The organism is Thalassobaculum sp. OXR-137 (assembly GCF_034377285.1).
In the GTDB taxonomy this organism is placed as follows: Bacteria; Pseudomonadota; Alphaproteobacteria; order Thalassobaculales; family Thalassobaculaceae; genus Thalassobaculum.
Genome location: NZ_CP139715.1, coordinates 1,983,042 through 2,038,389, shown reverse-complemented (window position 1 = coordinate 2,038,389; position 55,348 = coordinate 1,983,042). Strand labels below are relative to the sequence as shown.

Here is a 55,348-nt window from a genome sequence, read left to right as displayed (position 1 = left end):
GAGCCGACCCGGTCGTAGAGGGCGGAGAAGCCGTAGGCGCCTGCCGCCTGCCCCACCGCGAAGGCCATGGTCGCCCGCCCCCAGGTGCCGAGCCGGGCCACCGGGTCCTCCACCAGGTCGTGGACGCGGCCGAGCACCAGCGGCACCACGCCGGGAATGGAGGCGCCGCCGACCACGGCGGAGACGAACAGGCCGATCTCGCCGACGCCGACCGCCAACGCGACGATGGCGAGGCCGACGACCACCAGATAGAGCCGCAGCCCGGCGGCGAAACCGATCCGGTCGGCCAGACGCCCGGCCAGGGTCGGCCCGCAGGCGGCACCGATGCCGAGCGCGATCCAGACCGCCGCCCCCAGGGCGAAGGACCGCTCCAGCCCACGCACCACGTAGTCCACCAGCAGCACCATGTGCGGCACCAGACCGGCGGCGATCAGGCCGTAGACCGCCAGCAGCGCGATCACGGCACCGCCGCTCGCCGCCCGCGCTCCCCCGACCTTGCGCGGCACGGCGCCGTCCGGCCACCAGGTCCAGACCAGGGCGGTCAACAGGGCGCAGAGGCCGCCCAGTGCCAGCCAGGTCTGTTCCAGCCCGACCTGCAGCAGGGTCGGCACCAGGGTGCCGGAAATGGCGATGCCGAGCCCGACGCCGGTGAAGATCAGCCCGCCGGCCAGCCCGCGCCGGCCCTGGGGCACCCGGGCCAGCGCCGTCGGCGCCGCCACCACCATCAGCGCGCCGCCGGCGATCCCGGCCACCAGCCGCCACACGAAGACCCACAGGAAGCCCAGCGGCTCGGCGCAGACCAGCAGGGAGACGGCGGACGCCGCCATCGACCAGCGCAGCACGGGCACCGCGCCGAACCGGCCCGACAGCCGGTTGCCGAGCACCGCCCCGGCCAGATAGCCGAGCAAGTTGGCCGCGCCGAGATACAGGGCGGCCGCCGGTTCGAACCAGCCGGCCTCGACCACCGCGGGGATCAGGGGCGTATAGGCGAACCGCGCCAGGCCGATCCCGACCAGCATGGCGGCGCAGGCGGCACTCACCGCCCGCCAGGGCATCTCGCCGGTGCGACCGGCCGCTGTCGTCATCTCGCTCATGCCCCCAAGCTAGGCACAGGGCGATCTCACGAGAAGCGATTTGATCCGATACCGGCGATCGCTTCGTGAGATATCTATTCGGCGGCGGCGACCAGCGCGGGGCGGGCGACGGCCGGATCCGCCACCGTGGCGATCAGGGCGGTCAGCGCGCTGGAGCTGTGGCCGTCGACCCGGCGGATGAACAGCGTCTCCACCAGACCGTCTTCCGGCGGCAGCCGGTGCAGCTCGACCCGGCCCTCGGCCTCGGCTGCCGCCACGATGCCGCGCGGCAGCAGGGTGACACCGAGACCGGCGGCGACGCTGCCGACGATGGCCTCGATGGTGCCGAACTCCAGAATGCGCAGGCCGACGATGCCACGCCGGGCGAGGATCTCCTCCAGCCGCTGGCGGTAGGAGCAGCCAGCCCGCAGCACCACGATCCGCACCTCGCGCCGGGCCGACAGCGCCTCGATGGCGCCCAGCCCCGGCGGCGCCACCAGCACCAGTTCCTCGTGGTAGACGGTCTCCACCTCCAATTCCGGATGGGCGACCGGGCCGCACACGAAGCTGCCCTCCAGTTCGCCGGTCAGCACCCGCTGGATCAGCTCCGCCGTGGTGCCCGTGCGCAGGACCAGATCGACCTCGCGATGGGCGGCCACATAGGCGGCGAGCGGGCGCGACAGGTGCAGCGCGGCCGTCGTCTCCAGCGATCCGACCACCAGCGATCCCGACGGATGGCCGTCGTCGCGGGCGGCGCGGCGGGCATCGGTCATCAGCACCGCGGCCCGCTGGGCATAGGGCAGCAGCCGCTCGCCGGCGGATGTCAGCACGACCCCCCGGCTGTGCCGGTCGAACAGGCGGACCTCCAGATCCTCTTCCAGGGCGCGGATGCGGGCGGTCACGTTGGACTGGACGGTGGCCAGTTCCTCCGCCGCCCGCTTCATGCCGCCATGGCGGGCCACCGCCTCGAATACCTTCAGGTCCTGAACATCCACGGCATCCTCCGACCGACAGGTGAGATCGCTGAGAGCGAATTATATCAGATCCGACGATATCGAAAGCAGGCGGGCGTCACACGAATCGGCTATCGTTGTCCGATCCTCTGCAGCAGGGAGCGCAGCCATGCGCCTGGACGACACGGTCACGGTCGAGTGCACGGACACCGATCAGAAGTTGGACGCCCAGGTGGTGCGGATGCAGGGGGACCGGGTCGACGTGATGGTCTCCGGCCTGATCCTGTCGCTGCGACGGACCAAACCGGGGATCTATGTCGGCACCCGCAGCGGCATGGAGTTCGTGCTGAAGACGAAGTAGGGTGACCTCACTGACCCCTTCCCTCGGAGGAGAAGATAAAACGCCCTACGCCGCCCGGCTTTCCAGCACGTTGCCGCGCAGGACGTCGACGCAGACATCCATCTTCACGAAGGCCTCCGCCGGGCCGAAATAGCTGCCCTGGAGCGGGATCGCCTGGCTCGGGTCGCGGGCCACGCCCACGCGGATCAGGTTCTCGCCGCCGATGATGCCGTTGGTCGGATCGTATTCCACCCAACCCGCTCCGGGCAGATAGACCTGGACCCAGGCATGGGTGGCGCCGGCTCCCTGGATCGGCTGGCCGCCCCGGATCGAGTTGACCACAGGGGCGGCGGACTCCACAGCCGGGTCGAAGACGTAGCCGGTAACGAACCGGGCGGCGAGGCCGAGGGAGCGGACCGCCTCCATCATCAGCAGCGCGAAATCGCGGCACGTCCCCCGCCGGCGCGCCAGGGTGACGGAGGGCGACTGCACCCCCTCCTCCTCGCGCGGCCGATAGGCGAAGTCGGACCGCACGCTCTTCGTCATCCCGCGCAGCAGATCCAGGGTCTCGGTCTTCGCGCCCGTGAAGAACGACCGGGCCCAGGCCTCGATGGCACCGTCGTCGGGGTGGTGACGCACGACGGAACGGCCGAGATCCTGCAGATCGTCCAGGGCATAGGCGAAGGGGAGATAGCGGGCGTGATCGTCGATCTCGAAGACCGGGGCGCGGGCCGGGTAATGCTCGACCACGATCACGCTTTCGAACAGCAGCCGCTCGGCCGGCTCGTCGAACCGGGCCACGGCGACGGAATTGGAAAACACGTCGTGCATCCAGCGCACGCTGGAGGCCGGCAGGATCTTCAGCCGGCTGTCGACCAGGCGCATGTCATGGCTGTCGCGCGGACGGAAGAGCAGGCGATGCTCGCCGAAGCGTACCGGCTCGCGGTACGAGTATTCCGTCCGATGGATGATGCTCAGGACCTGCATGGCAGCGTGCCCACGACATTGATCGCCGCAAAGACTACTCGCCAAACATAAACAAACAGTTTCCGCCTAGTCCGCCGCCTCGACCAGCCCGAAGAACCGTTCGCCGAGCGCCCCGCTGAGTCCCAGCAGACCGTCCTGGATGGCGTCGGCGAACTTGTGCAGCCAGGCGGGTTCGATCCGGTCGGTCGGCGTCTGCCCGGAGATCTCCATCACCCGCCCCAGATTGTCCCGCAAGCGCTCGCCGAGCTCGAGCCCATGCTCGCTCTCCAGACAGGCGAGGTCGTATTTGATCCGGTACAGGCAGAAGCAGATCGAGCGCGGGAACTCACTGTCCGACATCAGGAAGCGGGCCACGTCGCTGGTGCTCATGCTGCCCGGCCGGGTGCGCCGATAGGCCTGGTAGCCGGCGGCGGAGCGCAGCAGGGCGTTCCACTGGCTGATATCGATCGGCGAGCCCGGATCCTCCGCCACGCTCTGCAGCTGGCGGTACTTCACGTCGAGTAGACGGGAGGTCTGGTCGGCGCGCTCCACATGGCGGCCGAGCTGATAGAACCGGTAGGCTTGGTCCCGATACAGGGTGCCCTCGGCGATGCCCGTATGGGTCTGGCAGTTCGTCTTGATGAAGGCGGCCACCTTGGACAGCCGGGCAAGACTGATGTCCCGCCGCTTCAGCTCCTGGACCTCGCCGTAGAAGGTGTTGAGATGGGCCCAGAGCTCGGTGCTGATCAGGTGGCGCACCGTGCGGGCGTTCTCCCGCGCATAGCCGATCGAGTTCAGGACCGAGGTCGGGCTCTTCGGGTCGATCAGGTAGAAATACACGACCGCCGCGGCCGTGGCTTCCTTGTTGCGGCTGAAGAACAGCTCCTCGTCGGCGTTGATCCGGATCACCGCTTCCCAGTCGCCGGTGGCGCGGGGATCGCGGGCGAACGAGCCGTGCGTGTCCAGCAGACGGGCGAGGTTCTCGGCCCGCTCCACATAGCGGCCAAGCCAGTACACGTTCTCTGCGTAGCGTGACAGCATGGCGTTACTCCAGAACCCAGGTGTCTTTGGACCCGCCGCCCTGGGACGAGTTGACCACCAGCGAGCCCTTCTTGAGGGCAACGCGCGTCAGGCCGCCCGGTAACACCCATGTGGATTTTCCGGTGACGCAGAACGGCCGCAGATCCACGTGGCGCGGCTCCACCCGGCCGCTGATCAGGGTCGGCGACACCGACAGTTCGACCATCGGCTGGGAGATGTAGTTCGCCGGATCCTTCTCGATCGCCTTGCGGGTCGCCTCCAGCTCGCGCAGGGACGCACGCGGGCCGATCACCACCCCGTAGCCGCCGGCCTCGCCCACCGGCTTGGTCACCAGCTTGTCGAGATTGTCGAGCGTATACTGCAGCCCGTCCTTCTCGCGGCACAGGTTCGTCGGCACGTTCGGCAGGATGGCGTCCTGGTCGAGGTAGTATTTGATCAGCCGCGGAATGTAGGCATAGACGCCCTTGTCGTCGGCCACGCCGGTGCCGACCGCATTGGCGATCGTGATGTTGCCCTTGGCATAGGCCCGCATCAGACCCGGCACGCCGAGCATGCTGTCCTCGCGGAACACCTCGGGGTCGAGGAAGTCGTCGTTGATGCGGCGGTAGATCACGTGCACCGGCATCAGCCCGCCGGTGGTGCGCATATAGACCTTGTCGTTCTCGACGACCATGTCCTGCCCGGTGACCAGCGGGATGCCCATCTCGCGGGCCAGGAACACGTGCTCGAAATAGGCCGAGTTGAACGGGCCGGGCGACAGCAGGACAACCTGCGGATCGCTCACCCCGGCGGGGGCCGCCTCGCAGAGCGCATGGTGCAGCCGCAGGCCGTAATCCAGCACCGGACGGACGTTCATGCCTTCGAACAGATTGGGCATGGTCCGCCGCATGAGCTGGCGGTTCTCCACGACGTAGGAAACGCCGGACGGGCTGCGGGCGTTGTCCTCCAGCACCACGAACTGCCCGTCGCCGCCGCGCACCACATCGACGCCGCAGACATTGACGTAACAGTTCTCGGGCACCTTCAGCCCGACCATTTCCGGCCGGTAGTTCGGATTCTTGAACACCAGATCGGCGGGCAGGATGCCGTCCTTGATGCACTTCTGCTCGCCGTAGATGTCGGCCAGCAAAAGGTTCAGGGTCTGCACCCGCTGGATCGAGCCGCTTTCGATGATCTCCCAGTCGGCCGGCGTCAGGACCCTGGGGATCAGGTCGAAGGGCAGGACCCGGTCGACGGACGAGCCCTCGTGATAGAGCGTGAAGGTGATGCCCAGGTTGTAAAGTTCCCGGTCGACCGCCTTGGACAGGCGAGTCAGTTCCTTCGGCGTCGTACCGTTAAGCCGTTTCAAGAGGCCGGCGAGCACCTGCTGACGCTGTGCGTCGCCCTGGTATTCGCAGAAGAACCCATCGGGATCATAGTCTTCAAGCAGTCGGTGCCGCGCGCGGATAGCCGCCTCCCGTGCATTAACGAAAACTGGCTTATAGCTTTAACAAGCGGGCGAATGCAGTGCAACGGCTGCTGCTGACGCGTCAGTTGGTAGCCGCCACCGTCGCCTGCACCGTGCGCTCGCCGGTCACCCGCCCGTCACGCGTGAGAACGGCCTGCCCGGTCCACGTGCCGAGCGGCAGGCCGTCGGGGAACTTCGACTGGGAGTTCCGCACGCCGACCGCCCGGAACATCACCGCCTTGGTCTGATCGAAGGTGATCGTATCGCTGGCGACGACCGTTCCGTCGGGCATCCGCAAGGTGAGTTGGCCCGTATCGCCGGGCTGGATCCCCACGGCACGGAACCAGACGACGACGCTTTCCGCGGTCGCCGGCAGGGTGGTCAGCGCGGCGTCGCCGGCCGCCGCGGCATCGCTGTCGGGCACCCGGTCGAAGATCGCCGCGTCCAGCAGCGACGGGGCGGCAAGCGCGGTCAGGGACGTCAGGGCCGCATCGTCCCAAAGGGGCTGGCGGCCCACGCCGCAGGCGTCGCCGCCCTCGACCCCGCGGAACGGGTCGACCACGGTGCCGTTGTGCTCCAGCGACATGTGGACATGGGGGAACTGCGTCATGCCGGACAGGCCGACGGCGCCCAGCACGTCTCCGGCGGCGACCTCCTGGCCCGCATGGGCAACCACGCTGCCCTTGCGCATGTGACAGTACTGGGTGGCCCAGCCGTTGCCGTGATCGATGCGCACGCCGTTGCCGCATTCCTTGCCGGCGGCCTTGGCCGCCGCGATGCCGGCGGTGCCGAGATCCGCCTCGCCGTCCCGCGCGCCCATCACCTTGCCGGGCGCCGCCGCAAGGACCGGGACCGCCCCCTCGATCTTCGCGTCGTTGGCCAGCCCGATATCCGTGCCCTTGTGGCCGTCATAGGACATCTCTCCGCAGCGATAGTCCCTGCGGCCCGGACCGGGATCGAGGTCCACGTAGTTCACCACCCAGCAATCCGTACCCGGCGTGCAGGCGATCGGGAGCGACAGGGTGATCGGCCGATCATCGGCGGCGGGCGGCGGCGCGGGTGCTGGACTCGGAGCCGGTGCGGGATCCGTCGTCGCGACGGCCGGAGGTTGAACCGACGCCGGCGCCTCGGCGGCTGACGACTCGGCGGCTGGCGGCGCAGCGGTGGGCGGCGCGGCATCCGGCGCTGCCGTCGACTGATCCTGCTTGCGGTCGAGATAGCGCTCGACCGGAATGTCGACGCTCCAGTTATGGCCCTCCGGAGCCAGGACGAGCCAGAACGCGTAGGCGAAGGACGCGAGCGCGGCGCAGAAGATCAGGGCGAGTGCGGCACGGAACATAGGCGGGCGGCCTCCGGATCTTCGCGCGCCGCGTCAGTGCCGCGCGCGGACCATTCTCTGCAGGTATTCACCGTACCCGGACTTGGCCAGGGGTGCGGCGAGTTTCAGAACCTGTTCGGCGTCGATATAGTCCATGTAGAAGGCGATCTCCTCCACACAGGCGATCTTCAGCCCCTGACGCTCCTCGACGGTGCGCACGAACTCCGAGGCCTGCAGCAGGCTCGCATGGGTGCCGGTGTCGAGCCAGGCATAGCCGCGGCCCATCCGCTCGACCCGCAGGGTGCCGTTGTCCAGATACACCTTGTTCACGTCGGTGATCTCCAACTCGCCGCGCGGCGACGGCTTGATCGATGCGGCGACGTCCAGAACGGTGTTGTCGTAGAAATACAGCCCGGTCACCGCCCAATTGGAGGCGGGGTTGGCCGGCTTCTCGACGATCGAGGTCGCCCGGCCCTCCTCGTCGAAATCGACGACGCCGTAACGCTCCGGATCGCTGACATAGTACCCGAAGACGGTCGCCCCGCCCTGGCCCGACGCCTCGGCGCGGGCGCGCTGCAGGATGTCGGTCAGGCCGTGGCCGTAGAAGATGTTGTCGCCGAGCACCAGGGCGACCGGGTCGTTGCCGACGAACTCGCGGCCGATGATGAACGCCTCGGCGAGACCGTTCGGCTCCGGCTGGACCGCATAGGTGATCTCGATGCCCCACTTGGTGCCGTCGCCCATCAGGTGCTGGAAGGCGGGCTGGTCCTGCGGGGTGGTGATCACCAGGATCTCGCGGATGCCGGCCAGCATCAGCGTGGTCAGCGGGTAGTAGATCATCGGCTTGTCGTAGACCGGCAGGAGCTGCTTGCTCGCCACCATGGTCAACGGGTAGAGCCGGGTCCCGGACCCGCCCGCCAGAATGATCCCCTTCATCAGACCGTCTCCTCTGCCGCCATGCGGGCGGCGAAAACTTCATCCAGCGCCGTCTGCCACGACCGGTGCGGCAGGGTCGGCAGCGCCTCGATCAGCGCGGTGGTATCGAGCACCGAATAGGCCGGCCGCTTCGCCGGGGTCGGATATTCCGCGGAGGGAATGGCCTGTACCGTCGGCCGCCGGCCCCAGTGCCTCTCGGCCCGCGCGAAGATCGCCTCGGCGAAACCGTGCCAGGTGGTCTCGCCATCGGCGGTGTAGTGGTAGGTGCCGGGCGCCACGGGCGACGCCTCCATGCGGGCGCGGACCAGCGCCAGGATGGCGGCGGCGATATCGACCGCCGCCGTCGGCGTGCCGTGCTGGTCGTCGACCACCCGCAGCTCGTCGCGATCCTTGCCGACCCGCAGCATGGTGTTCATGAAGTTCGCGCCGCGGGCCGCGTAGACCCAGGCGGTGCGCAGGATCAGGTGGTCCTCCAGCGCGTGGCGGATCGCCGTCTCGCCGGCCTCCTTGGAGGCGCCGTAGACGCCCAGCGGGGACACCGGATCGCTCGGCCGGTAGGGCCGCGTTCCCTCGCCGTCGAACACATAGTCCGTCGAGACATGGATCAGACCGATCTTCCGCTCAGCACAGGCCGCCGCCAGGGCGGCCGGGCCGTCACGGTTGATGGTGAAGGCGAGGTCGCGTTCCTGCTCGGCCTTGTCGACGGCGGTATAGGCGGCGGGGTTGACCACCAGGTCCGGTCGCACCGCGTCCAGCGCGCCGTCGACAAGGCCGGGCTGGGCGAGGTCGAGGCGATCCCGACCCACCCCGACGATCTCGATGCCCGCCGCCGCGTCGTCCGCGGCCATCCGGACGAGCGCGCCGCCGACCTGCCCGGTAACGCCGGTAACCAGAACCCGCATGCTCAGCCTGTCTTTCCGGTGGTGCCGGTGCCCACGCGGGCCAGCACGTTGCGGTCCAGCAGCGGCTGCCACCAGGACTCGTTGGCCAGATACCACTGCACGGTCTTGCCGATGCCGCTTTCGAAGGTCTCGCGCGGGGTCCATCCGAGATCGCGCTCGATCTTGGCGGCGTCGATGGCATAGCGGAAGTCGTGGCCGGGCCGGTCGGTGACGAAGGTGATCAGTTCGCGCCGGGACGTCACGCCGGCCAGCGGCGGCGCGTAGCGGTCCAGCAGGTCGCAGATGGTCTGCACCACCGCGAGGTTCGACATCTCGTTGTGGCCGCCGATGTTGTAGCTCTCGCCGGCAGTGCCCTTCGACAGCACGGTCCACAGGGCGCGGGCGTGGTCCTCCACATAGAGCCAGTCGCGCACGTTCTGACCGTCGCCATAGACCGGCAGCGGCTCGCCGCGCAGGCCCTTGATGATCATCAGCGGGATCAGCTTCTCGGGGAAGTGGAACGGCCCGTAGTTGTTCGAGCAGTTCGACAGGACGATCGGCAGCCCGTAGGTCTCGCCCCAGGCGCGCACCAGATGGTCCGAGGAGGCCTTGGATGCGGAATAGGGCGACCGCGGATCGTAGGCCGTCTCCTCGGTGAACATGCCCTCGTCGCCGAGCGAGCCGAACACCTCGTCGGTTGAGATGTGGTGGAACCGGAAGCCGGCCTTGCGCTCGCCCTCCAGCGTGGCGAAATGCTGGCGCGCCGCCTGCAGCAGGCGGAAAGTGCCGACCACGTTGGTGTGGATGAACGCCTCGGGCCCGTCGATCGAGCGGTCGACATGGGATTCCGCCGCCAGATGCATCACCGCATCGGGATCGTGGGTCTCGAACACCGTCTTCAGCGCCGCCGAGTCGGTGATGTCCACCTGCTCGAAGGCGTAGCGGTTGCTGTCCTCGATCTCCGCCAGGGCGGTGCCGCTGGCCGCGTAGGTCAGCTTGTCGACATTGACCACCCGGACGTCGGTCTCGGCGATCAGCAGGCGGATGACCGCGGAGCCGATGAAGCCGGCGCCGCCCGTGACCAGAACCGTTTTCGGTGTCGCCATGCTCGTCTCCAGCGCCGCGATCAGATCGAGAAATAGGCCGGCAGATCCGCCAGCCCGGGATGCTTGGTGTCCTTGTCGGACAGGGTCGGCGTGACACCGTTCAGCGGCCAGTCGATGCCGATAGCCGGATCGTTCCAGGCCAGACCCTTGTCGTGCTCCGGCGCATAGGGAGCGGTGACCTTGTAGATCACCTCAGTGTCCGGCTCCAATGTGACGAAACCGTGGGCGAAGCCGACCGGCACCAGGATCTGGTTCCAGGCGTCCGCCGAGATCTCCGCGCCGACCCATTTGCCGTAGGTCGGCGAGCCCTGCCGGATGTCCACCGCCACGTCGAAGATCCGCCCCTTCACCACGCGCACCAGCTTGTCCTGGGCGAAGGGCGGGGTCTGGAAATGCAGGCCGCGCAGCACGCCGACCGGCTGCGACATGGAATGGTTGTCCTGGATGAACTCCAGATCGAGCCCGTGTCCGGCCAGAGTGGCCTTGTTGTAGGTCTCGGAGAAGAAGCCGCGGGCGTCTCCGAACCGCTTCGGCGTCAGGATCTTAACGTCCGGGATTGCCAGCGATTCTACCTGCACGTCGTATCCTCCGCATGCGTTGGCCAGCCCAGAGGTAGGGATCGTTCGAGGGCGGGCGAGAAACCGCGGCGGGTGATAGCATGGCGCAACTGACGTCCACAACTCCGCAGGCCGCCGCGCTTATTCGCCGCGGCGCTGTATGCTATCATTTGCGAAAGCAGCATTTTGGCACGATGGTATGCTACCGAACTCCTGATAATAAGGAGGCGGGCGGAATATAATGGCAAGGAAACCGATCGGGACCTGATGAGCCTGACGACAGAACCCTTCGACCGACGGGTCGTTCCCTTGCGACCCCGGACGGTAGCAGCCAGCACCATGCCGGACCCTCCTCGCGAGCCGGTGCGTGCCCATGCCTGTACCGTGGTCGTCGTGTCGTACCGGACCGGTGCCGTCCTGCTAGACAGTGTTTCCGCCGCCCTTGAACAAGACGGGGTGCGATCCGTCGTTCTGGTGGACAACGGCAATTCGGCCGATACCCGTGCCGCGATCGATGCGCTTGCCGCCGAAGACAAACGGCTGATCGTCGTGCGCGGCCAGGGGAATGTCGGCTTCTCCAAGGGCTGCAATCTCGGCGTCCGCTATGCCAAGACCGCCTATATCCTGCTGCTCAATCCGGACTGCGTGCTGCGACCCGGCGTCGTCGGCCGGGTCTTCTCAGTGTTCGACGACGCGCCGAACGCCACCATGGCGACCGTGCGGATCGAGAACCCGGACGGCAGCGAGCAGCGCGGCGGCCGGCGCAACCTGATGACGCCCTGGACCTGTCTGGTGGAACTGTTCCGCCTGGACAAGCTGATGCCGGACCATCCGCATTTCCAGCGTCTGAACCTGAACGAGACCGAGCCGCTGGACAAGGTGACCCCGGTCCAGTGCATCTCCGGCGCGTTCATGATGATGCCGACCGACAGCTACAACGCGCTCGGCGGCATGGACGAGGAGTATTTCCTCCATGTCGAGGACGTCGATCTCTGCATGCGGGTGATCAAGTCGGGCGGCGAGATCCTCTACGTCCCCGATGTCGCCGTCATGCATGTGAAGGGCACCAGCCGGGTCTCGCCCTTCACCGTCGAATGGCACAAGTCGATCAGCGCCACAAAATATTTCCGCAAGCACTTCCGGCCCCAGTATCCGGACCTGATCCTGCGCATCATCGGGGCGGCGATCTTCGCCCGGCTGGCCGTACGGGCGGTGCCGATCACGCTGGCCTGGATCGGCGCTCGGCTGACCGGCGGCGGCAAATAGACCGGGCGGTCAGTCGCGCCATCCCGCGATGAAACCGCCGAAAATGGCGCGGAGTTTTGCGCCCTTGTCGGTCTCGTAGACCGCAGCCTTCCAGACATCGTATAGCGCGGCGGTGGCGTCCCAGGCGACCCAGGCCGGTACCTGGGCGGCGAAGCGCCGCCAGACCCGCACACGGTTGCGGTGGATGAGCCGGCGGCGCCAGGCGGAGTGGGTGTTCAACGCCACCTTGCGGCCCAGCACCTCGGTCTCGTGGAACTCGCCCAGGCGATGGGTCAGCACCGCGTCGCCTATGCCGACAATCTCGAACCCGGCCCGGCGCAGGCGCAGGCTGAACTCGATATCCACATAGTCGATGAAGAACGGCCCGGCCATCGGCCCGACCACCTCCAGCACGTCGCGCCGGATCAGGCTGCCCGAGGCGATGGCAAAGACGCCGTCGCGGACCACAGCCCCTGGCGCCATCCGCGCCCGCCGAAGATCCCACCCAGTGCCGCTGGAGAGCAGATAGGGCTTCAGCGTGCCCTCCGCATCGCTGAGCCGCGGCGACAGCAGGCCGACGCGCCCGCGATCCGCCAGCTCCGTCCAGCCGCCCAGCAGCCGCGCCACCATGTCGGGCGCCGGCACGCTGTCGTCGTCCAGCAGCAGGATCCAGTCGGTCCCGGCTGAGCGGGCGATCTCCAGCCCCTGATTCTGGGCCGCCGCCAGCCCGACATTCGCCTCGTTCTCCACCAGCGTCAGCGCATCCGAGCGATCGGCCCGGCCGCGCAACCGGGCGCGAACCTCGGGCGCGCTGCCGTTGTCCACGAGCACCACCTGGGCGCATTGGGCCAGCGCCGCGTCCAGCACGCCGTCGAGCCGGTCATCGGGCTCGTAGCTGACGATCACCGCCAAAACGCGCGGGTCCTCCGCAACGCCGCCCGAGAGCCGAGCCGGCAGATCGGCCAGCGGCCGGGCGTCGATCCCCCGCCGCAGGAACCGCAGCGGCGACCAGGTCATCGCCGCAAGCGCGCCCGCTTCTGCCGTCTGCGCGATCGCCGCGCGCTCCCGCAGGGTCACCGGGACCGCCCGCAGCGCCTCCAGCAGCGCCCTCGCCCGCGCACCGGCACCGCCGCGCAGGACGCCCGCCAGCACGCCGGCGAGCGCCAGCCCCGCCATCACCGGCGCGAAGGCCAGCCCGGCCAGCGCCGGCATCCCCCGCATGTAGGTCCAGACCCGGTTCCGGGTGGCGTGGCGCAGCACGAAATCCGAGGCGGTGGAGCCCGATCCCACATGGCGCACGATAGCCCAGGGGGTGATCACCGAACGCCAGCCGGCCCGCCGCAGCCGCAGCGCCAGGTCCACGTCCTCGTAGTAGCAGAAGAACCGTTCGCAGAAGCCGCCGACAGCCTCGAACGCTTCGCGCCGGTACAGCGCCGCGGCGGCGCAGGGGCCGAAGACCTCGCTCTCGACGACCGGGACCGCCAGGCCGCCCTTCCCGCCGCGCCAGGCCGCCCCCCAGGGGGCATAGGGATCCCCCATCCCGTCCAGCCGGTCCGGATCGGCATCGAGCAGTTGCACCGAGGCAATGCTGGCGGCCCCGGGGTGGCGCTCGGCGGCGGCGATCAGGGCGGCAAGCCAGCCGGGTTCCGCGAAGGCATCCGGGTTGAGGGTGACCAGATACCGCCCGCGGGCCGAGCGGGCGGCAAGGTTGTTGCCGGCGGCGAAACCGAGATTGTCCGGGGAGCGGACCACGGTCAGCCAGTCGTAGTGCGGGATCGCCTCCACCGACCCGTCCGTGGAGGCGTTGTCGACCAGGATCGCCTCGAAGTCGCGCCGGGTCTGACGGTCCAGCGCCTCCAGGCAGCGAGCGAGGTCGGGGCCGGACTGGTAGGCGACGATGAGGATGGAGGCAACGGGAGGGGCTGCGGGCACGGTCTCAAATCGCTTGCTCGAAAATCGGAGCCTCACCCTACCACGCCGGGAAGCCCGTGCGAGCGTCCTCGGACTTGACAGACCCGCGGTCGGACAGGCCAATGCCTCAACCTTCGAACGAGCCGCCCCATAGGACGCAATGACCCGCATCGTTTCGCGTTTCCCGCTGCCCCCGATGAGCCTCGGCACCGAGCGCTATCTCACCGTCCACACCTACGGCGACCCCGACGCTACGCCGAAGGCGTATATCCAGGCGGCCGTGCACGCGGGCGAGCTTGCCGGGTCGCTGGCGCTGCACCACCTGATCCGCCGGCTCGACGCGGCCGAGCACGAGATCCTCGGCCATATCATGCTGGTCCCGATCGCCAATCCGATCGGCCTGTCCCAGGTGACGCGCGGCAACGTGTCCGGCCGCTTCGCCGAGGCCGACGGCGCCAACTTCAACCGCGGCTATCCGGCCATCGCGGGCGAGGTCGCCAACGCCGTGCGCGGCCGGCTCAGCGGCGATGCCGCCGCCAATGTGGCGCTGGTGCGCGAGGTCATCGCAGACATCCTGGCCGACCGAGCCAGCATGGCGGAAACCGAGATCGACTATCTGCGCATCACCCTGATGCGCCTGGGCTGCGACGCCGACCTCGCCCTAGACCTGCACTGCGAGGAGGAAGGGCTGGTCCACCTCTACCTCGACACCATGCACTGGCCGCAGGCGAGCGACCTGCCGCGCCTGCTGGGCAGCGAGGTCACCCTGCTGACCAACCCGACCGGGGCGATGTCCTACGACGAGGCCTTGACCACCCCGTGGCGGCAACTCGACGAGGAGCTGAGCGCCGCCGGGATGCGCGCGGGCTGCCTGTGCTCGACGGTAGAGCTGCGCGGCGCCGGCGATGTGGGCGATGCGCTCGCCGAGGAGGATGCCGACCGGCTGTACCGGACGCTGCAGCGCTACGGGATCATCGACGGTGGGGCGGAGCTGGACATCGATACCGCCTCCCCCGTCCGCACCGTTCCGGTGGAGGGCATGGAGCGGGTGCAGGCGCCGACCCCGGGCATCATCAGCTTCCGGGTGCCGCTGGGAGCCGAGGTGACGGAAGGGCAGCCGATCGCCGACCTGATCGACCCCACCGCCGACGACCCGGCCGAGGGCCGCACCGAGCTGTTCGCCGAGAGCGACGGCATCGTCTATGCCCGCCGCATCCAGCGCTTCGCCCCGACCGGCGCCACGGTGGCCAAGATCGCCAGCAACCGGCCCGTCACGGTGACGTCGAGCCATCTGACGGACTAGCATCGATAACGCCTTGCATTAACTTTCGAATTAATTTGAAATTCCACCAAAGGCGAAGCGTAAAACATAAATGAATATGCGTACCTTCAAATATTTAGCACAACCTTAGAATAGAAAGGCACAATAATGCTATATCGGAGTTTGACGTCTTGGGAAACGCCCGATTCACGAAATAATCTTGTATTTTTTGCCCAAAGAATGGATGAATTATCATTCGAATATACTTTAGACAGCCACCGTCCCCCAACAGCGACGCCGCCTACCCTTGTTATAGAGTGTCTCGATGCATTAGATTATGCAAAGCATAATATAAAAGCGCTACCGGGCGCACTTCACCTTTTAAAGGAACTTGAAACTAGAACCCGGGGAAACCCCATAATTAAAGAGATGGTGAATATTGATTTAGATAGTTTTTTCCAAGTCGACAAGACTTCTCCAGAAGAAATTTTTAAACGCTTGTCAGTATTATCAGGAGAAATTAAGCAATACCCATATTCAATTAAATGCTTTAAATTAATTCAGCGCATATTGGATGAAGAAAAATTAGACCGCAAGATAGATCTTGATTTTTTGTGCAGAGAGTTAGTTTCTTCTCTTATTAATCTTGGGCTAAGCAGTCAATGGATTCATAATTCCGTTGTTAAGTTCTTTTTTGAGGAAAAAGTACCAAACGATATTGATGTACGAAATTTCTGGAAAATTATATTTCCTCACACTCATTGGTTCAAAGTTGTAACACCCATAGATTCTAAAGTACATTTAGTAGAGGACTCCTATCTAAGTGCGTTTGGCGCTAAGATAATAAACAAAGATGACGTAGATGACTTAAAAGAACATATAGATCCAGTTTGCGGTGAGTATTTTCAACGCGTTGTTGTGAGCGACGATGTTCGGGCAAAAGATCCATACGAGGCAGTCGAAGTCGCCAATCATCGTATTGCTAGACTACATCACGTATATGGGCTTTTTAATCACAAGCACTCCTTGAGTATCGGCGATGGGTCCTACGTCATTCAAAAATGCTGTACTGAAATTAAGGGAATTTATTCAAATTCACTAAACAGAATGCAGTTCGTCCGCGACAAACTACCGGCCCGAGCTGCCAGGGCTATGGAAACTATGATGAAGGAAATACGATTCCCAAACGGACCCGATAAGAAAAAATTTTTTAACGCCGTGAGCTTCCATGGAATGAGCACTAATTCTACCTCCGTAGAAAATCAGCTTGTAAACATTTGGACCGCACTGGAAACAATAACTCCTGAATCATTCTCAGGTAGCACAATATCAAATGTTACCCATGGAGTTTTGCCTTTTATTGGTTTAAATTATATGAGTAGACTCCTACGCTGCTTGCTCGGGGATATTTTACGGTGGAATAGAAAACTGGCATATCGCGCCATTAAATCCGCAAAATGCGGTGAAGATCACAACCTTCTGCAACAACTATATTGCCTTCTATCTCTTAAAGAAAACGAAGATATTCTGTCTGATTTATTTAAGAATATGGGAGATTTTCACCTTCTCAGATATAGAACCTATACCCATCATAAAACCTTAAAATCTCGTCAAGCCACCCACAAGGCAGTAGAAGATCACGAACGCCGAGTGGAATGGCAAATTCACCGTATATACCGAACTAGAAATTTGGTTGTTCATCGAGGTCAACTCCCAAGCTTTGCAAAAACACTAGTAGTGAATGCCCACGATTACTTTGATCAGGTTTTCGAGTTGACTTGCTCCCTAGGAGGAAAAAATCAATATTACAACACTTACAGCAATTGCTTTAATTATATGGAAATGCGCTATAATAAATACAAAAATGACTTATTATCAAAAGATCCGATTTCGACCAATGACGCTGAAGTTGTTCTCTGGTTTCCTCCTGGAGCAGTTGATGACCGGGCCCTTCTGCCCGAATGAATAGCAACGAAGAAAAAGCCCGCCCCGGATGCACCGGAGCGGGCTTTGAAATTCGGGTAATCGAGGACCGACTTACGTCAGCAGGTCCAGGATGAAGCGCGGCAGGCCGAAGCTGCCCTGGTGCACCGCCGGGGTGTAGTAGCGGGTGGTGATGTCCGCCTTGGCGAAACGCTCTTCCAGGACCGACAGCTCGGTCTTGCGCTTGGCCTTGTCGTCCGTCGCCCAGCCGAAGGCCATGAAGCCGCCCTGGTAGGTCGGGACCGGCGCCACGAAGAACCAGACATCGGCGAAGCTCTTGCCGAGACGGTTCCAGGAATTAGTCACCTCGGAGCCCTGCAGGGCCGGCACACCGTTCTGCGTCACCACGATGCCGCCCTCGGTCAGGCAGCGCTTGCAGTTGGCGTAGAACTCGGCGGTGAACAGAACCTCGCCCGGACCGATCGGGTCGGTGCTGTCGACGATGATCACGTCGAACCGGTCGCCGGTTTCGGCCACATAGGCGGCCCCGTCGGTGATGACCAGCTCGAAGCGCGGGTCGTCGAACGCGCCGGCGCTGAGCGACGGCAGGTGCTCGACGCTCATGTCCACGACGGCACGGTCGATCTCGACCATGGTGACGTACTCGACCTCGGGGTGCTTGAGCACCTCGCGGGCCATGCCGCCGTCGCCGCCGCCGATGATCAGCACGCGCTTGGCATTGCCATGGGCCGTCAGCGGCACATGGGTCAGCATCTCGTGATAGACGAACTCATCGCCCTCTGTGGTCTGAACCACGCCGTCGAGAGTGAGCACCCGACCGAACTTCTCGTTCTCGAAGATGATCAGATCCTGGTGCTCGGTCTTCTCGCGATAGAGCACGCGATCCATGCGGAGGCGCTGCGCCAGCCAGGGGTGCAGCGTCTCCGTGAACCATTCCGTCATACCACCATGCCCCGCCGGTGATCGCCGACATTGACGCGCTCGGGCTCGAAGGCCTCCTTCAGCACGTCGATCGCCTTGTGCGGCTGCGCGTCGCCGCACATGAACACGTCGAACGCCGCGTAGTCGCATTCCGGCCAGGTGTGGACGGAGATGTGGGACTCGGCCAGCACGGCCACGCCCGACACGCCGCCATTCGGCGAGAAGTGGTGCAGGTGGATGTGCAGCAAGGTCGCACCGGCTTCGGTCACGCACTTCTTCAGCGCCGTCTCGATATGCTCGATGTCGTCGAGCCGGGAGGCGCCCCAGAGATCGATGATCAGATGCGTGCCGGCGAAGGTCAGACCGTCGCGCTTGACGAAGTGGTCGAAGCGTTCGTCCGAACTACTGAAACCCGTGGAGGGGAGCCGGATAACATTGTCGTCGCTATGACGACGGGCGGATTCGTCCTGGAATTCGCTCGGCTGAGTGGCCGAGTCCATCCCCAATTTGGCGGTGAGTTCCATGTCTCACTCCTCCTAACCAGAAGATTGACCCAGCTACCCTTAGACCCTCCACCCCCATGGACCACGAGGAGCCCTACGGGACGAGCGGAATGGGCAGACAAGAAAACCCACCCCACAGGGGGCGGGCATCACGAATATTCGCCGGTTTGGACCCCACCTTCATGCGAAGGCATGGCGATCATCGTGCAGGCAGTGCGTCGAGTCACCTCCGTAGGGGCTTCGCCCCTGACGCCAACGAGTTGGACCTCCGGTCTCCACCGTCGGCCCAAAAAGAAAGGCCCGGATCCGTGGGGCACCGCCCCGCCGTTTCCCGGCCCGCCTTCTGAAGCGGAACATGGAGACGAATTGCCGATGGGTCAAGGGGATTCGTGTGGGTGTCAACGGTATGTCGGGCTTGACCCTAACGCATGGCTCGGGGCTAGCTTTCAGGGAATAAACCGGCTGTGGAGACGCCGATGCCCATCGATCTGTGGCTAGCCTTCGTCACCGCCTCTGTGGCCATTCTTCTGCTGCCTGGACCGACCACCATGCTTATCGTCGGCTATGCCCTTGGCGACGGCCGGCGGGCGGCCTTCGGTGCCGTCGGCGGCGTGTTGGCGGGCGACCTCGCAGCCCTCGCCATCTCCGCCGTTGGACTGGGCGCGATCCTGGCAAGTTCCGCCGTCGTGTTCACGGTGATGAAGTTCGCCGGGGCCGCCTACCTGATCTGGCTCGGCGTGAAGATGTGGCGCGCGCCCGTCGACCCCCATGCGGTCGACGCGGCCCAGGCGGGCGCCGTCGCGGACCGGTCGAAGGGCCGTCGCCGGGCGCTACACGGCTTCGTGGTCACGGCGCTGAACCCGAAGCTGATCGCCTTCTTCATTGCCTTCCTGCCGCAGTTCATGACGCCGCACGCCCCGGTGCTGCCGCAGCTCCTGGTGCTCGCTCCCACCTTCCTGGGCGTGTCGGTGATCACCAACAGCCTCTATGTCCTGGCCGCGAGCGCCGCCCGCACCCGGCTGCGCTCTCCCGCGGCGCTGCGCACGGTCAACCGGGTCGGGGCCGGCTGCCTGATCGGCGCCGGCGTTCTCACGGCCGCCCTGAGGCGGACGTGAAGGTCGCCGTCCTCGTCCTGCTCGCGGTCCTGCTCGGTGCCTGTCAGACGACCGCGGTGAGAGACGACCGCTTCGTGCGGTTCTTCGACGAGCTGACCTTCGGCAGCGGCGCGGACGGCGCGGCGGACAAACAGCGCACCGCCCGCCGCTGGGAAGGCCCGCTCGAATGGACGGCGGAGGGATCCGAGACGTTCACCCGGATCGCGGCGTCGCGCATGGACCGGATCGCCGGCATCGCCGGCCGCGACTCGGTTCAGGTGCGGGAGAACGGAGTGATCCGCTTCCGCCAGGACCCGATCGGTACCGCCTATCCGGTCCAGGAGAACCTGACCTCGTGTTTCGTGCGGCTGTCCTATGCCGGCGACGAGATCATCCGCGCCAGCATCTGGATCGCCGAGGACACCGAGGAGCGCATCATCCGCTGCATCGACCATGAGATGATGCACGCGCTCGGCTTCCGTTTCCATTCCGCCGCCATCGCCTCGGTGATGAGCCCATTCCACGAACAGATGACCCTGAGCCGGTGGGATATCATGGCGCTGCGGGCGCTGATGTCGGACCGGCTTCAGGCGGGAACGCCGCGGAACGAAGCCCTGGCAGAGGTCGAACGCATGTTTCCCGCCCTCCAAGCCTATGCGGATCGCGAGGCGTCACGTACGGCAACCAACTGAGAGGATCCGATGAGACTTTTTCTCGCTGCCCTCCTTCTCTGCCCCCTCGTCCTTCAGGGCATAAGCGCCGCCGCGGCGCAGGATGCCGGGCTTGACTGGCAATCGGTGCGGTCCAACGACACGAAGATCCTGATCGACCTGCCGGAGGCGACGGGACACGGCATCTTCCTGAAGGCATCCGACGACAGCTTCAGCAGCACCTTCCACGTCGCCCGCTACAAGACCGACAAGTTCAAGCTGGACCGGGCGATGCTGGTCTATATCGAGCTGCAGCCCGGCTACCATTTCCGCATCGCCCGGACGGCCGAGCGGGTCCTGAAATGGCGCTCCCTGCAGGGCGCCGATATCGATCTTGGCCAGCGGCTCCAGCTGACGACCGACCGGGGACTCCTCGACGTTCAGCGCTTCCGTTTCGAAAACAACGTGGAGTGTGCGGCGATCGCGCAGACCTGGGGCGTGTCCGGCGGCGAGCTCTCATCGGCCGGCACCGACCAGCTTCTCGGCTATCTCTGCGAGGCGCCCGACGTCGCGGTGACGACCGACCGTCTGCTCGCCGTGGCGCAGGCCATCCACGTCCGCGACTGACGCCGCGATCCGCGCCGCCCCGGATCGGCCGTGGGTTGCATCGGGGCGCCGGAGAGGTTAAGGCCGAGGGATCCTGGGGGCGGGTATGCGAGGAGCGTCGGCGGCAGGTCCGCGGCGCCGACAACTCAAGAGTGAGGAAGTATGCGCGATTCCCTGAGACGTCTGTTTTTCGCCGTAGCGCTCGTCGCCGCCGGCGGCGCGGTACTGTCCGCCTCTCCGGCCGAAGCCCAATGGGCCAAGGTGCGCAGCGCGGAGTCCAAGATCCGCCTGACCCACCCGATCGTGGAGAACACCCAGGCCACCTACACCACCCGGCAGCAGGGCGGCAGCCCGGCGACCCAGCATGCCGCCATGTATCAGTCCCCTGAGACGCGGCTCGCCCGTGCCCTCGTGGTCTATGAGGAGATCTCCAGCGGCGACCGCCTGCACACGCCGAAGGATCCGGATCAGATCGCCAACCTCATCGGCCAGACACGCGGCGCGAAGCCGGAGTTCAGCGAGTCCTTCGACGTAATCACCGGTACCCGGCAGTTCACCGTGCGTCGGTTCTCCAGCGGCGCGGATCTGTGCTTTGCCTTCACCCGCACCTGGGATCAGGGCAAGACCGAGATCGTGGAAGCCGGCAACCGGGCGACCTGGGGCTTCGCCTGCGCCAATCCGAACGACGCGGTGGCCAACGACACCATCGCCGATGTTCTCTCCGGTCTGGCGATCAACGAGGGCTAACGGCATAAGCGGCCCACCCTTCGACACGCCCCGCCCCGGCTCAAGTCCGGGGCGGGGCTGCTCAGGGCGACGTCTTTCTATTTTTTTGAGATGACCTCGCCCTGAGCAGCGTTCCCGGACCTGATCCGGGAGCGCGTGTCGAAGGGCCCGCCGACGGCTCAGTCCGGCCGCTTGACCACGAAGTCGATCTCCACCAGCGCGCCGCGCGCCAGGCCCGTCACCCCGATACAGGTGCGGGCCGGGCGGCGGTCCTCGGCGAAATACGTGGCATAGACCGCGTTCATGGCGGCGTAGTCGCGCTCGAACTCGGTGATGAACACCCGGGCCTGCACCACATGCTCGAAGCCGAGGCCGAGCCCGGCGAGCACCCGCTTCAGGTTCTCCATGGTCTTGATCGTCTGCGCCTCGACGCCCTCGGGCAGCGGCGCGGAATCGTCGTCCGGGTCGGTGGCGAGCTGGCCGGTGACCAGCACCCAGCCGTCCACCTCCACCGCATGACTATAGGGGGCGACGGGAGCCGGAGCGCCCGCCAGCATGTGAAAGATCGGTGCGCTCACGTTCCCCTCCCCAGAACTCAGCTGGCCCGCCGGCGGCGTCCGCGACGGCGGGCGCCGTCGTCCTCGATGCCCTCCGGCGCATGGGCCGACAGCCGGCCGCCCTTGGACCAGGGCGCGCCCAATTCCTCGGTGATCCGCTCCAACGTCGGCCGGTCGCCCGGCGTGTAGCCCTTCAGCGCCTCGGCGATGGCCCGGACATGGTCCGGCTTGGAGCCGCAGCAGCCGCCGACGATCCGCGCCCCGGCATCACGGACGATCCGGGCATAGAGGGCCATCGCCTCCGGCGTGCCGTCATAGACGATGGCGCCATCGACAAATTGCGGAATGCCGCAATTGCCCTTGGCCACGACCACCGCCAGCGGATCGGCCTCGGTCAGGGCGAGCACGGTCTGCGCCAATTCTGCCGGGCCGACGCCGCAATTGGCGCCGATGGCACTGGGCGGCGTGGCCAGGGTCTTCGCCAGGGCAGCGAAATCCGCCGGCGTCAGCCCCATCATGGTGCGGGCATTGGTGTCGAAGGTCATGGTGGCGACGATCGGCAGGCCGACCCGCGCGGCACCGGCCACGGCGGCGGCCATCTCCTCGGCCGCCGACATGGTCTCGATCCACAGGATGTCGGCCCCGCCCTCGGCCAGCCCTTCCGCCTGGGCGGCGAAGGCCGCCTCGCCCGTCTCCGGCGTCAGTGCGCCGAGCGGCTCGAACAGCTCGCCGGTCGGCCCCATGGACCCGGCCACGAGACAGGTCTTGCCGGTCTCCTGTTTCCAGCGGTCCACTTCGGTGCGGCAGATCCGGGCGGCCGCGGCGTTGAGTTCCTTCACCCGGTCCTGGGCGCCGTGCAGCTTCAGCCGGTGGGCGGTGCCGCCGAAACTGTTGGTCAGCACGATGTCCGATCCGGCCACAAGGAAATCCCGGTGCACGGTGGCGACCTTGGCCGGTTCCTGCACGTTCCAGAGCTCCGGCGAGTCGCCGGTCTCCAGACCCAGGGCGAACAGGTTGGTGCCCATGGCCCCGTCGGCGATCAGATGGCCACGCTCGGCCAGCAGCTCCAGCAACGCATTCGACACGCGGGTGTCCCCTATTCCGTGGAGCCCGCCAGACGGCGGCGCTTGGTCATGCGGCGGCGGTTCTCGCCGGCCTCTGTCTGACGCTGCCGCAGCGCCTCGATCACCTCGAGACGGCGCGCATCGTCGTAGCGCGACCAGTGGGCGATCTCTTCCATCGAGCGATGGCATCCCAGGCAGAACCGGGTCTCGCGGTCGATCGAGCAGACGCCGACGCAGGGACTCGGGATGGTGGCGACAGGGCGGGGCGATTCACTGGTCATGGCGGCACTCTATCGGCTGATCGATGCGGTGCAAAAACGAAAGCGACGCCGATGCATTCACCGACGTCGCTTCCAGACTTTTATGCGGCGCCGGAGGTCCGGCGCCAGATTTCTTCCGAAGCCGGATCAGGCGGCCTTGGCGTCTTCGCCTTCGTAAGCGGCGACGACGGCGACGAACGCGTCCATCGCGTCGCGCACGCCCTCAACGCCATTGGCGGTGACCAGGGCGCCTTCGACCACGAACGGGGTGGCTTCCCAACTCGCGCCGGCGGCCTCGAGCTCGGCCCGGACGTCCTCGGAGGAGGTCACGGTGCGGCCCTTGGCGGTGTCGGTCTGCGCCAGCAGCTTGCCCGCGTCGCCGACGACGGCGACCGGCATGGAAGCGCGCATGAACGCCTTCAGGACGCGCTGGCTGTGGGGATCATCGGCCATCTTGTCGACGGCGCGCATGCCACCCGGAATAACCAGGCCGTCATAGTCGACTGCCAGCGTTTCGGCCAGATCGACGTCGACGGGGAAGAAGTGGCCCCAGGAGCCCTCGTACCAGCCGTTGACCAGACCGTTGGCGCGCGACACCACCTTGGTGGTCGCGCCGGCCTCGATCAGCTTCTTCTGGGGCTCGGTGAACTCGATCTCGTCAAATCCGTTGGCGAGCATAATTGCAATGGTACGTCCGGCGAGCGGCTTATCTGCCATGCGGTCCTCCTCTTTGATGATAACGTGTCAGCCCACCCGGCACCGGTGCAAGCAGAGGCGCTCGGCAGACAAGACGCGCAGGCGCCCGAAAGGTCGGACTGCCTATGGCGCGTTGACGGTGTGGAATCTTGAACGCGTCACTTAGCGCCCTCCGTCGGATAATTCAAGGGCGGTGTGGTGCGACATTGTGCAACGCAGCAGTAACCGAACCGTTAACGCGGTCGAGAAAAGCGACGGGCCGCAAGGCCGGCCAAGGCGAATCCGGCCAGCGGCAAGCAGATCTGGAGAAGACCGTAGGCGGCGATCACGCGCCGGTCTCCCGAGGCCGACCGGGCCACCGCTTCCGTTGTCAGCGTCTCGATTCGCCCTGCTCCGGCGAACAGGGTGGGCAGATAGAGCGCCACCGACACCGCCGCGCCGACCGCCGCCGCGGTGGCCACCGGCCGCGCCAGCATCGGCAAGGTGACCGAGATCAGCACGGCGGTCGCGCTGCGGCCGAGGCTGCGAGCGACGGCGATGTAGCGGGTGTCGAACCGGCGCCACGCCCCGGCCAGGGACAGGAAAACGTAGGGCAGGACGAAGACCAGGTGGCTCCACACGACGGCGAGCCAGCTTCCGTCCAGGCGGGCGACCACGAGCAGGACCTGCACGCCGAACAGGAACGCCACCTGCGGCACGATCAGCGGCGCGTAGAGCAGCCAGTCCACCGCCCGGCCCGGACGGCTTCCGGTGCGCGTCTCCCGCTCCAGGCATCCGACGACCAGCACCAGGGCGATCGCCGTCGCCGCCAGGGCGACCGTCGCCGTCGTTCCGGCCGCCGCCCACAGCGCATCGCCATCCCGCAGCCAGCCCTCGGCCGACAGGGTCGCCGGCAACGCGGCGGGAAAGCGCCACGGCCCGGCCACCGCCCAGACCGCCAGCGCGGCCAGAGCCAGGACTGCCAGCATCCCCAGAGCGGTCATCGCGGCCATCGCCGCCGCCCGCACCGCCGTGTCGCCCCGGCCCCGGCCGCCGCGCCGGATCCAGGCGCCCCCAGCCCAGGCAATCAGCCGCTCGCCGGCGATCCACAGCAGGATGGCGGCAGCGGCGATCCCGGCCTGCAGCACGGCGCCCGCCGAGCCGACGAACCGGCGTGCCAGATCCGGATCGCCCATCCACTGGACCACCCGCACCGCCAGCGGGGCCGGCGTTGAGGGTCCGAGCAGGATCGCCATGTCCACGGTTGAGGTCGCGAACGCGAGCACGGCGAAGATCGGCAGGCGCAGGCGGGGATAGGCCTGCGGCAACACCGCCTTGAGCCATCCGGTCATCGGCCGGTAGCCGAGGGTGCGGGTCGCGGAGAGGATCCGGTCGGTGGGCAGGCCGCCCAGTGCGGCCAACAGCATCAGGAACAGGAACGGCGTCTCCTTCAGCACCAGGCCGAGGGCCAGGGACAGACCGTTCGGGTCCTGGACGATCAGCAGATCCGGCGGCCGCTGCCACCCGGTCGCCCACGGCGACAGCAGCCGCGCCGCCCAGCCGCTCGGCGCGATCAGGAAGGCGAGACCGAGCGCCAGGGTCACGTGCGGCACCGACAGCAGCGGCGAGATCAGCCGTCGCGCCGCCCGAAACAGTCGCGTTCCATGCGCCGCGGCGGTGAAACCGACCGCGAGGCAGAACGCCGCGAGCGTCGATCCAAGCCCGACGGAGAGCGACAGCCAGACGCTGGTCTCCAGGCCGGGTTCGGCCAGCAGGGCGCGGAAGGTATCGAGGGAGACCCTATGGCCGCCGAGCACCGGCAGCCACCCGAGCGCCGGCAGCAGCGTCCCCACCAGGCCGGCCGCGACTGGCCCGATCATCACCAGCACGGCAAGCACCGGGGCGAGACGGATCATCGGCGGCGCCTTTGGGCTGCGACGGTCCCTCTCACCCCCTCCCCCCATTGCACACTCCCCGGCCTCGCGCCGGGGTCTACGGTTGGGTGTGCACGTCGACCTGTAGCGTCGCCCCATCCGTGGGCCCCGGCACGAGGCCGGGGAGTGTAGAGAGAGACGCCAGAAACCACCCTACTTCCCCGCCGCGTAGCGCCGCTCCCACTCGCTTTCCAGCCAGGAAACCCAGCTCGGATGCGGCTCGGGGAGCACCGGGCCCAGTTCTTCCGGCGACAGGGTTGCGACGCCGAGCGGCAGGGCAGCGAAGGCGTCCCGGTCGGCCTTCGGCAGCGCGGCCACGTCGAGCACGGTGAAGTCGCCCCAGACCCTCGGGTCCTGCTTGCGGATCTGCGCCTCGGGCGACATCAGGAAATCGGCGACGACCATCGCCCCTTCCCGCGCCGACGCGTTGAACGGCACGGCGAGGAAATGCGTGTTGCCCAGCGAGCCACGGTCGAACACGTAGGTGCGCACCGTGTCCGGCAGTTCGCCCGCCTCGATCGCCGCGCTGGCACGCGCCGGGTTGAAGTCAAAGGCGAAGCTGATCTCGCCGTCCCCCAGCAACCGCCGCAGAGCCCCGGCATCCTTCGGAAACGCCCGACCGTCGCGCCACAGGTGCGGATGCAGCGTGTCGAGATAGGCCCAGAGCGGCGCCGTCACCGCCTGGGCCGCGGCCTCATCCACCGGCTCGGCGAGAGCCGCCGGGGTGGCGACCCGCAGGACCAGAACCTGCTTCAGGAAGGCGGTGCCGAGGAAATCCGGCGGCTGCGGGTAGGCGACGCGACCCGGGTTCGCCTGCGCCCAGTCCAGCAACGCCGGCGCGGTGCGCGGCGGCGCGTCCACATAGGCGGTGTCGTACATCATCGTGAACTGCGCCATGCCCCAGGGCGCCTCCAACCCGTCGGTCGGCACCGAGAAATCGTTGACCGTTGTCGGCTTTCCGGCAACGTCGACCAACGCGAAATTCGGCGCTTTGTCGACCCAGGGGCCGTGCAGCAGACCGTTGGCCTTCATCGCAGCGAAGTTCTCGCCGTTGATCCAGACCAGGTCGATGGAGCCGCCATCGGTGCGCCCGGCCGCCTTCTCCGCGAGCACCCGACTGACCGCATCGGCGGTGTCGGACAGCTTCACCTGGACCAGATCGATGCCGTGGAGCGCCCGCACCCGCTCCGCCGCCCAGGCGATGTGGCCGTTGATCTGCTCGTCCCCGCCCCAGGCGTTGAAATGGACGGTCTGACCGGACGCCTTGGCGACGATCTCGTCCCAGGTTCGGGTTTCAGCCGCCTCGCCGCGCCCAGCGGGGAAGAGGGTCGCGGCGACGAAGAAAAACAGAACGGCAAGGCGCCTGAGGATCATGATCGGCTCCCGAAAAGCGATCGAGGACGGCGGAACAGCGTAGACAATTCTATCCGCGCCGGCCGGTCGGACGCAGATCACATCTCAATTAGGACGAATCCAAGAGAACTGTTGCGCCTTGGCAACACCCACGATCGGGGAATGTCCCGGCGGCCCGCAAGGGGCATATGGAGCGGGTGATGGGAATCGAACCCACGACATACAGCTTGGGAAGCTGTCGTTCTACCACTGAACTACACCCGCGCCGGGAGCCAGAACATGCGCCAAGACGCGATCGGGTGCAAGGTCCTTCGCGGCATCGGATGACAACGAACGGCGGCTATGATAACCGGTTGTTCGTAAAGACACTTGGCTCGGCAAAACGCCGCTATCTCGCAGAATTGGGAAAGCCATGGCAACGGTGAATACTACGGTTACCGGTCTGAGCGGCGTCGCCGCCGGCGGCGGAACGGATATCCTCAACATCACGTCCGGAACGCTGGTGAGCGCGAGCCTCAACAGCATTGTCGGATACTCGACGATCACGATCACGTCCAACGCGGCGCACGCGATCTCGCTCCCCTCCACGATCCTGTCGAACACCAGCGGCACGGTGACCCTCACCGTCACCAGCACCATCGGCGTGACCTTCAGCGCGGCCGAGTTCACCGGGACCCAGCTCAAGGCCAACGTCACACTGTCGGAAGGCAACGACACGGCGACCGCCGGCCCCGATGACGACACGTTGAGCGGCGGCAATGGCGACGACTCCCTGAACGGCGGCGCCGGCAACGGCGACGACATCCTGATCGGCGGCAACGGCCTGGACACCCTTCGCGGCGGCGATGGCAACGACAGCCTGTCCGGCGGCAACGGCAACGATCTGGTCTACGGCAATGTCGGCGCCGACCTGCTTCTTGGCGGTGCCGGCAACGATTCCGTATTCGGCGGCCAGGGCGCCGACACCATGAGCGGCGGCGCCGGCAACGACACGCTGCTGGGCAACGGCGAGAACGACACGATCAATGGCGGCGACGGCGACGACTATCTCTACGGCAATACCGGCATCGACCAGCTGTTCGGCAATACCGGGACGGACGTGTTGTACGGCGGTAAGGGCGATGATTCCCTGCACGGCGGCGAGGGCAACGATGTCCTGTACGGCAATATCGGCGCCGACACGCTGGTCGGCGGCAACGGCGCGGACCGCGCCTTCGGCGGCCGCGACGGCGACACGCTGAGCGGCGGAGCCGGCAACGACGTCCTCTACGGCAATGTCAGCGACGACGCGATCTGGGGCGACGCCGATGCCGACAGCCTGTATGGCGGCCAGGGCAACGACACCCTGTCGGGCGGTGCCGGGGCGGACTACATCGCCGGCAACCTGGGCAACGACCTCATGACCGGCGGCACGGGCGGCGACCGCTTCGGCCTGTTCGCGGGCTCGGGCGCGGACACGATCACCGACTTCTCCTTCGCCGACGGCGACCGGATGCACATCGCCACCGCGATCACCTACACCACCTCGGACGTCACCGGCGGGGCGCTGGTCACCCTGTCCACCGGGGCGACCGTCACCCTGAGCGGCGTCGCCAGCGCGTCGATCACCAGCGACTGGTTCACGATTGGCTGAGCCGGGTGTCGACACCGGTGCGCTCCATCTGCTGGACGTGTCCCCGTCGATCGCCGGCCGGCCGCTCTTCGCGCCGCTCAGCCTCACCGTGGCCCCCGGCAGCGTCGCCGCGGTGATGGGGCCGAGCGGGTCGGGCAAGTCATCGCTGCTGTCGCTGATCGCGGGGCTGCTGGATCCCGCCCTGACCGCAGGCGGCGACGTGCGGATCGGCGACCGTTCGCTCCTCGGCCTTCCGCCGGAAGCGCGGGGTGTGGGCCTGCTGTTCCAGGACGACCTGCTGTTTCCCCATCTGTCGGTGCGCGACAACCTGCTGTTCGGCGTGCCGGCAGGACAGTCCATGGCCGAGCGGCTCGAGCAGGTGCGCGAGGCGCTGGAGGAGGCGGAACTCTCCGGGTTCGAGGCGCGCGACCCGGCGACCCTGTCGGGCGGCCAGCGCACACGGGTCGCGCTGATGCGCACCCTGCTGTCGCGCCCGCGCGCTCTGTTGCTGGACGAGCCGTTCAGCCGCCTGGACCACGCCCTGCGCGACCGGATCCGCCGCTTCGTGTTCGACCATGCCACCCGGCGCAGTCTGCCGGTGCTGCTGGTCACCCACGATCCCGACGATGCCGCCGCGGCCGGGGGAAACCGGGTCGATCTGGTCCCCGCCTGAGGCCCGGGACACGGCTCTCCGCTGGAGTGGTTGCTTTCACCCCCTGCCTCGCGGCACCTTAGTGCGCTTGCGAGAGGAGGCGGGCGATGTACAGCGAAACCACGCGCGACATCCAGGTGACGGTGACGCCGATGTATCTGGACGGCCAGTCCAGCCCATCGGAGAACCATTATGTCTGGGCCTATCAGGTGCGGATCGAGAATATCGGCCGGGAGACCGTGCGGCTGCGGACCCGTCACTGGCGGATCACCGACGCGACCGGCCACACCCAGGAAGTGCGGGGACCCGGCGTCGTCGGCGAGCAGCCGCTCCTCGGTCCGGGGGAGCATTTCGAGTATACCAGCGGCTGTCCCCTGGCCACGCCGTCGGGTCTGATGGTCGGCAGCTACTCGATGGAGAATGCCGACGGCGCCCTGTTCGACGTGGCGATCCCGGCCTTTTCCCTGGACAGTCCGCACGAAACCATCCGGCCGAACTGACCGGAACAGACTCGGCACAAGGATCGCCCCGCGATCACGGATGCTTTACCCGATTGATCGAAGGTTGCTTTGATCCGGACGGAAGCTACGTCGTATAAGCAGTACCGTGCGTCGAAAGGCGATATTCGGCAACTGGCTCTGTCCTCGAAGTCCCGGAAAGGTAGGGCAAGGGGGCATCCCCTCCCGAAGCAAAGGATCCCGTATGACCCCCTATGACCAAGCCCTCGCCAACGACGAGGCCGGAACGGTCACGCCCGCCGCCCCCCGCCCGACGCGCGAGCAGGCGGAACGCGCCGTGCGCACGCTGATCGAGTTCGTCGGCGAGAACCCCGACCGCGAAGGACTTCAGGACACGCCCAAGCGTGTCGTGAAATCCTACGAGGAACTGTTTTCCGGGTACCTCTATGACCCGGCGGACATCCTCGCGCGCACCTTCGAGGAGGTCGAGGAGTACGACGAGATCGTGCTGCTGCGGGACGTTCGCTTCGAATCCTTCTGTGAGCACCACATGCTGCCAATCATCGGCACCGCCCATGTGGCCTATTTCCCGAACGACCGGGTGGTCGGAATCTCCAAGCTCGCCCGGGTGATCGACGCCTATGCCAAGCGCATGCAGATCCAGGAGCGGCTGACCGCCCAGATCGCCCATGCCGTGGAATCCGTGCTGCAGCCTCGCGGCGTGGCAGTCGTCATCGAGTCCGAACATCATTGCATGAGCACCCGCGGCGTGCGGAAGTCGGGCGTCAGCATGGTCACCACCCGGATGCTCGGCTGCTTCAAGGAAGACCCGGAGCGGCGACGCGAGTTCTACCAGCTGATCGGCAAGCCTTCCTGACCCTGAGCCCACCGGGCCTGACGCACACGGCCGCCCCTAAGCGGCCGCTTGCCTTCCCACGGCGATCCTCGTATTTTGCAAGATAGTTCTTGTTTAATATGAGGAACCGTCGATGGTCGTGCCGATCAAAAGCCTCTACGAAGCGCATCTGACCGTGCGGGATCTCGACCGCTCCATCGCCTTCTACCGCGATGCCCTGGGGCTGCCACTGGCGACCGTAATCCCGGCGCGCAATGTCGCCTTCTTCTGGGTTCCGAAGCCGGAGACTGCCATGCTCGGCATCTGGGCGGTCGGGACCGCGCCGATGTCGATGAAGCTGCATATCGCCTTCACGGTCGATCTGCCGGACGTGGAGCGGTCGGTCGGCGCCCTGCGCGCCGCCGGTATCACCCCGCATTTCAACGGCACGCCGATCGACGAGCCGATCGTGCTGACGTGGATGCCGGCGGCCAGCGTGTATTTCGACGACCCGGACGGGCACGCGCTGGAATTCATCGCCATGCTGCCGGACAAGCCGCGTCCGGACCAGAAGATCATGTCCCTGTCCGAGTGGCGGAGCCTCAAAGGGTAGCGCGAGCGTCGGCCACTGCCTGCCGGTGGACAGCCCGGCGGCGATGGTCAATCATCCCGCCGGTCTGACCACCCTTCCGGCGGAAACCGCGTGATCGATTTTGGACCGGTCTTCTTCATCGTCGGCATGCTGCTGACCTTTCTGTCGGTGGCGATGTGCGTTCCGGCGGCCGTGGATCTGGCGACCGGCCATCCGGACTGGCAGGTCTTCCTCGGCGCCGGCGGAATCACGCTGTTCATCGGCGTGTCGATGATGCTGGCCACCCGGACGGTACGCGGGGCGAAGCTCGGACTGCGGCAGGCCTTCATCCTCACCACCATGAGCTGGGTCTCCATCGCCGCCTTCGGATCGCTGCCCTTCGCCTTCTCCGAACTCGACATGTCGGCCGCGGATGCCTTCTTCGAGTCCATGTCCGGCGTGACCACGACCGGGGCCACGGTGATCTCGAACCTGGACGGGGCGCCGCCGGGCATCCTGCTGTGGCGCGCCCTGCTGCAGTGGCTCGGCGGCATCGGCATCATCGTCATGGCGCTCGCCGTGCTGCCGATGCTGAGCGTCGGCGGCATGCAGCTCTTCGTCACCGAGGCGTTCGATACGCCGGACAAGGTGCTGCCCCGCGCCGCCCAGCTCGCCGGCGGCATCGGCAGCCTGTATCTCGGCCTGACCTTCGTCTGCGCCGTGGCCCTGTGGCTGGCCGGGATGGAGGGTTTCGACGCCGTCGCCCATGCGATGACCACCATCGCGACGGGCGGCTATTCGACCAAGGACGCCTCGGTCGGCTATTTCAACACCCCGGCGATCGACTGGATCATCACGGTCGGCATGATCGTGGGCAGCCTGCCCTTCGTGCACTATCTGCGCATCGCCCGGGGCGACAGCCGCAGCATCCTGCGGGACAGCCAGGTCCGCTGGTTCCTGAGCATCGTCGTCATCTGCGTGTCGCTGGTCGCCGTCTGGATCCTCTTCCAGATCGGCCTGGGCACCCATGACGCGCTGCGCTACGCCGCCTTCAACGTGGTCTCGGTGATCACCGGCACCGGCTACGCGACAACCGATTTCGGCGCCTGGGGCGGCTTCGTGGCGACCATGATGCTGATCCTGATGTTCGTCGGCGGCTGCGCCGGATCGACCACCTGCGGGATCAAGATCTTCCGCTTCCAGGTGCTCTACGCCACCGCCCGGGTCCAGTTGGCCCGGCTGCTGCGGCCGCACGGCGTGTTCATCCCCTATTACAACCGCAAGCCCATTCCGGAAGCGGTGTCCGAGGCGGTGATGGGGTTCTTCTTCCTGTACATCCTGTGCTTCGGCCTGGTCGCCATGGCGCTGGCGGCGATGGGACTCGACATCGTCACCGCCCTGTCCGGCTCGGCAACGGCGATCAGCAATGTGGGTCCGGGACTGGGGCCGATCATCGGCCCGGCGGGGAACTTCGATCCGCTGCCCGACGGGGCGAAATGGCTGCTCTGCTTCGCCATGCTGCTGGGCCGGCTTGAGCTGTTCACCGTGCTGGTGCTGATAACGCCGACCTTCTGGCGGAAGTAGACGCCATGCTTTCCATTCCCTTACGTCACTCCCCGGATTCATTCCGGGGTCCGCGGGTCAGCCCGCGTTGCGGTCCAGATGGGGCGCCGACCCGTCACCCTGCGACGTAGGCCCCGGCACGAGGCCGGGGAGTGACGCGGACGACGGGGATGCACTGCCGCCCTGGCCAAACTGCAGCTCCGCCAGGCGGCGGTAGAGTGGGCTGGTCCGCATCAGCTCCGCATGCGGGCCGTCGGCAACCAGCCGCCCCGCTTCGATCACGCAGATCCGGTCCGCCTCCACCACCGTGGCCAGCCGGTGGGCGATCACCAAGGTCGTGCGGCCTTGCATCAGCCGGTCGAGCGCGTTCTGCACCAGCCGCTCGTTCTCCGCGTCGAGCGCGCTGGTCGCCTCGTCCAGCAGCAGGATCGCCGGATCCCGCAGCAGGGCGCGGGCGATGGAGATCCGCTGGCGCTCGCCGCCGGACAGGCGCACCCCCTTCTCGCCGAGGAAACTGTCATAGCCGTCCGGCAGCGCGGTGATGAACTCGTGGGCCGCGGCGTCCCGGGCTGCGGCGATCACCTCGTCGTCCGAGGCGTCGGGCCGGCCGTAGCGGATGTTCTCCATCGCGCTGGTGGCGAACACCACCGGGTCCTGGGAAACCAGGGCGATGCGCCGACGCAGGTCGGTCGGCTCGGCGGTGCGGGCATCGACGCCGTCGATCATCACCCGACCCTGCGCCGGGTCGTAGAACCGCAGCAGAAGCTGGAACACGGTCGTCTTGCCGGCCCCGGACGGCCCGACCAGGGCCACCGTCTCGCCCGGTGCCACGGTCAGGGAGAAGTCGTTGAGGGCGGAGGTCTCCGGGCGCGACGGATAGCGGAACACAACGTCCTCGAACGCCACCCGCCCTTCCGCCGGCGACGGCAGGGCGACCGGGTGTTCCGGCGCGCGGATCTCCGGCTCGGCCTCCAGCAGTTCGATCAGACGTTCGGTCGCCCCGGCGGCGCGCAGCAGCTCGCCATAGACCTCGGAGATGATGCCGACCGAGAAGGCGACGGTGACGCCGTAGAACACGAAGGCGGTCAGCTCTCCCGCCGACATCCGCCCGGCCATGACGTCGTTGCCGCCGACCCAGAGCACGAAGCCGACCGAGGCGAAGACCAGCACAATCACCGTGGACGACAGCACGCCGCGCAGGTGGATGCGCCGGATCGCCGTGGTGAAGGCGTTGGCGACCTCGCGCCCGAAGCGGCGGCGGTCCTCCTCCTCGTGGGTAAACGCCTGGACCGTTCGGATCGCGGCGAAACTCTCCTCGGCGAAAGCGCCGACATCGGCCACCCGGTCCTGGGACTCGCGCCCCAGCCGGCGCACCTTGCGACCGATCACCAGGATCGGCACCACGATGACCGGCACCACCAGCATCAGCAGGCCGGCCAGCTTGGCGTTGGTGATGAACAGCATGATCAGCCCGCCGACCAGGGCCAGCAGATTGCGCAGCGCCATCGAGGCGCTGGAGCCGATGATCGACTGCAGCAGGGTGGTGTCGGTGGTCAGCCGCGACAGTACCTCGCCCGTGCGGGTGACCTCGAAGAACCCCGGATGCAGGGCGACCACCCGCTGGAAGATGGCATTGCGCAGGTCGGCGACAATCCGCTCGCCGAGCCAGGAGACCAGGTAGAACCGCGAGTAGGTCCCGACCGACAGGACGACGGCCAGCCCGAGCAGCGCCACCAGCGCCCGGTCGAGCTGCCCGGGGTCGCCGCTGGCGAAGCCCTGGTCCACCAGGATCCGAAGGCCCTGGCCCACGGCCAGCATGGCGCCCGCCGTGACCGCCAGGGCGATCGCCGCCAGCACCACCCGGCCGCGATACGGGGCGACAAAGCCCATGACCCGCTTCAGGATCGCGAGGTCCCGGCCCTTCGGCCGGTCCTGGGGATGGGTCGTGCCGTCGCTCTGGGCCGATCGGGAGCCGGTGTTGTCGCTCAAGGGGAACCTTGGGGGGTTAAGCCATGATTTCCGCAAGATGGGGCTTCGCACCGCCCGGTCAAAGCGAAACTAGCGGGCCTGCTTCTCCACGAAGGCGCGGAATACCGACAGGGTCGCCTCGCTGACATGGTGCTCGATGCCCTCGGCGTCCGCCTCTGCCACATCGCGGTCGACGCCGATCGCGATCAGGAAGTCGCAGACGAGCCGGTGACGCTCCTTGCACATCTCGGCCAGGGCTCGGCCGTCATCGGTCAGGAAGATCGCGCGGTACGGCTTGCTGGTGACGTAGCCGTCGCGCTCGAGCCGCTTGACCGTGTTGTTCACCGTCGCCGGGGTCACCCCGAACCGCTCGGCCAGCGCCACCGCGCGCGCCTCGCCGTCCTGATCGATCAGGTCGGCGATCATTTCCACGTAATCTTCGGTGACCTCGCGGGCATGCTCGTCCCGCAGGCGCTTGAAGGTCTGAGCGTGGTCTTCGATCGACCGCAAGCTGTCTTCGTCCGCCATCCCATCCTCGGCGCCAATCCCGGGTCGGACAGTACGACGGGATGCGCGTTCTGGCAATTTAGGCTTGACTAACATTTGGAGGCACCCCAACTATTGTTGGACAGTGCTGCAATCCCTGGCGGATCGGAGCGTTTCCCGTCTTATGGTCACTCGACGTAACCTGTTGAAATATCTTCATGCTTCCGGCGTGGTTCTGGCGGCGGCCGGCGGTATGACGGCCTGGACGCGCGCCTTGGCGGCGCCGGCCCTATCGGTGGTCGCGACGACCTCGATGATCGCCGACGCGGCCCGTCAGGTCGGCGGCGCGCGAGTCGCCGTTACCGCGCTGATGGGTCCCGGTGTCGACCCCCATGCCTACCGCCAGACCCGCAGCGACATCGCCAACATGCTGCGCGTCGATGCGGTGCTGTGGCACGGCCTGTATCTGGAAGCGCAGCTCGAGGAATTCCTGCTGGATCTGGGCAAGCACAAGCGGGTCTTCGCCGTTGGCGAGGCAGTCCCACGCGACCGGCTGATCGCCCATTCCGACTACGCCAACCGGTTCGACCCGCACATCTGGATGGATCCCGGCCTGTGGCGCTCCGTGGTTCTGGCGGTGCGCGACGCCCTGAGCGAGATCGATCCGGCCGGCGCCGATGCCTATGCCGCCGGGGTCGAGCGGCATCTGGAAGAGGTCGACGCGCTGAACGCCTATGCGGCCGAGCGGCTGGCCACCGTGCCGGCGGAGCGGCGCGTGCTGGTGACGGCGCATGACGCCTTCAACTATTTCGGCCGCGCCTTCGACTTCGAGGTGCTCGGCATCCAGGGCATCTCCACCGAGTCCGAGGCCGGGTTGCGGCGCATCGAGGAGTTGGTGGACACGCTGGTGACCCGCGGAATCACCGCGGTCTTCGTGGAAAGTTCGGTGTCGGCGCGCAACGTCCGCGCCCTGATCGAGGGAGCCGCGGCGCGCGGCCACACCGTGACCATCGGCGGGGAGCTGTTCTCCGACGCCATGGGACCGACCGGCACCTATGAAGGAACCTATACCGGCATGATCGACCACAACGTCACCGGCATCGCCCGGGCCCTGGGCGGCGACGCTCCGGCCCGGGGCATGCAGGGGCGGCTGGCGGCCGGATCGTGACCGCAGGAGGACTGATCGTGACCCCCGATGCGCAGATCGAACTGGTGACATCCGACGGCCGATGGGTCGAGACGGACGGCAAGACCTGTCCGCTGGATGTGCGCGGCCTGACCGTCTCCTACGGCGAGAAGCCGGCGGTGTTCTCGGTCGATGCCCGCTTCCCCTCGGCCAGCATGACCGCCATCGTCGGCCCCAACGGCGCCGGAAAGTCGACCTTCCTGAAGGGTACCCTCGGCATCGTGCCGCGCCTGGCCGGCGAGGTCCGGTTCTTCGGCCAGCCGTTCAAGGCGGTCCGCCGCGACGTCGCCTATGTGCCCCAGCGCGCCTCGGTCGACTGGGACTTTCCCGCCCGGGTGATCGACGTGGTGACGATGGGCCTGTACCGCGAGGTCGGGTTGTTCCGCTTCACCGGCGCGCGCCACCGGGCCCGGGCCATGGCGTGCCTGGAGCGGGTCGGCATGCAGGACTTCGCCGAGCGCCAGATCGGCCAGCTCTCCGGCGGCCAGCAGCAGCGCGTCTTCCTCGCCCGCGCCCTGGCCCAGGATGCCGAGCTCTACCTGCTGGACGAGCCTTTCGCCGGGGTGGATGCCGCCACGGAGCACGCAATCGTCTCGGTGCTGAAGGACCTGAAGGCGGCCGGCAAGACGGTCGTCTGCGTGCATCACGACCTGTCCACGGTGACCGCCTATTTCGACCGGGTCCTGCTGATCAACATGCGCAAGCAGGCGGAAGGCCCGATCGCCGAGGCGTTCACGCCGGAGACCCTGCAGGCGACCTATGGCGGCCGTCTGGCCGACACCCAGATCGCCGAGCTGCATCTGGGAACGGCCTGAGGGCGACGACCGGGACACGCCGAGATGTCTGCCGCTCTCCACTCCCTGTCCTCGATCCCCCTCCCGCACTCCCCGGATTCATTCCGGGGTCCACGCTTCGGCGTGCGCGGGCGTCACGACATCGCCCCCGCAGCCCGGTCCACCCTCACCCGATTGCCCCGGAATAAATCCGGGGAGTGGGTTATGGATGGTCTTGGGAGGAACAGCTCCAGATGACCGCCCTTGAGCACTTCCTGACCGCCCTCACCCTGCAGGCCGGGTACAATTCGGCGCTGGTCGCTGTCGGCGCCGGGCTGCTCGGCATCGCCGGCGGCGGGGCGGGGGCCTTCGTGTTCCTGCGCAAGCGCGCGCTGGTCTCCGACGCCGTCACCCATGCCACCCTGCCGGGCGTCGCCATCGCCTTCATCGTCATGGTGCTGCTCGGCGGCGACGGGCGCTGGCTGCCGGGACTGATCCTGGGATCCGCCGCCTCGGCGGCCATCGGCCTCATGGCGGTGGAATGGATCACCGCCCGCACCCGCCTGGGCGAGGACGCCGCCATCGGTGCCGTGCTCTCGGTGTTCTTCGGTCTGGGCATCGTGCTGCTGACCGTCATCCAGACCATGGAGGGCGGCAAGCAGGCCGGGCTCGACAGCTTCCTGCTCGGCTCCACCGCCGGCATGCTGATCGGCGAGGCGGTGCTGATCGCCGCCGCTGGCGCGGTCGCGGTCGGCCTCGTGGTGTTGCTGCGCCGGCCGATGACCATGGTCGCCTTCGATCCGGACTACGCCGCCACGCTGGGCATCGACGTGCGCCGCACCGACCTGGCGATGATGGGCCTCGCGCTGATCGTCACCGTCATCGGCCTCAAGGTGGTCGGGCTGATCCTGGTGGTCGCCATGCTGATCATCCCGCCGGTCGCCGCCCGGTTCTGGACCGACCGGGTCGACCGGCTGATCCTGATCTCCGCCGCCATCGGCGGGGTCTCGGGCTATCTGGGTGCCGCCTTGTCCGCCGCCGCCGCCGACATGCCGACCGGCCCGATCATCGTGCTGGTCGCCTTCGCCCTGTTCGCCGTCTCCCTCGCCTTCTCTCCCCGCCGCGGCGTGCTCGCCTCGGCCCTGCGGCACCGCCGGTTCCAGCATCGGGTGCACCTGCGCCAGGGTCTGCTGGCGATGGCGAGGGGCGAGGCGATCTACGACCGACTGACCCTCGCCATCCTGCGTCGGCGCGGCCTGATCCGCGGCGACGGGGTGATCACGCAGGAGGGCCGCGGCGCCGCCGGCCGCGCCCAGCTCGACGAGACCCGGTGGTCGACCGCCCGCCGGTTGCGCGCCGACGACCCGGTGCTGGAGCGCTACGACGGGCTGACCCCGATCGACGAGCACCTGACCAGCGATCAGGTCGCGCATCTGGACAGCCTCCTGCCGAAACCGGAATCCACATGAGGGCGCAGCGCTGATGGACATGGGAGCCGAATTCGTCCAGCTCAGCCTGGCGCCGATCCTGATCGGCATCCTGGCCGCCGTCGCCTGCGCGCTGCCTGGCAACTTCCTGCTGCTGCGCCGTCAGGCGCTGATCGGAGACGCGATCAGCCATGTGGCTCTGCCGGGCATCGTCGTCGCCTTCCTGGTCACCGGCACCATCGCCGCCTGGCCGATGATGGTCGGTGCCGCCGGGGCCGCCGTTGTCGCGGTCGGCCTGATCGAGGCGATCAAGCGGCTCGGCCGGGTCGAGCCGGGTGCGGCCATGGGCGTGGTCTTCACCACCCTGTTCGCCGCCGGCGTGCTGCTGCTGGAACAATCGGACACCAGCGGCGTGCATATCGACGTGGAGCACGCGCTCTACGGCAATCTGGAAAGCCTGATCTGGTTCAGCGCCACGGGCTGGTCGTCGCTGCTCGACCTGGACGCCCTGGCCGGCCTGCCGCCGCAGCTCTTCCGCCTGGCCGTCGTCCTGGCGGTCATTGTCCTGTTCATGGTCGCCTTCTGGAAGGAACTGGCGATCTCTACCTTCGATCCGGAATTCGCCCGCAGCATCGGCATCCGCACCGGCAGCGTCGGCTTCGCGCTGGTAGTCGCCGCCGCGATCGCCGCGGTCGCCGCCTTCGACGCGGTCGGCTCGATCATCGTCATCGCCATGTTCGTCTGTCCGCCGGCCACCGCCCGGCTGATGACCGACCGGCTGGGCCGGCAGATCGCCTGGAGCGTGCTTTTCGCCACCACCGCCGCCATCGCCGGCTATGTCTTCGCCGGCTACGGCCCGCTCTGGTTCGGCTCGCCCTACGCGGTCAGCGCGGCCGGAATGATCGCCACCGTCGCCGGCGTGCAACTCGGGCTTGCCTGCCTCATCGGCCCGCGCCGTCGCCGCACCGGCCACGCTGCCGCCGCGCAATGATCCGGCCGTCGTAAAAGGGTCGCCCCGGCCGGCCCATCGCGTATATCTGTGGGGCCACCCAACGCAAGGACCCCGCATGCCGACCTCCTCAGAGCGTCTCGAACGCGCCATCGCCATGACCGAACGCCTGATCGCGTTCGACACCACCTCCCGGAACTCCAATCTGGCGCTGATCGAGGACGTGAAGGCCTATCTGGCGGATCTCGGCATCGCCTCGCGCCTCACCTACGACCATGACGGCGCCAAGGCCAACCTGTGGTGCACCATCGGCCCGCAGGAACGCGGCGGCATCGTGCTGTCCGGCCATACCGACGTCGTCCCGGTCGACGGCCAGGATTGGACCTCCGACCCGTTCACCCTGACCCGTCGGGGCGACAACCTCTATGGGCGCGGCACCGCGGACATGAAGGGCTTCGTCGCCATCGCCCTGTCGCTGGCCCCGGAAATGGCGGCGGCCAAGCTTCAGGTGCCGATCCACTTCGCCTTCTCCTTCGACGAGGAAGTCGGCTGCTTCGGCGTGCAGCACATCATCGCCGACGTGGTCGCCAACCTGCCGCTGCCGCGCGCGGTGATCGTCGGCGAGCCGACCGAGATGAAGCTGATCGGCGGCAACAAGGGCACGCGCATCTACAAGACCCGCGTCACCGGCGTGCCGGGCCATTCCAGCGACCCGCGCAACGGCGCCAACGCCATCATCGCCGCCAGCCGGATGATCGCCTTCATCGACGATCTGGGCCAGGAAATCGCCGCCGGCCCCCATGGCGAGACCGAGTTCGACCCGCCGCATACCACGATGAGCGTCGGCGTAATCGAGGGCGGCACCGCCCACAACATCATCCCGGAATTCTGCGACATCACCTGGGGCATGCGGGTGCTCCCCTCCGACGACGCCGATGTCTACGAGGAGCGGATCCGCACCTATTGCCGCGAGGCGCTGGAGCCGGCGATGAAGGCCGTCGCCCCCCATTGCGGCTTCGAGCACCACAAGCTGGTGGACGTGATCGGCCTGCAGCCCGACGAGCATTCCGCCGCCGAAACCCTGGTGCGCCAGCTCACCGGGCTGAACCAGTCGAGCGTGGTGTCCTTCGGCACCGAGGCCGGCGCCTTCCAGCAGGCGGGGATGCCGGCGGTGATCTTCGGCCCCGGCAGCATCGACGTGGCCCACAAGGCCGACGAGTACATCCCCATCGACCAGATGGCGCAGTGCGTCGATTTCATGGTCGACCTGATCGAGTGGGCCCAAACGGCGGACTAAGATGACGGCAGACTGAGAGGGGAATCCCGATGACCGAGCGCGCGTTCGAGGTTCACGAGAACGAGTGGATCATCCTCAAGGACGGGACCCGGCTGGCCGCCCGGATCTGGATGCCTGAAGACACCGAGGCCGATCCGGTGCCGGCCGTGCTGGAGTATCTGCCCTACCGCAAGCGCAACGGCACGGCGCCGCGCGACGAGTCCACCTATCCGGTCTTCGCCGCCGCCGGGATCGCCGGGGTGCGGGTGGACATTCGGGGCTCGGGCGAATCCGACGGGGTGATCGACGGCGAATACACCGAACGCGAGCTGTCCGACGCCTGCGAGGTGATCGACTGGATCGCGACCCAGCCCTGGTCGAACGGCAGCGTCGGAATGATGGGCATCTCCTGGGGCGGCTTCAACTGCCTGCAGGTCGCGGCCCTCAAACCACCGGCGCTGAAGGCGGTGATCTCCATCGCCTCGTCCGTCGACCGCTATAACGACGACATCCACTACAAGGACGGCTGCCACCTGTCGGCCCAGCTCTCCTGGGCGGCGACCATGCTGGCCTATCAGTCCCGCTCGCCCGACCCGGAGATCGTCGGCGAGGACTGGCGGGCCCTGTGGCTGGAGCGGCTGGAAGGCGAGCCGTTCATGATGGAGGAATGGCTGACCCACCAGCGCCGCGACGCCTTCTGGAAACACGGCTCCATCGGCGAGGATTTCGCCGGCTTCCCGGTTCCGGCCCTGGTGATCTCCGGCTGGGCCGACGGCTACCGCAACACCCCGTTCAAGGCCGTGGAGGGCATGCCCGGCAAAGCCAAGGCCCTGGTCGGCCCCTGGATCCACAAGTATCCGCATTTCGCCTGGCCGAAGCCGCGCGCCGATTTCCACGGCGAGGCGATCCGCTGGTGGAACCGCTGGCTGCGCGGCGAGCCGAACGGCGCGGAGGACACGCCGCAGATGCGCGCCTTCATCCTCGACGGCCCGAAGCCGGCGCGCTGGCGCGACCGCGATCCAGGCTTCTGGGTCGCCAAGCAGGACTGGTCCACGCCCGAGACCCGGGTGCTCGGCATCGACGGGGACGGCCGGCTGAGCGACACGCCCGCCGCGTCTGCACACCCGCTGACCCTGCGCTCGCCGCTGGATACCGGCACCGGCTCGGGCGAGTGGTTCACGCTGAAGCCGGATGCCGAGATGGCCGGCGACCAGCGCGGCGACGACATGGGTTCGCTGGTCTTCGACACGGCGGCGTTGGCGGAGGAGATCCTGCTGCTGGGCCGGGCGTCCGTGTCGCTCACGCTGTCGAGCGACGCGCCGCTGGCCAATCTCTGCGCCCGACTGGTGGACCTGCACCCGGACGGCACGGCGACCCGGATCGCCTTCGGCGTCCTCAATCTCGCCCATCGCGACGGCAACGAGCATCCCACGCCGCTGACGCCGGGAAAGGCGACGGACATCGCCCTGACCCTGGATGCCTGCGGCTATCGGCTGGCGCCGGGGCACCGGCTGCGGCTGTCGCTCTCCAGCGCCTATTGGCCGACGATCCTGCCGCCGCCCTATGACGCCACGCTGACGATCGAGCCCGCCTCCCTGCGCCTGGCCCTGCCGCTGCTCGGCGACCACAAGCGGATCGAGGTGGCCGAGCCGGAGACCGAGAACCCGCTGCCGGTCTACGAGCCACTCGCCCCCGGAAATGCGACCCGGGAGATCCGGCGCAATCTGACCACCGGCACGACCGAGCACCGGATCTCCGAGGATACCGGGCTGACCCGGCATCCCGGCAACGGGCTGGTGGCCGGGGAGACCCAGGAGGAGGTCTGGAGCATCCGCGACGGCGACCCGCTCTCGGCCACCGGCCGGATCGAGCGCACCTGCATCATCCGGCGCGATGACGTGGAGGCGAAGACGGTGAGCACCTGCGCGCTGTCCTGCACGGCGGAGGATTGGATGATCGAGGCCCGGGTCGAGGCGTTCGAGAATGGCGAGCCGATCTTCGACAAAACCTTCGCCCAGACCATCCCGCGGGACATGATGTGACGGAGGAACGATGGACCCGAAGGCGCCCGACTCAGAGGCGATAACGCGGACAGCCGCCTGTTCCTGCGGATCGCTCAGCGTGACCTGCACGGGAGAGCCGGCGTTGGTGGCACTGTGCCACTGCCTGGAATGCCAGAAGCGCACCGGCGCGCCGTTCGGCGTGGCGGCGTTCTTTGCCGAAACGGCCGTGGCTGTCGATGGCGTGTCCTCGGAATACCGGCGCATGGGCGACAGCGGCCACGAGATCGAGTTCCATTTCTGTCCGACCTGCGGCAGCAGCGTCTACTGGCGCCCGCATTTCAGGCCGGGACTGGTGGCCGTCGCGCTCGGCGCCTTCGCCGACCCGGCCTTTCCTGCGCCGAGCAAGGCGGTCTATACCGAGCGGCGGCATCCCTGGGTGGCCGTCGACCTCGGCTCAGAGTGAGCCGACAGGAGAGCGTTCCGAGGGGCGGTCTTCTCTCTCTACCCCGCGTCCCTTACCCGACTTCCTGGACGCTCCACAGGAGCGATCCAGGACCGTGCCCCGCGGTATGCGCGTCCGGTTCAGGGTCCTGGATAGCGCGCCCCGCGCTTCCAGGAAGTCGGTGTGGGGTGAGTTGGGGGACCAAGAAGGGGAACAGCCTGGTGACGCTAGTCTTTTCGCCTCCCCAGTGCTGGCGCTGCACCGACCCCGCTTCCCTAACCCGACTTCCTGGACGCTCCACAGGAGCGATCCAGGATCGTGCCCCTGCTGTATCCGCGTCCGGATCAAGGTCCTGGATAGCGCGTCCCGCGCTTCCCGGAAGTCGGTGTGGGGGAAGTTCGAAGCGATGAAGGGGAAAACGCCTGATGCCGCTATTGCTGGCACTCCACCGTCCCCGCCTCCCTTACCCGACTTCCTGGACGCTCCGCAGGAGCGATCCAGGACCGTGCCCCGCTGTGTCCGCGTCCCGTTCAGGATCCTGGATAGCGCGTCCCGCACTTCCAGGAAGTCGGTTTGGGAGGGAGAAGGGGACAGGAGGGACGGGAAACCCTAACCCGCCCTGATCGCTTCCATCGCCGCCCGGGCCTTCTCCGGGATCGGGGCGGATTTGTTCGTGGCCCGGTCCACATAGACATGGACGAAATGCCCGAAGGCGCAGATCGCCTCCTGGCCCTTCTTGAACAGCCCGACCTCGTAGGTCACCGAGGAGGTGCCGATCCGCGCCACCCGGATCCCGGCCTCGACCACGTCGGGGAAGGCGATCGGGCGCTTGTAGGAACAGCGCGTCTCGACCACGAAGCCGACGGTCTCCCCGTTCAAATAGTCGAGCCCGCCCTGTTCGATCAGGTACTGGTTCACCACCGTGTCGAAATACGAGTAGTACTCGACATTGTTCACATGCCCGTAGACGTCGTTGTCCATCCAGCGGGTCGGGATCTCCAGGAAATGCCGGTAGTCGGCCCGCGTGAGTTCCGGCTCGCCCGCCATCACCCGATCCCCTTGAGGAAGTCGCGCAGGGTGTCCAGCACCTCGTCCGGCCGCTCGATCGACATCATGTGGCCGGTCGCCGGCAGCACCGCGAGGCGGGCATCGGCGAACGATCCGGCCAGGGCCTTCGCGCCCTTCAGCGGGGTCATGCGGTCGTCGTCGCCGGCGACGATCAGGACCGGGCAGGCGACCTTCCCCGCCGCCTCGGTGGCACCTGCATAGCCGTTGGAGGCCTTCAGGTCGACGCCCAGCGGCCCCTTCAGCCCACGCTCCAACGTGCGCAGGCCCGCCCCCGGCATCCAGGCGCCCGGCGCGCGGTTGCCGCCGATCTGCGCCGGACGGCCGAAGCCCCAGCCGATCATCGCTTCCACCGCGCCGTGCTCGCCCTTGTCGGCCGCGCCCTGCAGGGCCGGGTTCACCGGCATCGCCGCGGCAGCCCCCAGCATCATCAGCCCGAGCGCCGCGTCGCCCGCCTGGGACGCCGCCTCCAGCGCGATCAGCGCGCCCAGCGAATGGCCGGCCAGCGCGAATGTCTCGGCACCGGCGGCTTTCACCGCCTTCAGCACCCAGGCGGCCATGGCCGGCACGTCCTCCAGCGCAGGGCCTGCACTGCCGCCATGGCCCGGCAGATCCAACGCCAGCACCGACCAGCCGTGATGGGCGAAGTAGCGGGTCTGCAGAGTCCAGACCGTATGGTCCATCCCGGCGCCATGGACGAAGACCAGGGCGGGGCGTGCGGGATCGAACGGGCGTCCGCCGGTGGCGGCGAAAGCCTCGCTCCCTTCGACAGTCAGCTTCATGCGCCGGCGGCTCCAGCGAGTTTGACGGGGGTTTTCGGCTGGGTGGCGCGGGCAGCCGCGCGCAGGGCCTGTTTCAGGTCGTCCACGATGTCCTTGGGGTCTTCCAGGCCGACCGACAGACGCACCAGATCCTCGCTCAGCCCGGCCGCCTTCATGGTCTCGGCGTCGAGCTGCTGGTGGGTGGTGCTTGCCGGATGCAGGACCAGGGACTTGGCGTCGCCGACATTGGCCAGATGCGACCACAAGCGCAGGGATTCGATGAACACCCGGCCCGCCTCGCGGCCGCCCTTGATGCCGAAGGCGATCATGGAACCGGTGCCCTTGGGCAGCAGCCTGGCGGCGATCGCATGGTCTGGGTGATCCTCCAGCTCCGGATAGGCCACCCACTCCACCTCCTCCGCGCCCTTCAGGAAGGCGACGACGGCGCGGGCATTGGCCACGTGGCGGTCCATGCGCAGCGGCAGGGTCTCGATCCCCTGCAGGATGTGGAAGGCGTTGGCCGGGCTCATGCAGGCGCCGAAATCGCGCAGCCCCTCGGCCCGGGCGCGCATCAGCAGCGCCTGGGGACCGTATTCCTCGGCGAAGTCGAGGCCGTGATAGCCGGCATAGGGCTCGGTTAGCGTCGGGAACTTGCCGGACGCCTCCCAGTCGAAGGTGCCGCCGTCGACCAGCACACCGCCCAGCGCGACGCCATGGCCGCCGAGCCACTTGGTGGCCGAATGCATGATCAGGTCGGCGCCGTGGTCAATCGGCCGGCACAGATGCGGTGTGGCGAAGGTGCTGTCGACCATCAGCGGGATGCCCGCCTTATGGGCGATCTGCGCCAGGGCGGCGATGTCCATCACCTCCAGGCCCGGATTGCCGATGGTCTCGCCGAAGATCAGCCGGGTCTCCGGCCGGATCGCCTTGCGGAAGCCGTCCAGGTCGCGGGGATGGACCTTGGTGGTCTCGATCCCGAAGCGCGGCAGGGTGTGGCTGAACAGGTTGTGGCTGCCGCCATAGAGGGCGGAGGAGGCGACGATATGCCCGCCCTGGCCCATCAGGGTGCTGATCGCCAGGAACAGGGCCGCGTGGCCGCTCGCCGTCGCCACCGCGCCGACGCCGCCCTCCAGGGCCGCCACCCGCTCCTCCAGCACCGCCACGGTGGGGTTGGAGATGCGCGAATAGATGTGACCGGCGCGCTCCAGATTGAACAGCGACGCGGCATGGTCGACGTCTTTGAACACGTAGGAGGTGGTCTGGTAGATCGGCACCGCCCTGGCACCGGTGGTCGGATCCGGCTGCTGGCCCGCGTGCAGGCTCAGCGTGTCGAAGCCGAAGACGTTACCGTCGGAACTCATCGCTATCGTCCCTGATTTGGAATTTTTCCATATCCGACATGGTCGGTAGAAGTGATCGCCGTGCCGGGGCAGTCTAGCCGATGGAAACGGTCGTCGTCCTGCTCGAGTGTCCCGAAATGGGATTCGCGGGATCCAGATACGGTTACGGGGCCGTGCAATTGCACGACCCCGCCCGATTTCTACGCTGTGAGCTCCCTGCCCAACTTGTTCGGTCCAGACGCTATCGAGCGTTGATCTGTCCGTCAAGCATCATGATGTGGCGTAACTCACAACCCTTAGAGCTGTCCTGTATTCGACATTCCGATTACGATTTGAACAACGCATTGGCGGCACTGGCCACGCCCTTTTTCCGGTCGATCATTTCCCGAGCGCGAATGATCTCCGCCTCCATTGCCTGAATGTAATCCTGTAAATCTTCAATATTCCAGGTGGAGAGATCGCGCGGCTTCTTTGGACGTTTGCCGGGTTCCAGCTCATCCAGATCGACCATTACCGCCTCCTTCAAGCGAATAGCTTCACAATGCGTTTGCTTGTCACACGGGGGCCTCTATATAACCTCCCGAATCCGTAACAACCAATTCCATGCAGCCTGCTCACGCGGGAAGAACCCGACGGCAAGGGAGAGACTATCATGACGCAGCCGCTGATGCCCAAGGCGACCGCCGTCTGGCTGATCGACAACACCGCCTTGACCTTCGACCAGATCGCCACCTTCTGCGAGTTGCACGCGCTGGAAGTCCAGGCCATCGCCGATGGCGAGGTGAGCACCGGTATCCAGGGTTTCGATCCGGTTCTGAACGGCCAGCTGACGCGCGCGGAAATCGAACGGTGCGAGAAGGACCCGAAGACCCGCCTGATGATGGCGAAGTCGACGCTGCCGAAGCCGGTGGAGCGCACCAAGGGCCCGAAATACGTGCCGGTCGCCAAGCGCGGCGACAAGCCGGACGCGATCGCCTGGCTCCTGAAGCACCATGAGGAGCTGAAGGATTCCCAGATCGCCAAGCTGGTCGGCACGACCAAGGACACGATCAACAAGGTCCGCGAGCGCACCCACTGGAACTCTCAGAACATCCAGGCGCGTCACCCGGTGTTCCTGGGCCTGTGCAGCCAGCGCGATCTCGACGCCGCCATCGAGAAGGCCGGCGGCACCAGGGTCCCGCCGGAGCAGCAGCTCGAGTCGATCAGCGAGCTGCCGTAAGCGCGGCGCTCCTCGCTGAGAGGTTTGGATCCCGGGCCGGCTTGCGCTGCCCGGGATTTTTCTTTCCACGCTCCGCGCCGTAATGGGCACGACCATCCCGTCATCCCGGGAGACCCCGGACCTGATCCGGGGGCTGCCCGGGACCTAGCCACAGGCGCAAGATACGGGGTCCCGGCCGATCCCCGGGTCGTGCCCGGGGTTCGCCGGGATGACGGGATGGCTTTGCTTATTCCCGCCGTTCCGAGATCAGCGCCGCCAGCCCGCGCTTCTGCTTGCCGTCGGCGTCGAAATTCGCCGGATCCATCCAGGCCTGGAAGCCCGCCTTGATCCCCGGCCACTCGCTGTCGAGGATCGAGAACCACGCCGTGTCGCGGTTGCGGCCCTTGTACATCACCGCCTGGCGGAACAACCCCTCATAGGTGAAACCGAGCCGGGCCGCCGCCGCCTTGGACGGGGCGTTGAGGCTGTCGCATTTCCACTCGTAGCGCCGGTAGCCGAGCTCGTCGAAGACGCGGGCCATCATCAGATACATCGCCTCGGTCGAGCCGGTCGTGCGCTGCATCAGCGGCGAGAAGGTGATGAACCCGACCTCGATCACCCCGTTGTTCGGATCGATCCGCAGATAGGTGCAGAACCCGACCGCCTTGCCCGTGGCGAGGTCGATCACCGTGTGGAACAGCGGGTCCTCGCTCTTGGCGTTGGTCGCCAGCGCGGCATCGAAGGCGCCGCGGTCCGCATAGGGGCCGACCGGCAGGTAGGTCCACATCCGACCGGTCTCGTCCGCCTCGAAGGCCGCCCAGAGTTCGTCGCCGTGTTTCGCCGGGTCGAGCGGCTCCAGCCGGACGGTGCGGCCCTCCATGGGCGTGCGCGGCGGGCGCGGGCAGGGTGTCCAGTCGGCGACGGCCCAGCCGATCGGCTGGCCGAGGTCGTTGATGCGGGTGGTCATGGCGGGGCTCCGGCGGATGACTTGGATCTCCTCCATGCGCCTTTCCCATTGGCCCTCGTAGATCCAACGCCGAACCGCCCGACGGTCCAACCAACGCCGACGGCCGATCTTGGCACCATCAGAATGCCAATATTGACGATACACGAAAGGACATCCATTCCCGAGGAACCGAGATCATGTCCGATACGCTCATCGTCCGCGAAGTGCGCCCCGAGGATTTCGAGCGGTGGCTCCCGCTCTGGGCCGGCTACAACGCGTTCTACGAGCGGGTCGGCCCGACGGCGGTCCCAGAGGCCGTCACCCGGTTGACCTGGTCCCGGTTCTTCGACGCCTACGAGCCGATGCATGCGCTGGTGGCGGAACGGGCGGGCGCGCTGCTGGGCCTCGCCCATATCATCTATCACCGCAACACGACGATGATCGGCCCGACCTGCTACCTGCAGGACCTGTTCACTACGGCCGAGGCGCGCGGCCAGGGGGTCGGGCGCGCTCTGATCGAGGCGGTCTACGCCCATGCGCGGGCCGGCGGCGGCGAGCGGGTCTACTGGCAGACCCATGAGACCAACGCGACGGCGCAACGGCTCTACGACGGCGTCGCCGACCGGCCCGGATTCATCCTCTACCGCAAGACGCTGTAGGCCTATTCCTTCGGCATGCCTTTCGGCCGGGCGAGGCGCTGCTGGGCGGCGATGCGGAACGGCGCATTGGCCGCCCCGTAGCCGCGATAACCGCCGCGCCGCTCCACCACCTCGAAGAAGAACCCGTCGCCGTAGAGCCGGCTGTAGAGCTGGAAGAACTCGCCCTGATCGTCGCGGTCGTAGAGGATGTTGCGCGCCCGCAGGGTGGCCACGAAATCCGGGTCGAGCCCGAACCGCGCCTCCACGTCGCCGTAGTAGTTCGCCGGGATCTCCAGCACCTGGAACCCTTTGACCGCCAACGCCTCCGCCGTGGCCAGCATGTCGCCGGTCTGAAAGGCGATGTGCTGGACCGAAGACCCGAAGCTCTCCGACACGAAGCGGCCAGCGAGCGTGCGCTTGTTCTCCGCCCCGTTCAGGGTCAGGCGCAGGGCGGCGTCCGGGCTCTCGATCGCCTGGCTGCGGACCACGCCGGCCGGGTCGATGACGTCCACCATCGGCATCTTCGCGGTGTCGAAGATCGCCGTGTAGAACAGCATCCAGGTCAGCATCTCCTCGTAGTTCATGGTCTGGGCCAAGTGGTCGATCCGGGTCAGGCCCGCACTGCCGTCCTGCCCGTCGTCCGCCACCGGCGTGAACTCGATCTCCCAGACCCGGGAGAGCTCCGTCTTGTCGTCGATGAAGTGCATGACACCGCCGCCGACGCCGCGGATCGCCGGGATCTTCAGCTCGCCCGGTCCGGTCGGCTGCTCGAAGAGGTCGGCCAGCAGGGCCCGCGCCCGGGTAACGGTGGCCGAGGCGTCCTCCACCTTCAGGCCGATATCGCAGACCGAGGTGCCGTGCATCAGGTAGGCGGAATGGGCGAAGCCCTCCTTCTCGGTGTTGATCACCAGATTGATGTCGCCCTGGCGCCAGACCTCCACATCCTTGGCGACGTGGCGGCCGGCACGGGTGAAGCCGAGGCTGCGGAACAGGCCGGTCAGCTCCGAGGCTTCCCGCTCGTCGGCGGTGAACTCCACGAACTCGATCCCGGAGACGGAAATCGGCGCCGGCATGGCCGGCGGCGTGAGGGCGATCTCCGGCTCGCTGCGCCCGACCGCATCCATCAGGTTCAGCAGGGCGCGCCGCCCGTCGATGGAGATGGACTTGGGCGAGCCGCCGCGGAACTGGTCGTTGAAGATCTCCAGGGACAGCACGCCGTCATAGCCGGTGGCCGCCACCGCCCGCATGAAGCCGACCACGTCCAGGTCGCCCTGCCCCGGCATGGTACGGAAATGCCGGCTCCAGTAGAGCAGGTCCATGTCGATCAGCGGCGCATCGGCGAGCTGGACGATGAAGATCTTGTCCTTCGGGATCGACCGAATGGTGTTCACGTCGGTCTTGCGCGCCAGGGTGTGGAAACTGTCCAGGATCAGCCCGACGTTCGGGTGATCGGCCCGACGCACGATCTCCCAGGCGTCGCGGTGGTCGTTGACGTGGCGACCCCAGGCCAGCGCCTCGTAACCCACCCGCAGGCCGCGCTTGGCCGCCCGCTCGCCCAGCTCGGCCAGATCGTCCGCCGCCCGGTCGATGCCGCCCAGTGCGGCCTGGGAGGTGTTGGAGCAGATCAGCATCAGGTCGGTGCCGAGTTCCTGCATCACGTCGAACTTGCGTTCGGCCCGGTCGAAGGCACGGGCGCGGTGCGGTTCGCCCATCCCCTCGAAGTCGCGGAACGGCTGGAACAGGGTGATCTCCAGCCCGGCATCGCGGATCATCTGCCCGACTTCCTTCGGGCCGCCGTCATAGGCCAGGAAATCGTTCTCGAAGATCTCCAGCCCGTCAAAGCCGGCGGCGGCGATGGAGGTCAGCTTCTCCTGGAAATCGCCGCTGATCGACACGGTCGCGATAGACGTCTTCACCCGAATTCTCCTTATTCCGCACCGAAACTGTCGAAGGTGGCGCGCATGGCCTCCGGGTCCGCCGGCAACCCGGTGAACAGCTCGAACGCCTTCACCGCCTGGAACAGCGCCATCCCGGCCCCGGTGGCGGTCCGGCAGCCGGCCGCCTTGGCGGCGCGCACGAACGCGGTCTCCATCGGGAAATAGATGATATCGATCACCCAGTGCCGCCCGTCCAGAAGCGAGACCGGCAGCGGCATGCCCGGATGGTCGGCCATGCCGATGGGGGTCGCGTTCACGATCCCGTCCGCGTCGGGGGCCGCCGCTTCCGCGCTCGGCGCGACGGCGGCGCGGCCACGGCCGAAACGGCCTTCCAGGGCGGCAACCAATTTCTCGGCACCGGCGCGGTTCGTATCGGCGATCAGCAGGGTCCCGACCCCGCTGTCGAGCAGCGCGTGCGCGACGGCGGACCCGGCGCCACCGGCGCCGATCAGCAGCACCCGTCCCTTCGGCTCCCCGCCCATGCTGCGCCGGAAGCTCTCGGCAAAGCCCGACAGGTCGGTGTTATGGCCGACCCGCCGGCCGTCCTTCAGCACGATCGTGTTGACCGCGCCGACGGCCCGCGCCTCCTCCGACATGTCGTCCAGATAGGAGACGGCCTCCTGTTTGTAGGGATGGGTGACGTTCACGCCGGCATAGCCGCAGATCTCCGCCGCCCGCAGCATCTCCTCGAAACTGGGGGTGGCGGCCATCTCGGCGGGGTCGATGCGGCGATAGACATAGCGCAGACCTTGCCGCGCGCCCTCCGCCTCGTGCATCAGCGGAGTCCGCGACAGCGCCGTGCCCCGGCCTATCAGTCCGACCAGCACCGAACGCCCCAGCGTTGCGGCCATCGCTCCCTCCCCGAACATTCGTCTTCTTTCGGGCAGAGTGTCGGATCGTCGCCCCGCCATCAAGAAAACCGTCCGGACCGCGACCCGGTGCGGGATGGACGCGCATTGCGGACGGCCGGCCTCCTATCGGCCGACCAGGATCTCGCCCAGCACCTCCACCGTCCCGTCCTCGGTCACATCGATGATGACGAACTCGCCGGACGCGGTCCCCCGCCCCGTCAGCGCGCTGATGTTCACCTGGTGGGTGACGAGAACCAGGCGCCGGTCCGCCGGCTGGTCGCGCAGGAAGGCGACGGTCGCCGCGGTCTGCTCGTCGCGTCGTCCGCGCGCGTCGAAGAAGGAGTTCAGGGAAGGCAGCGGTTCGGGCTTGCCGAGGCCCAGCAGTTCCGCCGTCTCCGCCGACCGGCACCACTGGCTCGTCAGGACCCGGTGGATCTCGATTCCGTTCTGCCGGAACGCCTCGCCGATCCGTCGGGCCTGGTCTCTGCCCTCGTCGTTCAGGTTGCGCTGGGTCGAGCAGTCGCCGAGTCGGAACGCGTCCGGATCGCCCGTGCCGGGAGCGTAGGCGTGGCGCATCACGGCGATCGCGCCGGGACGCCGCATCGCCTCCCACGCCTGCGGCGAAGCGGAAGCGGGGGCCGAGAAGCCGAAAATCGTCCCGGCCAGCGCCAGGAAAAGGATCGGGAGCAGGGTGAAAGCGCGTTGGAACATGGAGTCCTCTCTGACAGGATCGACGGTACCCGGCACCGACCTAGGGCGGTCGTCCGACCGGTCCAGTCGTCGCGCGACCGGTAGTGGCGTGCTAAGAACCCGGATGACCCCGATGTTCGAAGAGCTCGACTACCGCGTGACGCCGATCGGCGCGATCAGCCTGCGCCGCCGCCGCGACCTCCGGCTCGGCCAGGACGTGCTCGAGATCAAGCTCGGCGACGAGTTCCTGATGTCGAGCCACTTCACCGCCTCGGAGATCGCCCTGGCCCGCCTCGGGCTGGCCGAGGTGCGGTCGCCGGCGCCGGACGTGGTCGTCGGCGGGCTCGGGCTGGGCTACACCGCCGCAGCCGTGCTCGAAGACCCGCGGGTCGCCTCCCTGCGGGTGGTCGACCTGCTCGACGCGGTAATCGACTGGCACCGCGAAGGCCTGATCCCCCTCGGACCGGTGCTTACGGCCGACCCCCGCTGCCGGCTGCAGCAGGGGGATTTCTTCGCGCTCGCCGCGTCGGAGACCGGGTTCGACCCGGACCGGCCGGGCCGCACGCTGGACGCCATCCTGGTGGATATCGACCACGCGCCCGACTTCCTGCTCGACCAGGGCAGTGCCGGTTTCTACACGGCCGAAGGTCTTGCCGCCCTCACCCGGCATCTGAAGCCCGGCGGCGTCTTCGGCCTCTGGTCCGACGCCCCTCCGGACGCCGCGTTCACCGACCGCCTGGCCGGCGTCTATGCCGAGGCGCGGGCGGAGCCGGTGGTGTTCGACAATCCGTATCTCGGCGACACGGTGACCCAGACGGTCTATCTCGCCCGTGCCGCCGGCTAGGCCACCCTAGTCGCCGGTGAACGCGATCATCCGGCCGGCGATCAGCGCACCGATCCAGCACAGCATCGAGACCGCCCCGACCCGCGCCCGTACGGAGCCGCCGGCACGCTCCAGCCACCGTCCCCACACCGCATGGGCCGACAGGGCGGAGGCCGCGCCGACGGAAATCAGCCCGATCTTCGTCAGAAAGGCCGTATTGCCGGCGTAGTCCAGCGGCCGCACGACGAAGAGCAGGAACCCGGAAATCACGGCCAGCCCCAACCCGGCAGCCGCCATCGGCACCAGCACCCGGACCAGGCCGCCCGCCTCGACCCGTGGCCAGAGCCCGAGCAGGCGCAGGTCGAGCGGCAGGATCCCGCCGACCAGCACGGCGACGCCCAGGACATGGGCCGTGTTCGCCGCCGCGTAGCTCCAGCGCGAAAACCGCAGGGCGGTCGCCGCCTCGCTCGCCGCAAGGGCGCTCAGCAGGCCGTCCACCGGCGCCGCCGGGGCCGCTCAGCTCCGGTCCGGATAGAGCGGGTGCTCCTTACCGTCGAGGATGATCCGCTCGGCCTTCAGCAGTTTCGCAGCCGGATCGGCGGAGGGTTCGCCGATGATGGTGATCTCGGTACCGGCGGCGAAATCGGCGTCGCTCAGCCCCGCCCGCTCGTTGCGCCAGGGCTGGCCGACTTCGACGGTCCAGACCTCGCCGTCCGCATCCACCTTGAGGACCCCGTGGGGATTGCCGAGCTTGGCCTCGCGGATGATGCCGGTCAGCTCGATATTGCCGCCGGTGGTCCAGCTCCATCCGTGATGGGCGATGGCCTGCGGGATCAGGAACGGAGCCGCCAGCAGGGCGGCGGCAAGGGACAGAGCAGCGGCACGCAGGGATCGGGTCATGGCATCTCTCCATGTCGACGATTGGACAGGCTTTCCACCCTAAGTGGTCCCGGCCGCCCGAATGCCCAGGGGTCGGGTGCCAGGTAGCGGGCTCCACCCGGCGCGCTTCGACCCGGACGGTTTGCGCGCAAATGCGCGTCGCTGCGAAAGAAAGCCAATGATTACCCTGCGGTATACGCAGCGTCGGCGCCATAGTCGGCCAGTGAAACGGACTTCGGGTCGCGCGCGGGTCCGCAGGCGACACCAGCCGCTCGAATGCGGGTTCCACCTTGCCGGGAGGGCATCTTGATCAGATCCGTCGCGTTATCCTTGGCCTTGTTCTTGGGCCTGTCCGCGTCCGCCTCCGCCGGAACGGTATTTTTCAAGAACTGCAGCGCGCTGGCCATGGCGGACATCAAGGTCTTCAGTCAGACATCCCCCGCCGGATCGCCGCCGGCCGCGCTGGCCCTGGCCATCCGCCAGGGCACGCAGAAGGCCTTCACCTGCGACACCGATATCTGTCGGATGACCGTCGACTACCGGGTCCGGACCGGCTGGAACCAGAGCGCGATCCGCGGGACCCTGAACACCGAGCTGCGCGACGGCGCCGCCGCCTGCCTGAAGCCGGATCCCAACCGGGACGGCGACCAGCTTCTGGAAAACGCCCCCACCGGCTGCGCCTGCTGAGCGGCGATCA

The 55,348-nt window shown here is 67.2% G+C and carries 58 protein-coding genes and 1 tRNA gene (2 of these 59 only partly in view); 25 read left to right on the top strand and 34 right to left on the bottom strand.

Annotated elements, in window-relative coordinates; all coding sequences use genetic code 11:
* Both T8K17_RS09565 and T8K17_RS09560 read right to left on the bottom strand, forming a co-directional pair.
* Positions 1-1,094 carry the 5' portion of a YbfB/YjiJ family MFS transporter gene (locus T8K17_RS09565; RefSeq protein WP_322334277.1) on the bottom strand. Its footprint begins 88 nt before the window's first position, so only the first 1,094 of its 1,182 coding nucleotides appear in the window; it begins with the start codon at positions 1,092-1,094; its stop codon lies off the left edge, out of view.
* Between the two features lie 74 nt (positions 1,095-1,168).
* Positions 1,169-2,068 (bottom strand): LysR family transcriptional regulator, encoded by a 900-nt coding sequence (locus tag T8K17_RS09560; RefSeq protein ID WP_322334276.1) that lies wholly within the window; start codon positions 2,066-2,068, stop codon positions 1,169-1,171.
* A 127-nt stretch (positions 2,069-2,195) separates the two neighbouring features.
* Here T8K17_RS09560 and T8K17_RS09555 point away from each other — a divergent pair, with 127 nt between their 5' ends.
* Positions 2,196-2,387, top strand: coding sequence for a hypothetical protein (locus T8K17_RS09555; protein ID WP_322334275.1), 192 nt, complete (start codon positions 2,196-2,198; stop codon positions 2,385-2,387).
* 45 nt (positions 2,388-2,432) lie between these two features.
* Here T8K17_RS09555 and T8K17_RS09550 read toward each other — a convergent pair whose 3' ends face one another.
* From T8K17_RS09550 to rfbC, 8 genes are all read right to left on the bottom strand, one after another.
* The gene (locus tag T8K17_RS09550) at positions 2,433-3,353 is read right to left on the bottom strand and encodes a transglutaminase family protein (RefSeq protein ID WP_322334274.1); all 921 of its coding nucleotides are present in this window, start codon (positions 3,351-3,353) and stop codon (positions 2,433-2,435) included.
* 66 nt (positions 3,354-3,419) lie between these two features.
* Positions 3,420-4,373, bottom strand: coding sequence for an alpha-E domain-containing protein (locus T8K17_RS09545; RefSeq protein WP_322334273.1), 954 nt, complete (start codon positions 4,371-4,373; stop codon positions 3,420-3,422).
* A gap of 4 nt (positions 4,374-4,377) precedes the next feature.
* On the bottom strand, positions 4,378-5,802 hold the full coding sequence (locus T8K17_RS09540) for a circularly permuted type 2 ATP-grasp protein (protein WP_416153197.1): 1,425 nt from the start codon (positions 5,800-5,802) through the stop codon (positions 4,378-4,380).
* Positions 5,803-5,902: 100 nt separating this feature from the next.
* Positions 5,903-7,159, bottom strand: a complete 1,257-nt coding sequence (locus T8K17_RS09535; RefSeq protein WP_322334272.1) for a M23 family metallopeptidase — start codon at positions 7,157-7,159, stop codon at positions 5,903-5,905.
* Positions 7,160-7,192: 33 nt separating this feature from the next.
* Positions 7,193-8,074, bottom strand: a complete 882-nt coding sequence (gene rfbA, locus T8K17_RS09530; protein WP_322334271.1) for a glucose-1-phosphate thymidylyltransferase RfbA — start codon at positions 8,072-8,074, stop codon at positions 7,193-7,195.
* On the bottom strand, positions 8,074-8,976 hold the full coding sequence (gene rfbD / locus T8K17_RS09525) for a dTDP-4-dehydrorhamnose reductase (protein WP_322334270.1): 903 nt from the start codon (positions 8,974-8,976) through the stop codon (positions 8,074-8,076). The genes rfbA and rfbD overlap by 1 nt, the downstream gene beginning before the upstream one ends.
* A 2-nt stretch (positions 8,977-8,978) precedes the next feature.
* Positions 8,979-10,061: a dTDP-glucose 4,6-dehydratase gene (rfbB, locus tag T8K17_RS09520; protein WP_322334269.1), complete on the bottom strand. Its 1,083-nt coding sequence runs from the start codon at positions 10,059-10,061 to the stop codon at positions 8,979-8,981.
* A gap of 20 nt (positions 10,062-10,081) precedes the next feature.
* Positions 10,082-10,639: a dTDP-4-dehydrorhamnose 3,5-epimerase gene (gene rfbC, locus T8K17_RS09515; protein ID WP_322334268.1), complete on the bottom strand. Its 558-nt coding sequence runs from the start codon at positions 10,637-10,639 to the stop codon at positions 10,082-10,084.
* A 318-nt stretch (positions 10,640-10,957) separates the two neighbouring features.
* On the opposite strand from rfbC, the gene T8K17_RS09510 reads away from it, so the two are divergent.
* Positions 10,958-11,884 (top strand): glycosyltransferase family 2 protein, encoded by a 927-nt coding sequence (locus T8K17_RS09510; RefSeq protein ID WP_322334267.1) that lies wholly within the window; start codon positions 10,958-10,960, stop codon positions 11,882-11,884.
* A 9-nt stretch (positions 11,885-11,893) separates the two neighbouring features.
* Here T8K17_RS09510 and T8K17_RS09505 read toward each other — a convergent pair whose 3' ends face one another.
* Positions 11,894-13,795 (bottom strand): glycosyltransferase, encoded by a 1,902-nt coding sequence (locus T8K17_RS09505; protein WP_322334266.1) that lies wholly within the window; start codon positions 13,793-13,795, stop codon positions 11,894-11,896.
* A gap of 139 nt (positions 13,796-13,934) precedes the next feature.
* On the opposite strand from T8K17_RS09505, the gene T8K17_RS09500 reads away from it, so the two are divergent.
* Positions 13,935-15,077, top strand: coding sequence for a succinylglutamate desuccinylase/aspartoacylase family protein (locus T8K17_RS09500; RefSeq protein WP_322334265.1), 1,143 nt, complete (start codon positions 13,935-13,937; stop codon positions 15,075-15,077).
* A gap of 198 nt (positions 15,078-15,275) precedes the next feature.
* The gene (locus T8K17_RS09495; protein ID WP_322334264.1) at positions 15,276-17,000 is read left to right on the top strand and encodes a hypothetical protein; all 1,725 of its coding nucleotides are present in this window, start codon (positions 15,276-15,278) and stop codon (positions 16,998-17,000) included.
* Positions 17,001-17,072: 72 nt separating this feature from the next.
* Here T8K17_RS09495 and speE read toward each other — a convergent pair whose 3' ends face one another.
* Positions 17,073-17,921, bottom strand: a complete 849-nt coding sequence (speE, locus tag T8K17_RS09490) for a polyamine aminopropyltransferase (RefSeq protein ID WP_322334263.1) — start codon at positions 17,919-17,921, stop codon at positions 17,073-17,075.
* Positions 17,918-18,424 (bottom strand): adenosylmethionine decarboxylase, encoded by a 507-nt coding sequence (speD, locus tag T8K17_RS09485; RefSeq protein WP_322334262.1) that lies wholly within the window; start codon positions 18,422-18,424, stop codon positions 17,918-17,920. Before speD ends, speE begins: the two co-directional genes overlap by 4 nt.
* A 455-nt stretch (positions 18,425-18,879) precedes the next feature.
* On the opposite strand from speD, the gene T8K17_RS09480 reads away from it, so the two are divergent.
* The 4 genes from T8K17_RS09480 (at position 18,880) to T8K17_RS09465 (ending at position 21,500) form a co-directional block, all read left to right on the top strand.
* Positions 18,880-19,518: a LysE family translocator gene (locus tag T8K17_RS09480; RefSeq protein ID WP_322334261.1), complete on the top strand. Its 639-nt coding sequence runs from the start codon at positions 18,880-18,882 to the stop codon at positions 19,516-19,518.
* Positions 19,515-20,189: a DUF2927 domain-containing protein gene (locus T8K17_RS09475; RefSeq protein WP_322334260.1), complete on the top strand. Its 675-nt coding sequence runs from the start codon at positions 19,515-19,517 to the stop codon at positions 20,187-20,189. The genes T8K17_RS09480 and T8K17_RS09475 overlap by 4 nt, the downstream gene beginning before the upstream one ends.
* Positions 20,190-20,198: 9 nt before the next feature.
* Complete coding sequence (locus T8K17_RS09470) at positions 20,199-20,774, top strand: hypothetical protein (protein WP_322334259.1); 576 nt, start codon at positions 20,199-20,201, stop codon at positions 20,772-20,774.
* 141 nt (positions 20,775-20,915) lie between these two features.
* Complete coding sequence (locus tag T8K17_RS09465; RefSeq protein ID WP_322334258.1) at positions 20,916-21,500, top strand: hypothetical protein; 585 nt, start codon at positions 20,916-20,918, stop codon at positions 21,498-21,500.
* Between the two features lie 158 nt (positions 21,501-21,658).
* On the opposite strand, the gene T8K17_RS09460 is transcribed toward T8K17_RS09465, so the two are convergent.
* The 7 genes from T8K17_RS09460 to T8K17_RS09430 all read right to left on the bottom strand — a co-directional run bounded on the left by T8K17_RS09460 (position 21,659) and on the right by T8K17_RS09430 (position 27,586).
* Positions 21,659-22,057, bottom strand: coding sequence for a RidA family protein (locus T8K17_RS09460; protein ID WP_322334257.1), 399 nt, complete (start codon positions 22,055-22,057; stop codon positions 21,659-21,661).
* A gap of 17 nt (positions 22,058-22,074) precedes the next feature.
* A complete protein-coding gene (gene bmt, locus T8K17_RS09455) occupies positions 22,075-23,121 on the bottom strand; it encodes a betaine--homocysteine S-methyltransferase (RefSeq protein ID WP_322334256.1) in 1,047 nt (348 codons plus the stop codon).
* A gap of 11 nt (positions 23,122-23,132) precedes the next feature.
* Entirely contained in the window at positions 23,133-23,381 is a 249-nt protein-coding gene (locus tag T8K17_RS09450) for a DUF1289 domain-containing protein (RefSeq protein ID WP_322334255.1), read from the bottom strand.
* A 126-nt stretch (positions 23,382-23,507) separates the two neighbouring features.
* Positions 23,508-24,077 carry a DJ-1/PfpI family protein gene (locus tag T8K17_RS09445; RefSeq protein ID WP_322334254.1) on the bottom strand — a complete coding sequence of 190 codons (570 nt, stop codon included), beginning with the start codon at positions 24,075-24,077 and terminating at the stop codon, positions 23,508-23,510.
* A 212-nt stretch (positions 24,078-24,289) separates the two neighbouring features.
* On the bottom strand, positions 24,290-25,951 hold the full coding sequence (locus T8K17_RS09440; RefSeq protein ID WP_322334253.1) for an ABC transporter permease: 1,662 nt from the start codon (positions 25,949-25,951) through the stop codon (positions 24,290-24,292).
* A 171-nt stretch (positions 25,952-26,122) separates the two neighbouring features.
* On the bottom strand, positions 26,123-27,343 hold the full coding sequence (locus T8K17_RS09435) for an ABC transporter substrate-binding protein (protein WP_322334252.1): 1,221 nt from the start codon (positions 27,341-27,343) through the stop codon (positions 26,123-26,125).
* Between the two features lie 168 nt (positions 27,344-27,511).
* Positions 27,512-27,586: transfer RNA gene (locus tag T8K17_RS09430), tRNA-Gly, on the bottom strand.
* A 148-nt stretch (positions 27,587-27,734) separates the two neighbouring features.
* Here T8K17_RS09430 and T8K17_RS09425 point away from each other — a divergent pair.
* From T8K17_RS09425 to T8K17_RS09400, 6 genes are all read left to right on the top strand, one after another.
* Positions 27,735-28,955 carry a calcium-binding protein gene (locus tag T8K17_RS09425; protein ID WP_322334251.1) on the top strand — a complete coding sequence of 407 codons (1,221 nt, stop codon included), beginning with the start codon at positions 27,735-27,737 and terminating at the stop codon, positions 28,953-28,955.
* On the top strand, positions 28,948-29,607 hold the full coding sequence (locus tag T8K17_RS09420; protein ID WP_322334250.1) for an ATP-binding cassette domain-containing protein: 660 nt from the start codon (positions 28,948-28,950) through the stop codon (positions 29,605-29,607). Before T8K17_RS09425 ends, T8K17_RS09420 begins: the two co-directional genes overlap by 8 nt.
* Before the next feature lie 86 nt (positions 29,608-29,693).
* On the top strand, positions 29,694-30,086 hold the full coding sequence (gene apaG, locus T8K17_RS09415) for a Co2+/Mg2+ efflux protein ApaG (RefSeq protein ID WP_322334249.1): 393 nt from the start codon (positions 29,694-29,696) through the stop codon (positions 30,084-30,086).
* Between the two features lie 202 nt (positions 30,087-30,288).
* Positions 30,289-30,921, top strand: a complete 633-nt coding sequence (gene folE, locus T8K17_RS09410; RefSeq protein ID WP_322334248.1) for a GTP cyclohydrolase I FolE — start codon at positions 30,289-30,291, stop codon at positions 30,919-30,921.
* A gap of 112 nt (positions 30,922-31,033) precedes the next feature.
* Positions 31,034-31,492, top strand: a complete 459-nt coding sequence (locus tag T8K17_RS09405; RefSeq protein ID WP_322334247.1) for a VOC family protein — start codon at positions 31,034-31,036, stop codon at positions 31,490-31,492.
* Positions 31,493-31,582: 90 nt separating this feature from the next.
* Positions 31,583-33,034: a TrkH family potassium uptake protein gene (locus tag T8K17_RS09400; RefSeq protein ID WP_322334246.1), complete on the top strand. Its 1,452-nt coding sequence runs from the start codon at positions 31,583-31,585 to the stop codon at positions 33,032-33,034.
* 57 nt (positions 33,035-33,091) lie between these two features.
* Here the strand turns inward: T8K17_RS09400 and T8K17_RS09395 are convergent, their stop codons facing one another.
* Positions 33,092-35,002, bottom strand: coding sequence for an ABC transporter transmembrane domain-containing protein (locus T8K17_RS09395; RefSeq protein WP_322334245.1), 1,911 nt, complete (start codon positions 35,000-35,002; stop codon positions 33,092-33,094).
* 69 nt (positions 35,003-35,071) lie between these two features.
* A complete protein-coding gene (mntR, locus tag T8K17_RS09390; protein WP_322334244.1) occupies positions 35,072-35,509 on the bottom strand; it encodes a manganese-binding transcriptional regulator MntR in 438 nt (145 codons plus the stop codon).
* Positions 35,510-35,672: 163 nt separating this feature from the next.
* Between mntR and T8K17_RS09385 the strand changes: the two genes are divergently transcribed.
* The 7 genes from T8K17_RS09385 (at position 35,673) to T8K17_RS09355 (ending at position 43,544) form a co-directional block, all read left to right on the top strand.
* Positions 35,673-36,635: a metal ABC transporter solute-binding protein, Zn/Mn family gene (locus T8K17_RS09385; RefSeq protein WP_322334243.1), complete on the top strand. Its 963-nt coding sequence runs from the start codon at positions 35,673-35,675 to the stop codon at positions 36,633-36,635.
* A complete protein-coding gene (locus T8K17_RS09380) occupies positions 36,632-37,468 on the top strand; it encodes a metal ABC transporter ATP-binding protein (protein WP_322334242.1) in 837 nt (278 codons plus the stop codon). Before T8K17_RS09385 ends, T8K17_RS09380 begins: the two co-directional genes overlap by 4 nt.
* 212 nt (positions 37,469-37,680) lie before the next feature.
* A complete protein-coding gene (locus T8K17_RS09375; RefSeq protein WP_322334241.1) occupies positions 37,681-38,895 on the top strand; it encodes a metal ABC transporter permease in 1,215 nt (404 codons plus the stop codon).
* Between the two features lie 13 nt (positions 38,896-38,908).
* Positions 38,909-39,844: a metal ABC transporter permease gene (locus T8K17_RS09370; RefSeq protein ID WP_322334240.1), complete on the top strand. Its 936-nt coding sequence runs from the start codon at positions 38,909-38,911 to the stop codon at positions 39,842-39,844.
* Positions 39,845-39,920: 76 nt separating this feature from the next.
* The gene (gene argE / locus T8K17_RS09365) at positions 39,921-41,099 is read left to right on the top strand and encodes an acetylornithine deacetylase (protein ID WP_322334239.1); all 1,179 of its coding nucleotides are present in this window, start codon (positions 39,921-39,923) and stop codon (positions 41,097-41,099) included.
* 29 nt (positions 41,100-41,128) lie between these two features.
* Positions 41,129-43,120: a CocE/NonD family hydrolase gene (locus tag T8K17_RS09360; protein ID WP_322334238.1), complete on the top strand. Its 1,992-nt coding sequence runs from the start codon at positions 41,129-41,131 to the stop codon at positions 43,118-43,120.
* A gap of 106 nt (positions 43,121-43,226) precedes the next feature.
* Positions 43,227-43,544, top strand: a complete 318-nt coding sequence (locus T8K17_RS09355; RefSeq protein ID WP_322334237.1) for a GFA family protein — start codon at positions 43,227-43,229, stop codon at positions 43,542-43,544.
* A gap of 588 nt (positions 43,545-44,132) precedes the next feature.
* Here T8K17_RS09355 and T8K17_RS09350 read toward each other — a convergent pair.
* From T8K17_RS09350 to T8K17_RS09335, 4 genes are all read right to left on the bottom strand, one after another.
* A complete protein-coding gene (locus tag T8K17_RS09350; protein WP_322334236.1) occupies positions 44,133-44,570 on the bottom strand; it encodes a thioesterase family protein in 438 nt (145 codons plus the stop codon).
* Positions 44,570-45,370 carry an alpha/beta hydrolase gene (locus T8K17_RS09345; protein ID WP_322334235.1) on the bottom strand — a complete coding sequence of 267 codons (801 nt, stop codon included), beginning with the start codon at positions 45,368-45,370 and terminating at the stop codon, positions 44,570-44,572. The genes T8K17_RS09350 and T8K17_RS09345 overlap by 1 nt, the downstream gene beginning before the upstream one ends.
* Positions 45,367-46,710: an O-acetylhomoserine aminocarboxypropyltransferase gene (locus T8K17_RS09340; RefSeq protein ID WP_322334234.1), complete on the bottom strand. Its 1,344-nt coding sequence runs from the start codon at positions 46,708-46,710 to the stop codon at positions 45,367-45,369. Before T8K17_RS09340 ends, T8K17_RS09345 begins: the two co-directional genes overlap by 4 nt.
* 304 nt (positions 46,711-47,014) lie before the next feature.
* Entirely contained in the window at positions 47,015-47,200 is a 186-nt protein-coding gene (locus T8K17_RS09335; RefSeq protein WP_322334233.1) for a DUF1192 domain-containing protein, read from the bottom strand.
* A gap of 141 nt (positions 47,201-47,341) precedes the next feature.
* On the opposite strand from T8K17_RS09335, the gene T8K17_RS09330 reads away from it, so the two are divergent.
* Positions 47,342-47,908: a DUF1013 domain-containing protein gene (locus T8K17_RS09330; RefSeq protein WP_322334232.1), complete on the top strand. Its 567-nt coding sequence runs from the start codon at positions 47,342-47,344 to the stop codon at positions 47,906-47,908.
* Positions 47,909-48,134: 226 nt separating this feature from the next.
* Here T8K17_RS09330 and T8K17_RS09325 read toward each other — a convergent pair whose 3' ends face one another.
* Entirely contained in the window at positions 48,135-48,890 is a 756-nt protein-coding gene (locus tag T8K17_RS09325) for a GNAT family protein (protein WP_322334231.1), read from the bottom strand.
* Positions 48,891-49,030: 140 nt separating this feature from the next.
* Here T8K17_RS09325 and T8K17_RS09320 point away from each other — a divergent pair, with 140 nt between their 5' ends.
* The gene (locus tag T8K17_RS09320; RefSeq protein WP_322334230.1) at positions 49,031-49,492 is read left to right on the top strand and encodes a GNAT family N-acetyltransferase; all 462 of its coding nucleotides are present in this window, start codon (positions 49,031-49,033) and stop codon (positions 49,490-49,492) included.
* A 2-nt stretch (positions 49,493-49,494) separates the two neighbouring features.
* On the opposite strand, the gene T8K17_RS09315 is transcribed toward T8K17_RS09320, so the two are convergent.
* The 3 genes from T8K17_RS09315 to T8K17_RS09305 form a co-directional block, all read right to left on the bottom strand.
* The gene (locus tag T8K17_RS09315; protein ID WP_322334229.1) at positions 49,495-51,387 is read right to left on the bottom strand and encodes a bifunctional sugar phosphate isomerase/epimerase/4-hydroxyphenylpyruvate dioxygenase family protein; all 1,893 of its coding nucleotides are present in this window, start codon (positions 51,385-51,387) and stop codon (positions 49,495-49,497) included.
* An 11-nt stretch (positions 51,388-51,398) separates the two neighbouring features.
* Positions 51,399-52,259 (bottom strand): shikimate dehydrogenase, encoded by an 861-nt coding sequence (locus T8K17_RS09310; RefSeq protein ID WP_322334228.1) that lies wholly within the window; start codon positions 52,257-52,259, stop codon positions 51,399-51,401.
* 123 nt (positions 52,260-52,382) lie between these two features.
* Positions 52,383-52,970, bottom strand: coding sequence for a histidine phosphatase family protein (locus T8K17_RS09305; RefSeq protein ID WP_322334227.1), 588 nt, complete (start codon positions 52,968-52,970; stop codon positions 52,383-52,385).
* A 112-nt stretch (positions 52,971-53,082) separates the two neighbouring features.
* Here T8K17_RS09305 and T8K17_RS09300 point away from each other — a divergent pair, with 112 nt between their 5' ends.
* Positions 53,083-53,793 (top strand): spermidine synthase, encoded by a 711-nt coding sequence (locus T8K17_RS09300; protein ID WP_322334226.1) that lies wholly within the window; start codon positions 53,083-53,085, stop codon positions 53,791-53,793.
* 6 nt (positions 53,794-53,799) lie between these two features.
* On the opposite strand, the gene T8K17_RS09295 is transcribed toward T8K17_RS09300, so the two are convergent.
* The 3 genes from T8K17_RS09295 to T8K17_RS09285 form a co-directional block, all read right to left on the bottom strand.
* On the bottom strand, positions 53,800-54,270 hold the full coding sequence (locus tag T8K17_RS09295; RefSeq protein ID WP_322334225.1) for a DUF2214 domain-containing protein: 471 nt from the start codon (positions 54,268-54,270) through the stop codon (positions 53,800-53,802).
* Positions 54,271-54,288: 18 nt separating this feature from the next.
* Positions 54,289-54,672 carry a DUF6152 family protein gene (locus T8K17_RS09290; RefSeq protein WP_322334224.1) on the bottom strand — a complete coding sequence of 128 codons (384 nt, stop codon included), beginning with the start codon at positions 54,670-54,672 and terminating at the stop codon, positions 54,289-54,291.
* 161 nt (positions 54,673-54,833) lie between these two features.
* Positions 54,834-55,058 (bottom strand): hypothetical protein, encoded by a 225-nt coding sequence (locus T8K17_RS09285; protein WP_322334223.1) that lies wholly within the window; start codon positions 55,056-55,058, stop codon positions 54,834-54,836.
* Between T8K17_RS09285 and T8K17_RS09280 the strand changes: the two genes are divergently transcribed.
* Entirely contained in the window at positions 55,057-55,338 is a 282-nt protein-coding gene (locus tag T8K17_RS09280) for a hypothetical protein (protein ID WP_322334222.1), read from the top strand. The two genes, T8K17_RS09285 and T8K17_RS09280, sit on opposite strands and share 2 nt — an antisense overlap.
* 7 nt (positions 55,339-55,345) lie before the next feature.
* Here T8K17_RS09280 and T8K17_RS09275 read toward each other — a convergent pair whose 3' ends face one another.
* On the bottom strand, positions 55,346-55,348 hold the 3' end of the coding sequence (locus T8K17_RS09275; RefSeq protein WP_322334221.1) for a PAS-domain containing protein. Its footprint extends 4,599 nt past the window's final position; only the last 3 of its 4,602 coding nucleotides appear in the window; the start codon falls outside the window, past its right edge — the gene reads right to left on this strand; the stop codon is at positions 55,346-55,348.

Coding starts and splice junctions, on each gene's coding strand:
- T8K17_RS09555 (WP_322334275.1), top strand. CDS start 2,196: ATGCGCCTGGACGACACGGTCACGGTCGAGTGCACGGACACCGATCAG.
- T8K17_RS09550 (WP_322334274.1), bottom strand. CDS start 3,353: ATGCAGGTCCTGAGCATCATCCATCGGACGGAATACTCGTACCGCGAG.
- T8K17_RS09545 (WP_322334273.1), bottom strand. CDS start 4,373: ATGCTGTCACGCTACGCAGAGAACGTGTACTGGCTTGGCCGCTATGTG.
- T8K17_RS09535 (WP_322334272.1), bottom strand. CDS start 7,159: ATGTTCCGTGCCGCACTCGCCCTGATCTTCTGCGCCGCGCTCGCGTCC.
- rfbA (WP_322334271.1), bottom strand. CDS start 8,074: ATGAAGGGGATCATTCTGGCGGGCGGGTCCGGGACCCGGCTCTACCCG.
- rfbD (WP_322334270.1), bottom strand. CDS start 8,976: ATGCGGGTTCTGGTTACCGGCGTTACCGGGCAGGTCGGCGGCGCGCTC.
- rfbB (WP_322334269.1), bottom strand. CDS start 10,061: ATGGCGACACCGAAAACGGTTCTGGTCACGGGCGGCGCCGGCTTCATC.
- T8K17_RS09510 (WP_322334267.1), top strand. CDS start 10,958: ATGCCGGACCCTCCTCGCGAGCCGGTGCGTGCCCATGCCTGTACCGTG.
- T8K17_RS09500 (WP_322334265.1), top strand. CDS start 13,935: ATGACCCGCATCGTTTCGCGTTTCCCGCTGCCCCCGATGAGCCTCGGC.
- T8K17_RS09495 (WP_322334264.1), top strand. CDS start 15,276: ATGGATGAATTATCATTCGAATATACTTTAGACAGCCACCGTCCCCCA.
- speE (WP_322334263.1), bottom strand. CDS start 17,921: ATGACGGAATGGTTCACGGAGACGCTGCACCCCTGGCTGGCGCAGCGC.
- speD (WP_322334262.1), bottom strand. CDS start 18,424: ATGGAACTCACCGCCAAATTGGGGATGGACTCGGCCACTCAGCCGAGC.
- T8K17_RS09480 (WP_322334261.1), top strand. CDS start 18,880: ATGCCCATCGATCTGTGGCTAGCCTTCGTCACCGCCTCTGTGGCCATT.
- T8K17_RS09470 (WP_322334259.1), top strand. CDS start 20,199: ATGAGACTTTTTCTCGCTGCCCTCCTTCTCTGCCCCCTCGTCCTTCAG.
- T8K17_RS09465 (WP_322334258.1), top strand. CDS start 20,916: ATGCGCGATTCCCTGAGACGTCTGTTTTTCGCCGTAGCGCTCGTCGCC.
- T8K17_RS09450 (WP_322334255.1), bottom strand. CDS start 23,381: ATGACCAGTGAATCGCCCCGCCCTGTCGCCACCATCCCGAGTCCCTGC.
- T8K17_RS09445 (WP_322334254.1), bottom strand. CDS start 24,077: ATGGCAGATAAGCCGCTCGCCGGACGTACCATTGCAATTATGCTCGCC.
- T8K17_RS09440 (WP_322334253.1), bottom strand. CDS start 25,951: ATGATCCGTCTCGCCCCGGTGCTTGCCGTGCTGGTGATGATCGGGCCA.
- T8K17_RS09435 (WP_322334252.1), bottom strand. CDS start 27,343: ATGATCCTCAGGCGCCTTGCCGTTCTGTTTTTCTTCGTCGCCGCGACC.
- T8K17_RS09425 (WP_322334251.1), top strand. CDS start 27,735: ATGGCAACGGTGAATACTACGGTTACCGGTCTGAGCGGCGTCGCCGCC.
- apaG (WP_322334249.1), top strand. CDS start 29,694: ATGTACAGCGAAACCACGCGCGACATCCAGGTGACGGTGACGCCGATG.
- folE (WP_322334248.1), top strand. CDS start 30,289: ATGACCCCCTATGACCAAGCCCTCGCCAACGACGAGGCCGGAACGGTC.
- T8K17_RS09405 (WP_322334247.1), top strand. CDS start 31,034: ATGGTCGTGCCGATCAAAAGCCTCTACGAAGCGCATCTGACCGTGCGG.
- mntR (WP_322334244.1), bottom strand. CDS start 35,509: ATGGCGGACGAAGACAGCTTGCGGTCGATCGAAGACCACGCTCAGACC.
- T8K17_RS09375 (WP_322334241.1), top strand. CDS start 37,681: ATGACCGCCCTTGAGCACTTCCTGACCGCCCTCACCCTGCAGGCCGGG.
- T8K17_RS09370 (WP_322334240.1), top strand. CDS start 38,909: ATGGACATGGGAGCCGAATTCGTCCAGCTCAGCCTGGCGCCGATCCTG.
- argE (WP_322334239.1), top strand. CDS start 39,921: ATGCCGACCTCCTCAGAGCGTCTCGAACGCGCCATCGCCATGACCGAA.
- T8K17_RS09360 (WP_322334238.1), top strand. CDS start 41,129: ATGACCGAGCGCGCGTTCGAGGTTCACGAGAACGAGTGGATCATCCTC.
- T8K17_RS09350 (WP_322334236.1), bottom strand. CDS start 44,570: ATGGCGGGCGAGCCGGAACTCACGCGGGCCGACTACCGGCATTTCCTG.
- T8K17_RS09345 (WP_322334235.1), bottom strand. CDS start 45,370: ATGAAGCTGACTGTCGAAGGGAGCGAGGCTTTCGCCGCCACCGGCGGA.
- T8K17_RS09340 (WP_322334234.1), bottom strand. CDS start 46,710: ATGAGTTCCGACGGTAACGTCTTCGGCTTCGACACGCTGAGCCTGCAC.
- T8K17_RS09335 (WP_322334233.1), bottom strand. CDS start 47,200: ATGGTCGATCTGGATGAGCTGGAACCCGGCAAACGTCCAAAGAAGCCG.
- T8K17_RS09330 (WP_322334232.1), top strand. CDS start 47,342: ATGACGCAGCCGCTGATGCCCAAGGCGACCGCCGTCTGGCTGATCGAC.
- T8K17_RS09325 (WP_322334231.1), bottom strand. CDS start 48,890: ATGGAGGAGATCCAAGTCATCCGCCGGAGCCCCGCCATGACCACCCGC.
- T8K17_RS09320 (WP_322334230.1), top strand. CDS start 49,031: ATGTCCGATACGCTCATCGTCCGCGAAGTGCGCCCCGAGGATTTCGAG.
- T8K17_RS09310 (WP_322334228.1), bottom strand. CDS start 52,259: ATGGCCGCAACGCTGGGGCGTTCGGTGCTGGTCGGACTGATAGGCCGG.
- T8K17_RS09305 (WP_322334227.1), bottom strand. CDS start 52,970: ATGTTCCAACGCGCTTTCACCCTGCTCCCGATCCTTTTCCTGGCGCTG.
- T8K17_RS09300 (WP_322334226.1), top strand. CDS start 53,083: ATGTTCGAAGAGCTCGACTACCGCGTGACGCCGATCGGCGCGATCAGC.
- T8K17_RS09290 (WP_322334224.1), bottom strand. CDS start 54,672: ATGACCCGATCCCTGCGTGCCGCTGCTCTGTCCCTTGCCGCCGCCCTG.
- T8K17_RS09280 (WP_322334222.1), top strand. CDS start 55,057: ATGGCGGACATCAAGGTCTTCAGTCAGACATCCCCCGCCGGATCGCCG.
- T8K17_RS09285 (WP_322334223.1), bottom strand. CDS start 55,058: ATGGCCAGCGCGCTGCAGTTCTTGAAAAATACCGTTCCGGCGGAGGCG.